This window comes from Flavobacterium amniphilum (genome assembly GCF_023634845.1).
Lineage (GTDB): Bacteria > Bacteroidota > Bacteroidia > Flavobacteriales > Flavobacteriaceae > Flavobacterium > Flavobacterium amniphilum.
The window spans coordinates 1-57,671 of the sequence record NZ_JAMLJL010000007.1; the positions used below are offsets into that span (position 1 = coordinate 1).

Genomic DNA, 57,671 nt, shown 5'->3' on the forward strand with positions numbered 1-57,671 from the left:
TTCAGTCCATCCTGCCTGGCGGTAAAATTGTTCAGCGCGGGTGTTGAAGGCTGTACCCAACCATACTTTCTCATCGGTCTGGCTGAAGTACCAGTCCATCATGATTTGGTGTAATTTTCGGCCAATTCCTTTTTTCTCGAATGCCGGATCCAGGAATAAAGCCCAGATGTTGTTTTCTTTCAAATCAGCTATTGCAAAACCGACAATCTGATTGTCAATTTCACATACCCAGCCTTTTCCGCGTTCGAACATAAATTCTTCGCAGTCTTTGTTGGTCACTAACCCCGGATCGGAAAGTGTATTTTCTTTTACCGAATTCCGTACAACCTGAATTTGGTCAATATCTTCTAATTTGGCTTCCCTGAAAATCATTTTATTGATGGTCTAATAAGATTAAAGCAAATACGGCATAGTTGATCATGTCCTGGTAATTGGCGTCAATTCCTTCTGAAACCAATGTTTTGCCTTTGTTGTCTTCTATTTGTTTAACGCGTAAAATTTTCTGCAGAATTAAATCAGTAAGGGAACTCACGCGCATATCACGCCAAGCCTCTCCGTAATCATGATTTTTGGCTTCCATCAAATCTTTCGTCAGTTGGATTTTTTCGTTGTAAAGTTTTACGGCTTCATCCACGTTTAAATCCGGTTGGTCAGCCACGCCTTTTTCCAGTTGGATCAATGCCATGATGGAATAATTGATGATACCGATGAATTCTGAAGCTTCGCCTTCGTCTACTTTACGGACTTCATTTTCCTGTAATGAACGGATGCGTTGTGCTTTGATGAATATCTGATCGGTTAGTGAGGGTAATCGTAAAATACGCCATGCACTTCCGTAATCCTGTAATTTTTTTGCGTATAAATCGCGGCAAATGGAAATGATTGCGTCGTATTGTTGTGAGGTGTTACTCATTATTAATTTATATTTGTATCAAATTTGTCCAAAAATAGCCTTTTTTGTTTAGAATTTATTTAAAAAAAATATAAAAATGACCGTCAACTGCAAAGGAAACCTGATCGATTTAACAACACCCAAAGTCATGGGGATTCTGAATGTTACACCCGATTCCTTTTATGACGGGGGCAAGTTTTCTTCCGATGTTGTTGTTTTGAAACAGGTGGAGAAAATGCTGATGGATGGAGCCAATTTTATTGATGTGGGCGGACAAACGACGAAGCCGACAGCTGATATGATTACTGCAGAAGAGGAATTGAAAAGAGTGATTCCGGTAGTAGATTCAATTTTAAAAAACTTCCCTGATGCATTACTTTCAATCGATACTTTTTATGCTAAAGTAGCCGAAGAAACCATTTTGAACGGAGCAGCTCTGATCAATGATGTGTCTGCCGGGAATTTAGATGGAGATATGTTGCCAATGGTTGCTAAACTCCAGGTGCCTTACATCATGATGCACATGCGCGGAACTCCGCAAACCATGCAAAAACTAACGCAGTATGATGATTTGGTGAAAGAGGTCTTGTTTTATTTTTCGGAAAAAATAACCCAGGCACGAAGCCTGGGCATCTATGATATCATTGTCGATCCTGGATTTGGTTTTGCCAAAACACTGGACCAGAATTATGAATTGCTTTCAAGACTGGATTTGTTCCAAATGTTGGAATTACCTGTTTTAGTTGGCGTTTCCCGTAAATCGATGATTTATAAAGTATTGGAAACTGCATCTGAACATGCTTTAAACGGCACAACGGTTTTGAATACACTGGCTTTGACAAAAGGAGCCAATATTTTACGGGTGCATGACGTTAAGGAAGCAGTGGAATGTGTCCGGTTAATTAGTCAATTGGGTTAAACCAAAAATCCTTCAATTTGCGGAATGGTATCCGGAGCAACCGGTCTTCCGTTTTTGATGGCTACTCCCGTAACTTTTGCCGATAAAATTGCTTTGTTATCCGAAAGTCGGATGATATCCTGATGGAAAACTACTTTTAGATTGCCTTCTTTTTCAGCGGAAACTTCAATTTTGAATTTGTCGCGGCTCACCAGTGAATTTTTGAAATTCATTTCGATGCTTTTTACGACTAACATGATATTGTTTTGGGCAAAATCCACAAAATCAATGCCGTGGTGGTGTAAAAATTCATGGCGGGCATGTTCTAAATAATTCTGGTACACCGAATTGTTCACAATTCCCTGTACATCCAGTTCATAGTCTCTTACGTCTAATTCAATTGAATACTTTTCCATTTTTTTGTTTAGTTGATTTCTTCTTCGTGGTTAACAAATTGTGCTTCGTATAGTTTTTTATAGTAGCCTTCTTCTTTTTGTAATAGCTGTTGGTGATTGCCTTCCTCAACAATGATTCCTTTATCCAATACCACAATTTTATCAGCATTGATAACCGTGGCCAAGCGGTGGGCGATAACAATTGAAGTCCTGTTTTGGGTTAAGGTCAGGGTTGCCTTCTGGATCATGGCTTCCAGATATGCATCAATGGATGAAGTTGCCTCATCAAGAATTAAAATACTTGGTTTGCTGACATATGCGCGTAAAAAGGCAATTAGTTGGCGCTGTCCTGACGATAGCATATTCCCTCTTTCCTTGACATCGTAATCGTAATTTCCGGGAAGGCTCATGATAAAATCATGGGCGCCAATTTCCTTGGCGGCAGCAATCACTTCTTCCCTTGAAACAGAAGGATTGTTTAAGGTGATGTTGTTGTGGATAGTGTCTGCAAATAAGAATACATCCTGAAGAACAACAGCGATTTGTTTGCGTAAACTTCCAAGGGTATATTCTTTGATGTTCTGTCCGTCAACGCAGATGGTACCCGATTTGATTTCGTAAAAACGGTTCAATAAGTTAACAATAGTTGACTTTCCTGCTCCGGTGGCACCAACAATGGCTACTGTTTCTCCTTTTTGAATGGACAGGCTGATGTTTTTAAGTACATCTTCATCTTCTTTATACCCGAATACCACATTTTTGAATTCAATTTCCCCTTCAAAATGTGGAGCTTCCAGTGTTCCGGTTTCTTCTGTGGGTTTATTGTCGTCCAAAACTTCAAAAACACGGTTGGCTGCTATCATTCCCATCTGCATCTCATTGAATTTATCGGCAATCTGGCGGAGCGGTGTAAAAAATATCGAAATGTACATCGTGTAAGCAAACAAATCACCAAAACTGGTAATGCCGTCATTGTTTAAAATATTCAATCCACCGTACCAAATGATTAAACTTAGTGTCAGTGCTGAAACAATATCGGCAATAGGAAAGAAGATCGAGTTGTACCAAACGTTTTTAACCCAGGCTTTTTTATGGAGGTAATTTATTTTTTTGAAATTCTGGTATTCAGTTTCTTCCCGTATGAATAATTGTACGATTTTCATTCCTGAAACCCTTTCCTGTACAAATGTATTCATATTGGCAATCTGGGTTCGCACTTCTTCAAAAGCATCTTTCATTTTAATTTGGAAAACACGTGTTGCGTAAATTAAAATCGGCATGGCAGCCACAACGATGAGTGTCAATTTCCAGTTCATGTATAGCATAAAGCCTAATACCACTATCATTTTAAGAAGATCACTTACAATCATGAATAATCCCTGGCTGAAAATACGGGCGATGGCTTCAATATCAGATACGGCCCGGGTTACCAGTTTGCCTACAGGCTCGTGGTCATAATAACTCATTTTAAAACCCGATAAGTGTTTGAATAATTTAATTCGGATGTCTTTAATGATGTCTTGTCCCAGCCAGTTGGCCCAATACACAAAATAAAATTGGGCGAGCACCTCGAGGAATAAAACCAAACCAATTAATACAATAAAAAGTAGTAAGCCTTTTTCATCTTTGTGTTGGATGTAATGATCCACATTATATTTCAGAAGATATGGTCGTAATGCGGCAAAAACTGAAAGTAAAATAGCCCAGACAATTACGCTGTTGTAGCGCCATTTGTAAGGTTTTGTGTATTCTAAAATTCGTTTAAAAAGTTTCGAATCAAATGCTTTCATTCTTTTTATGGATGTACGGATACGCTATATTCGTTAAAAACAATCCTTGTGCAGGTACTGAAAATCCTGCTTTTTTCCGGTCTTTACTTTCGATGATTTTAATGAAATCTTCTTTTGTGATTTTATGAAGACCGATGTTTACCAAGGTGCCAACAATCGCTCTGACCATATTACGCAGGAAGCGGTCGGCAGTTATGGTAAAGATAAGTTTATTATTTTCTTTTCTCCAATAAGCTTCGGTAATTTTACAATTGTAAGTGAAAACATCGGTATTGGATTTTGAAAAGCATTGGAAATCAGTGAAACCCAATAATAATTGTGCTGATTCATTCATCAGTTCCAAATCCAAAGGCAACTGATTGAACCATGAAGTTTCATTTCCGAAAATATCTTTTTTGGTGGAAATAAAATAATGGTAAGTTCTTGAAGTGGCATCAAAACGTGCGTGAGCTTCTTCGTGAACCGGTATGATGTCATAAACAGCAATATCTTTTGGTAAAAATGAATTGGCTTTATAGATCAATTTTTCTTTATCGATAACCTTTTCCGAATCAAAATGCCCGTACATTTGGGATGCATGCACGCCACTGTCAGTTCTTCCTGCACCAACAATATCGATTTCTTCCTGTAATAAAGTTGAAAAAACCTTGTTCAATGTTTCTTGTACAGATATGGCATTGGGTTGGTATTGCCATCCGTGGTAATGGGTTCCGTTGTAAGCGAATTCGATAAAATACTTCAATTTGAAAATCTTTTTGCAAAGATAAAAGAAAACAGCCGGGTATAAAATAATAAAAGAGAGAACCGTGGCTCTCTCTTTACTATATTTGATTCAGTTTGAAGAAAAATTAGTCTCTTCTTCCGTGACCTCTTCCGTGACCTTGGTCATTGCCTCTGTCGTGTTTTTTGTAGTGACCGTGTCCGTGACCTCTTCCGTTATCGTGACGGTAATCTCTGTCGTTATCGTAGTGTCTTGGGTTAACCGCTACATAATTTGTTCTTCTGTTGTGTCTTGGAGCGTAGTACTCTTCACGGTAATTGCGGTAGTTGTCTCTCCAGTAATGTCTGCGGTGGTAGTTAAAATGTGTCCAAGGAGTTCCACCTCTGTAATCGATAACTACTCTATGGCCTCTGTTTATATCGTATCCGTGGCAATATTCAGGCAAGTAGCGTGAGCGGCACCAACCGTTAGAACCGTAGTATACATAAACGGCATCGTAAGTATCATAGTAACATTCGATTTCCGGTAAATATACATATTGAACTCCCTCGTCATAATGGTCGCACCATGTTGGACGTGAACCAATGTTCAGGCTGACTGATACTTGTGCATTTGATTCCAGGGCAAATAAGATTAAAAATGCTCCGAATATAAATTGTAACTTTTTCATAATATTAGTTTTAAGTTATGGATAATAGTTAAACGATGATGTTTGGTAATTAGTGTCCAATTACTGTGCCAAAAATATTTTTGAAAGGGATTTAAATTACAATTTTAACAGATACTGGTATACTTTTTCGGTTGGTAAACCTACCACATTTGTATACGATCCTTCTATTTTAGAAATGCCCACAAGTCCGATCCAGTCTTGTATTCCATAGCTTCCGGCTTTGTCCAGCGGTTTGTAATTTTGGATGTAATATTCAATGGCTTCCAAGCTCAAATCGTTAAAAGTAACCTGTGTGATATCATGAATGATTTCAGCGGAATTTTGTGTTTTAAAACATACGGAAGTTACAACCTGATGTGTTTTTCCGGCCAATTTCTGAAGCATTTTTATGGCATCAGCCTCATCAACCGGTTTGCCCAATGCTTCGTTTTCCAGCCAAACCAAAGTATCGCTGGTAATCAATAATTCATTATCGGCTAAATCAGTAAAAACATCAGCTTTGAGTTTTGCCAGATAATTGGTTATGTAATAGGATTGAAGATGTGGCGGGAATATTTCTTCAATTTCTTTTAAACGGATTTCAAAATCAAGATCCAAGTCTTTGAAAAACTGCTGACGGCGAGGGGATCCTGATGCGAGAATTATTTTTGTGTCTTTGAATTTATTACGAAGCATAGTATTTCATGTTTATTCCGATTACTCCAATGGCAATAATTCCGAAAAGGATTATCAGTTTCAATACCATACTCAAATGGCTGAATTCTTTTTTGTTTCTGGCGGACCAAATTTTAATCATAAGATAAAAAAGCGGACCAATGAGAAAAGCTAATATGTATACGGTAGCGAATTGTAGGTGGAAAAGATTATTATAGGTATAATACAAAATTAACGCTGCCGGTATAATTGCCAGTCCGAATACTACTTTTGCTGTTCTGGAAATTCCCAATAAGATAGGTAAAGTTTGAATTCCGTTGTTGTAATCGCCTTTGACATCTTCCATGTCTTTGATTAATTCACGTATGAAATTGATGATAAAGGCAATGATGGAAAAATCAATCAAAATTGAAAAAACAACTTTCATAACCGATTGGTTTTCGGGAGTCGTTGCCGGGTAAATATCAAATAGTCCAATAATAATCATGCTGAAAGCTAATAAAAAGGAAACCACTAAATTCTTGACCAAAAGAATTTGTTTGAATGAAGTTGCATACATATAAAGTAAGGCAGCACACAAAATGAAAACTGTAACAAACCCCGGTTTTTGTATGGCATTGGATAAATAAAATCCAGTCCCGACTCCTATAAGTGTAAATCCGATGTATAAATTGTAAGCTGTGCCCTCTGAAATTGATTTTCCGACGATATTGCCGTTTGGTTTGTTTTCGGCATCAGGTTTTTGATCGACAATGTCATTGATAATATAGCCTCCGGCAGCAATACTTATCGTGGAAAGTATTAATAAGTAATATTGCCAGTCCTCAAGGAAAAGCCAGATATTCTGTATTTTTAAAAAACCATACAAAACAACTAATTGCATCAAAGCTATTAAAAGTAAGTTCTGGTAGCGGATGAGTTTTAAGTATTTCATTAGTCGAATTTACCGTTAAAATAAGTGTTCCATTTTTCCTGAACTTTCATTACCTGTTCAATAACATCACGAACGGCACCTTTTCCTCCGTTTCTATGTGATATGTAATTTGAAATTTCTTTGATTTCCGGAACGGCATCCTGAGGGCAGGTAGGAAGACCGACTAATTGCATTACATGATAATCGGGAATGTCGTCTCCCATGTAAAGAACATGCTCCGGTTTGATGTTGTAAATATTAATATATTCTTTGAATGTTTCAACCTTGTCAGGTGAACCTAAATGAATATCAGTTATGCCTAAATTGCGTAAACGTATACGGACTCCTTCATTGCTTCCGCCTGAAATTATACAAACATGATAACCGCTTTCGATCGCTGCTTTCATGGCAAATCCGTCGCGGATGTTCATTTCGCGTAGCATTTCCCCGGTTTGTGAAACGTGAACCGTTCCGTCTGTTAAAACTCCGTCGACATCAAAAATAAAAGTAGTGATGCCGTTCATGATTTCTTTATAGCTTTTTGCCATTATCAATTATTGATTTTGTAAGTAATTTATAAATTTCTTTTTGTGTGTTGTCCTGAAGAAAATTCAAATGTGCATTGATCGTTGTGGTGTCATTGCGTTTGGCCGGACCGGTTTGGGCTTCTTCCGGAGAGAGAAACTTTATTTTATCGGCTGTTTCTTCAATTAACGGATATAGTATTTCGAAAGGAATATTGTTTTCGGTGCAAATTTCGGAACCAATCCTGTATAAATGATTTACAAAATTGCAGGAAAATACAGCGGCTACATGTAAAGCTTTACGTTGTTCCGAAGAAATATTAAAAGGCTTGTCTGAAATTGATTTGGCAACCGATTCCAATACTAAGTAATCTTCTTCATTTTGCGCTTCAAGGCAAACCGGAATTTCCTTAAAGTTAACTTTTTTGTCTTTTGAAAAAGTCTGTAGCGGATAAAAAACGCCTTTTCGGTTTCTGGAACTCAGATTGTCAATTGAAACCGTTCCGGATGTGTGGACCACCAATTTGTTTTCAAAAGGGATTTGGGCAGAAACACTTTCTATGGCCTGATCGGTCACCGAAATAATATATAAGTCAGATTCCTGTATTTGGGCGAAATTATTTGTGATTTTTTCAGACGGAATCAAGTGCGACAGTGTTTCGGTCTGGCGGGCAAAAACCTGTTTTATTTCAACAAAACTGCTTTGGCTGAAAGCCGAAATCAAATGCCGGGCTACATTACCCGAGCCAATAATTGTTACCTGAATCATTTGGCTAAAATAAGAATTTTTCAAGTTTTACATCCATTCATATTATATTAACATTATGTTGTTAATAATCAATTGTGGGAAATGATGTTTTTTTAAACAAAAAAATTATATTTGCGAACCAATCCTAAATTGTTTAAACTATGAAAAACGTATTTATGTTAGCTTTACTGTTAATCAGTAGCTTAAGTTTCGCTCAAATTAAAGTATTGCCAACAACACCTTTGGAAAGATTAGGGCGTGTGGGAACTAACGATGTTTATGTTCAGAAAGAAGGTTCTCAATATACATTCTTCTACAAAGACATGGAGAACACAGATGATACTTCAATCAAAAACTTTACATTTAAAAATGTAGACGGTGATTATGATAATCTGTTTAAAATCATCATTGATGGTTTCAATGCATCACCTATGTATGACATCAAATTGGAATTGCCAAATGATTATGTATGGTTACACTATACAAAAGCTACAAACAAAGCGGTTGTTCAGTTTATGACAACAAACAAAGTGACATCTTCTACAGGTATCTCACAAATGATGAGTATGGAAGATATCAAAAAATTATTCGAGAGAAGTTAATTTTCTATATTTGATTCAACCTTAAAGCGAAACATATTGTTTCGCTTTTTTTATTCTTAAAATCTCCTTAAAAAACCATTCCTTTTAAGTTTTAAAAGAAAGTAATTAAGTATTTTTGTTGCACTTAAATCAGCAATCCAAAACAATGGACAAAAAAATATTTTCTTTTTTATTTTCTACACGATTAATGGCTGTCTTATTTATTGTTTTTGCAGCAGCCATGGCAGCCGGAACCTTTATTGAAGACGCATACAACACAGATACAGCAAGGATTATTGTGTATAATTCGTGGTGGTTTGAAGCGATTATGTTTTTCTTTATGTTGAACTTTTTGGGTAACATTAAACGTTACCAGTTATACAAAAAAGAGAAATGGGCGACTTTGGTTTTGCATTTGTCGTTCATTTTGATTTTAGCCGGAGCTTTTATAACCCGTTATATCAGTTATGAAGGAATGATGCCAATCCGTGAAGGAGCAACAGAAAATCAGGTTTATTCAGACAGAACTTTTTTAACCATGTATGTCGACGGTATGCATAATGGGGAAATGAAGCGTAAAACAATTGAAAAGCCTCTATTGCTTTCGGCAGCTGTTGATAATGATTTTGACTATAAAGATAATTTCAGTGATGTTCCATTTGAAGTGGAATTGATTGATTTTGTGATGGGTGCCAAAGAAATAATAAAACCTGATGAGAAAGGGATTTTATTCCTGAAAATGGTTGAAGCCGGAGGTGGGGAGCGCCATGAGCATTATCTGAAAGAAGGAGAAGTACAAAGTATTCACAATATTCTTTTTGCTTTGAATAAGTATACTAAAGGCGCTGTAAACATCACAATTAATGATAAGGAATCTTCCATTGAAACACCATTTGACGGTAACTTTATGCGGATGGCTGATCAGATGAAAGGAAACGTGATGAAAGACACGAAATCTGATTTAATGTACCGTTCGTTGTATAATGTTGGAGGTAGCCAGTTCGTTTTCCCTGAAGCTGCTATTAAAGGAGTGAAAGAATACAAATCAAACGGTAATTATAAAGATAAAGAAACCGATGATGCTTTGGTCTTTAAAGTTTCAAACCAAGGAAAAGAAAAAACAATTACGCTTTTAGGTTCAAAAGGTAAAGTCAGCGAACCTCAGGCTTTTAAATTGGGTGATTTAGAGTATACTGTTATTTTTGGAAGTAAAGTGTATGATTTGCCTTTCAAAGTGAGATTAAATAAATTTATTGCATCAAAATACCCGGGTACGGAAAAAAGCTACTCAGCATTTGAAAGTCAAGTAACTATTTTGGATGAGAAACCTTTTGATGCCCGAATTTTTATGAATAATATTTTGGATCATAAGGGATACCGTTTCTTTCAGGCTGGTTTCGATCCGGATGAAAAAGGAACTAAATTATCGGTAAACTATGATTTCTGGGGAACCTGGATTACCTATATCGGCTATTTCCTATTGTACATTGCTATGTTGGCAATTTTATTTACAAAGCATTCACGTTTTGGTGATTTAAAGGCAAAACTAAAGAAGGTCCGTCTTAAAAAAGAATCTCTTTTGGTTGTTGTTCTTTTCTTATCTTTTGCAGGTTTTGCACAGCATGGTAATCATAAGCATCAAAAAGTTACCGAAAAACAAATTGATGAATTGCTTCATAAGTTTTTGGTTCCAAAAGAACATGCGGAAAAATTTGGACGCTTGGTTATTCAGGATGCAGGAGGGCGTATGAAGCCTATTAATACGTTTTCTTCCGAATTGTTACGTAAAGTAAGTAAGAGTGATACTTATAAAGACATGAACGCTGATCAGGTGTTTTTATCCATTACTCAATTTCCGCAAATATGGTATGAAGTTCCGGTTATTTATCTGAAAAAAGGGAATGATAGTATCCGTAAAATTATCGGTATTGATAAAGAAGCGAAATATGCTAAAATGATCGACTTTTTTGATGCCAAAGGGAATTATAAATTGACTAACCAATTAGATAAAGCGTATAAGGCAGCGGTACCTAATGCTTTTGAGACAGATTTTATTGAAGCCGACAGAAAAGTGAATTTATTGTATTCTGCGTTAAGCGGACAGATTTTGAAAATTTTCCCAAAACCACATGACAGTAACAACAAATGGGTGAGTTATTTGGAATTGAATGAAGAAACCGGGACTGCTTTGGATACTGTTAAAAATGTATTACCTTTTTATTTGAATTCATTGGATAAGGCGGCGACTTCAAAAGATTATAAGTTGGCAAACAGTTTAGTTTTGGGACTTGATAAGTACCAAAAGAAATATGGCTATGAAGTTCGCCCAACTGACAGGCAGATTGACTTAGAAATTTTATACAATAAGTTTGATGTGTTTAAAAAGTTGTACTCCTGGTATATTTATGTAGGATTACTTATGTTCATGTTTGTAATTATAAATATTTTCAATAAGAAGAAATGGGTTAAAATTTCAGTAAATATATTTCATGGAATTGTAGCTTTCTTATTTTTATTACATACCGCCGGATTAATTTCCCGTTGGTATATTTCGGGTCATGCGCCTTGGAGTAATGCGTATGAATCGATGATTTATGTGGGTTGGTCCATTATGTTTTTCGGATTGGTATTCGGAAGGAAATCTGCTTTGACCGTTGCTTCTACTTCATTTGTTGCCGCTATGATTTTAATGGTTGCACACTGGAGTTGGATGGATCCTGAAATTGCAAATTTGCAACCGGTTTTGAATTCGTATTGGCTAATGATTCACGTGGCGGTTATTGTCGGGAGTTACGGGCCTTTTGCCTTAGGAGCGATTCTCGGTTTGGTTGCGCTTGGATTGATGTTGTTTACTAATGAAAAGAATAAGAAAGTGATGGATTTGAGCATCAAGGAAATTACATACATCAACGAAATGTCACTAACAGTCGGTTTAGTTATGTTGACTATCGGAAACTTCCTTGGCGGTCAATGGGCTAACGAAAGTTGGGGACGTTATTGGGGATGGGATCCAAAAGAAACCTGGGCATTAATCAGTATTATGGTGTATGCTTTCGTGATTCATATGCGATTTGTGCCGGCATTAAGAGGGAAATTTATTTATAACTTCATGAGTGTGTTGGCTTTTGCATCAGTACTGATGACTTATTTTGGAGTAAATTTCCACTTGAGCGGATTGCATTCATACGCGTCAGGTGAAAGACAAAATGTGGTCATTTATTTATATGTTTTGATTGGATTTCTCGCTTATTCAGGATTAGTGTATTTTAGATACCGGAAATTTAAAAAATAAAAAAAAATGAAAAATATTGTTGTAATTTTAAGTATGATTTTGGCTATTGGATGTCAAGGTCAGGAAAAGAAGAATAAAAACACAACAGATAAAAAAACAACTAAAAAAGAAATTATGGCTGCAAATACGATTTACCAATTTAAAGTCAAAGATATTTCAGGGAACGATTTTGATCTGGCTTCACTGAAAGGAAAAAAAGTAATGATTGTGAATACGGCTTCTGAATGTGGTTTAACGCCACAGTATGAGCAATTACAAGAGTTGTATACCGAATTTAAGGATGATAATTTTACAATTATCGGTTTTCCGGCTAACAATTTCGGAGCACAGGAACCTGGTAGTAATGAGCAAATTGCTACATTTTGTCAACGAAATTATGGAGTTACTTTCCCGATGATGGAAAAAATATCAGTAAAAGGTGATGATACGCATGCGTTATATCAATTTCTGACCCATAAAGACCAAAACGGATTAGAAGACAATGAGGTGAAATGGAACTTTCAGAAATACCTGATCAATGAAGACGGTACTTTGGCCAAAGTAATCGGGCCGGAAACGCTGCCTATTGATGAAACCGTAATCAAATGGATTAAACCATAAAAAGAAAAATATTCTAAAAATAAATGCGCTACGTAAATAGCGCATTTATTTTTTGCCAAAGTGTTTCATCAAAATCGGAAAGCGCCATGTTGCTTCCGTCTGCCGCATCTCCCATTCGGATAATAACCATTTTTTTACTTGGGACTACGTATATTTTTTGGTCATTTTTCCCTAAAGCCATGAGCATATCACTTGGAGCTGAAGGAATAATGCTGCCGTTGAATTGGAATTGGGAACCCGGCAAATGATAGGAAGCTTTTCCGTTTAACCACCATAAGTAACCATAGGCTAAATTGATGTTTTGGGAAGTTGAGGTAGCTTCATTGAAATAGGTTTCGTTAAGAATTTGGCTGCCGTTCCATTTTCCTTTGTTTAAAGCTAATAACCCGAAACGTGCCATGCTTCTTGTGTTGCTTGAATATATCCGTAATCCGTCAGGATTGTTATACCAAAAACCACTTGTGCTCATTCCGATTTTATCGCGTAACTTACTGTTGAAATAAGCATTCCATGTTTGTCCGCTTGCTTGTGTTACTACATCCTGAAGTTTGACATATACATTGTCATATGCCCAACGGGTTCCTGCATCTGATTTGTAAATTAAATTTGAAGGTTCAACTAAATCTTCATTGAATTCATCATCCAAACCTGAAGTCATTGATAATAAATGCTTGCAGGTAATCAGATTTTCTTTTGCCAAGGTTTCACTTGTCCATCCGGTTCCAATGTAGGTTGATACTTTTTGGTTGATATTTAAAAGGTTTTCCTGTTGGGCAATCCCTGTTAGTGTTGAAGTTAAGGTTTTTCCGGCACTGGCCCAATACCAAACAGTTGAGGAATTGTGTCCGTTGAAGTATTCTTCCATTACGATTCTTCCGTTGACCAGAATCATGAATGATTTAGAATGTTTCTCGTTGAGATAATCTTTCAAAGGCTGTACGGCACTTTGGTTCCAACCTAATGAAGAGATCGATTTTGTCTCCCAGGTTGAGCCGCTTAATGGAGGGAAATACATACTTTCCGGTGCGGCTTCATTTGTAGTTTCATCTGAACTGCATCCTGATAATACTAAAAAGCAAAAGGTTATAGTGTAAAATAGTTTCATTTTGGGTTTTTTAGTTATTTCAAATTTAGACTATAATTTTTCAAAAAGGTTTAACCGAATGTTTTAATTTTACGATATGAAAAGAACTGCAGTTATAATGGTAGCTCTGGTTGTTTTTTCCTGTAAGGAAAAAGTGAAGCTGGGTCAGATTGATAAAATTAAAGGATATTGGCAAATCACTAAGGTTGAAACGGCCAAAGGAGATAAAAAAGAATATCCGGTAAATGAAAACTATGAATATTTTGATATCAAAAATAATTCGGGTTTTCATAAGAAAGTGAGATGGCAACCGATGGGAACATTTTTAGTAGATGACTTGCAGGAGAAAATGACTGCTTCTGAAAAAGATGGACAGGTTGTGTTGGATTTTTCATCCGATTTTGGAAAGCATTCCGAAATTGTTGCCGAATTGTCTGATAGTTTATTGGTTCTGGAATCAGAAGAAGGGGCTAATTTTCATTATAAAAAAGTTAATGTAAATTCATTAGAACAATATGGCAAAAAGGCTGAGTAACGAGAGTTCGATAGGTGATATTCTTAAAGAAATCATCGACGCAAACAAACTGGATAAAGGTTTGAACCAGATTTCCGTGGCCGATGCCTGGAAAAACCTGATGGGTAACGGTGTGAATAATTATACCCGGAATGTATTGCTTAAAGGTTCTGTTTTGTATGTTGAATTGACTTCTGCGGTTTTAAGGGAAGAATTGAGTTACGGGAAGGATAAAATCATTAAGATGATCAACGAAGAACTCGGTAGGGAAGTTGTGAAAGATGTTGTATTAAAATAGGAAATGCCCCATGATTGGGGCATTTTCACTAACCAAAAAAATTAGAATTGCGCTGTTTCGGTTGAATCTTTCATCGCCACTGTTGAAGCTAATCCTGCAGTAACCGCATTCTGTACTTCGTCAAAATAGGTTGTTCCTACAAAATTCTGGTGCTTCACGGCTCTGAATCCTTCAGCCTGTAACGCAAACTCTTTTTGCTGTAATTCCGAATATCCCGCCATTCCTTTTCTTTTATATGCTAATGCCAATTCAAACATTGATGTGTTCAAGGCATGGAATCCGGCCAATGTGATAAATTGGAATTTGTATCCTAAAGCTGCTAAATCTTCACGGAATGTTTCCATTTCAGCTACTGATAATTTGGCTGCCCAGTTGAATGATGGCGAACAGTTGTATGCTAATAGTTTATCTGGATATTGTGCGTGAATGGCTTCGGCAAATTTTCTTGCCTCAGTGATGTCAGGAGTTGAAGTTTCCAGCCATATTAAATCGGCATACGGAGCGTAGGATAAACCACGGCTGATTCCTTGCTCTAATCCTGCATTTACATAGAAGAAACCTTCTGGTGTTCTTTCTCCGGTGATAAACTCTCGGTCTCTGTAGTCAACATCACTTGTCAATAAGTTAGCTGCATCTGCATCGGTACGGGCAACAATTAGTGTTGGTACTCCCATCACATCAGCTGCTAAACGGGCTGCTACTAATTTATTGATGGCTTCCTGCGTAGGAACTAATACTTTTCCTCCCAAGTGTCCGCATTTTTTAGCTGAAGATAATTGGTCTTCAAAGTGAACACCAGCAGCTCCAGCTTCGATCATGCCTTTCATTAATTCAAATGCATTTAAGTTACCGCCGAATCCGGCTTCAGCATCTGCAACAATAGGTACTAAATATTCTTTTTTATTTTCTACTTTATTTACTGATTGAATTTGATCGGCACGCAACAAGGCATTATTGATTCTTTTAACAACCTGCGGAACACTGTTTGCAGGATATAAAGATTGGTCAGGATACATTTCACCTGCTAGATTTGCATCGGCTGCTACCTGCCAGCCGCTTAAATATATGGCTTCCAGTCCTGCTTCGACTTCCTGGATTGCCTGATTTCCTGTCATGGCTCCTAAACCGGCCACCCAGTCCTGAGAATGTAATTTTTTCCATAGTACTTCGGATCCGTGACGCGCGATGGAATGCTCAATTTGATAAGAACCTTGTAATTCTACTACTTTTCCGGCAGTATATGGTCTTTCGATACCTTTCCATCTTGGGTTTGTTGTCCATTCGGTAACTAATTGTTGAATTCTTTCTTCAGTTTTCATAATTTTGTTGTGCTTTAAATAGTTATTATTAATTATTTGGATGTAATTGCCGGATGTTGCCGCATCCGGCAGTTTTTTTAAAGATACTTGTATGCGATTGTTGTTAAGAAATCGTCTAATTCAGGTTTAAGTGACATTTCTGTAAATAAATCAGTTGCTAATTCAAATCGGCCTTTAGCGTATCTTTCTTCGCCTACATCTTCCCTGATTTTTATCAATTCGATTTCAGTTAATTCTTTTAGAAGGTAAGGAGTGAATGTTTTCCCGTTTTCCAAAGTGATATTGTTTTTCAGCCAAAGCCAAACCTGTGCTCTTGAAATTTCTGCAGTTGCAGCATCTTCCATTAAATGGTACAAAGCAGCAGCTCCAGTACCCATCAACCAGGATTCGATGTATAAAATCCCGATATTGATGTTTTTTTGTATGCCTTTCAAAGTGATGCTTCCTTGGGGGATTTCTAGTAATTGGTCTTCTGTAATGCTTAATTCATTCCGTCTGATATGCATCTGGTTTTTCGTTAACATATTGTCATTGAAAACTTTCATGGCCACCGGAACCAATGCGGGATGTGCTACCCAAGTACCGTCGTGCCCGTTTTTAACTTCGCGTTCTTTGTCGGTAATGACTTTATTGAATGCAATCTCATTGGCTTCATCGTTATTTTTGATTGGAATTTGAGCTGCCATTCCTCCAATTGCCAATACGTTGCGTTTGTGACAAATTTGGATGACTCTCAATGAATAAGCGCTCATGAACGGACTTGTCATAGTGATTTGATCTCTGTCCGGAACAATGAAATTTTTATGGTTTTTCAGTTTTTTGATGTAAGAGAATATGTAATCCCAACGACCACAATTCAGACCTGCAATATGTTCTTTCAGTTCGTAAATGATTTCGTCCAACTGGAAACTGGCCGTTATAGTTTCGATTAAAACAGTTGCTTTGATTGTTCCTTGTTTGATGTCTAAATAATCCTGACTGAAGATGAAAACTTCATTCCACCAACGGGCTTCTTCATAATGTTCCAATTTCGGTAAATAGAAGTATGGGCCTAACCCATTTTTGATTTGTGTATTTGCATTGTGAAAGAAAAACAAACCAAAATCAACTAAAGAAGCTGATGCTAATTCACCTTCAAAAGAAATATTTTTTTCTTCTAAATGTAAACCACGCGGACGGACCAACAACACCGAATGTTTTTCGTTTAAAGTGTATTTTTTGCCATTTTGCTCTAAATCAATGCTTTTTTTGACGGCATCTCTTAAATTTTGCTGTCCTTCCATTAGGTTGCTCCAGGTTGGTGAGCAACTGTCTTCAAAATCGGCCATAAATGTTTTTGCGCCGGAATTTAAAGCATTGATGACCATTTTGCGGTCAACCGGACCGGTAATTTCAACCCTTCTGTCTAATAAAGGTTCCGGAATTCGGGCAGCTGTCCAGGCTGTGTTTCGGATGGTTTTGGTTTCCAAAGGAAAAACCGGGTTTTCTCCCGAATCGAAAATCTTTTGTTGGATATCTCTTTTGTCCAAAAGTGAAATGCGGGTTTGGTTGAATTTTTTATGTAAAGCTTCAAGAAAAAGTAAGGCTTCATCCGTCAGGATGTCTTTATAGGTAGCTTGGTTTTTAACCTCATAGGTTTTATTGATTGCTAATTCCATTTTTGTGTTGATTTAGTTTTTATGCGAACAAACTTATAAAATTAAAATTTACAAAACAAGCGAACGTTCGCAAAATATTTTAAAATTGCAAAATTCATTAAAAGTCATATCTTTGTTTTGAAGTAATAAATCCAGTATTTGTAATGATTGAAGAAGAATATATACGTCTGATTTTCGGATTGAAAATGAAACAGATGCGGACAGAAAAGAATCTGTCTTTATTCGGTTTGGCCAAAATAACCGGTTTATCTAAATCGTATCTGAATGAAATTGAGAAAGGGAAGAAGTATCCGAAGCGCGATAAAATATTATTGCTGGCCGAAGCATTGGAATCGAATTACGATCATTTGGTTTCCTTAAAGCTGGATAAAAACCTGGCGCCAATCGGTGAAATCCTGCAATCAAACATATTAAAGGAGATTCCTTTGGAATTATTCGGAATAAAAGAAAGTGACTTAATTGATATCATTGCCGAAGCTCCGGTAAAGGTTAATGCCTTCATCAGCACGCTTTTTGAAATCGCCAAACATTACAATTTAACTCGGGAAAGTTTCTTTTTGGCGGCTTTACGTTCTTATCAGGAAGCAAACAATAATTATTTTGATGAAATAGAAAGCCAGGTAGAGAAGTTTGCTAAAGCATATTCAATTGATTTGAACCAGAAATTATCCATACAGGAATTAGAAGAGATTTTGATCGAAGAGTATGGCTATACGATTAATAACGAGGAATTGTCACAACATAAGGAATTGATTAATCTCCGTTCGGTTTTTGTACCTACTTCCAAAACGCTTCTGGTTTCTTCCGAAACAGATGAATCACAACGGATGTTTATCTATGCCAAAGAAATTGCCTACAACTATCTGAATATTACCGATAGATTATACACGTTTTCATGGATTAAATTCGAACGTTTCGATCAGGTGCTGAATAATTTTCTGGCGTCTTATTTTGCAGGCGCTTTACTGATTCCGAGGAAACCATTGGTTAAAAAACTAAAAACATTTTTTGAAAAGAAAACCTTTGATGCAAATGAATTTCAAAGTTTAATCGCAGAATATACAGATTCACCCGAAACTTTTTACCAGCGCTTAACAAATATCCTTCCGAAGGATTTTAACCTTAAAAACTTATTCTTTTTACGTTTCAGTTATAAACCCGAGCGTAATGATATTAAGCTGACGAAAGAATTGCACATCACTAATTTACTGGAGCCGCATGCTAATGAAAGTTACGAGCATTACTGTAGAAGATGGATTTCGTTAAAAACCATAAAGGAAATCCCGCATATCGATGAAGAACATTTATTTGATACCCAGATTTCTTCGTATACACACAGCGGTGTGGAATATTTTACGATGTCTTCGGCTACAAAAGATCCTTTTAGAAATGGCTATTACAGAAGTATTGGTTTTGGAATCATGATTACACCCAATTCTTCTTCGAAAATAGCTTTTTTAAACGATGAAAATATAAAAAGAAGGGAAGTAGGAGTAACGTGTGAATCATGCAGAATTGCTGATTGTGCCGAAAGAGTGGCACCACCCAAAACAGTTGAGAAAAAAGTCAGATTCTCCCAAACCGATGAAGTGGTTCAGGGAATATTTGAAAAATATAAATAATAAAAAAGCCGCTCAAATGAACGGCTTTTTTTATAATTGTATGTTGGATTAGAACATTTCTCTTCCTGCAAAGTGGAAAGCACCTTCGATAGCTGCATTCTCATCAGAGTCAGAACCGTGAACCGCATTTTCTCCAATTGAAGTAGCGTATTTTTTACGGATTGTACCTTCAGCTGCATCAGCAGGATTAGTAGCACCGATTAAAGTACGGAAATCTTCAACAGCGTTATCTTTTTCCAAGATAGCAGCTACGATTGGACCTCTTGTCATGAATTCTACTAATTCACCGAAGAATGGTCTTTCAGAGTGAACTGCGTAAAATTGCTGAGCATCAGCCACAGTTAATTGCGTTAATTTTAAAGAAACGATTCTGAAACCACCTTCAGTAATCATGTTTAAAATTCCACCGATGTTTCCTTTTTCAACCGCATCCGGTTTGATCATAGTAAAAGTTCTATTACTTGCCATTTTTTCCTTTTTTAATTTGCGTGCAAAAGTATAACTTTTTAATCAATCTGAAAGAAAAGTTTTAATGATATTTTAGTTAATTGTTCTGGCTAATCGAAATCCGTAAAACTCGTTTGTTTTGTTTGGATCGGTACTGATTCTGTTTGCTGTTCTCAGGTAATTTTCCTGACTGTCCCATGAACCGCCACGCACTGCTTTTTTCTCACCACGGATCGGTCCTCTCGGATTATTCCCGTCTTCGGTTTTATAGTAATCTTTATTATACCAGTCCCAGCACCATTCCCATACGTTTCCGCTCATGTCATGAATACCTAATTCATTTGGTAATTTTGTTCCTACTGCATGTGGTTTTTTCTCACTGTTCTTAATCCACCAGGCAATGTCATTTGAATTATTGGAACCGGCAAATACGCTTCCTTTAGATTTATTTCCGCCTTTGGCTGCAAATTCCCATTCTGCTTCCGTCGGTAAACGGTAACCATCAACTGTGAAATCACATTTTACATTTGGACCAACCATAGTATAGGCAGGTTTAAGTCCTTCAATTTTACTTAACCAATTGCAGTATTCAATAGCTTCAAACCAGGTAATGTCTGTAACCGGATTGTTGTCGTTCCATCCCCATGTTGGGGCAACAGGCATTTTTTTCTTATTTTTTTTACAATAATCCTTCCATTCCCAAACGGTAACCTCCAGTTTGTTGATTTCAAAGGCATTTAGTTTAACTTCGTGTTGTTTTTGTTCGTCGTTTTCAGCAATCCGGTTATCATCTTTTGAGCCCATCATAAATGTTCCCCCGCTAACTTTCACCATCTCAAGTACAGGATTCCCCAATCTGTAAAATGAAAGTAGTGTAAATGATACAGCACCGATGATTAGTAGTTTTTTTAACATAAGTTTGTTTGTTTGTTATAAAAATGATGTTTTAAATCGGGCGCAAAAGTATGTTTAAAAATGAGTTATGTTAAATTTTGATAATTAAAATCGATAAAAGGTGAAAAATATCCGTTAATATGATATGATTATTGAAAAATCATCAATTGTAAGTTAAGATTTACAGATTGGAATTCTAAAATCTGTACTTGAATTTGATAAAATCAAAAGTATTGTTTTTTTTCAATCACAAAGTTTTCCAAAACTAAAACATCAAGTGATGTTTCTTCAAAAAGGGCTATTGCATGTTCCGGTGTTTCCACCATTGGCATGCCACGTCTGTTTAAGCTGGTGTTTAGAAGTACTGCTATTCCTGATTCTTTTTCAAAATATCCGAGAAGATTATAGAACCGTTCATTCCATTGTTTGTTAACAGTTTGTACTCTGGCTGAGCCATCCTCATGCGTTGTGTTTTGGAGTATGTCGCTATATTTTTTACGGGTTTTATCTACTAAAATCATATAGGGACTGTTTCTTCCTTTTTCAAAATATTCGGATACTTTTTCTTCTCTTACAGCCGGGGCAAAAGGTCTGAAGTCTTCTCTGAATTTAATGTTACGGTTGATATGCTGTTTCATGCCTTTTATGCCGGGATGTGCTAAAATACTGCGTCTTCCCAATGCTCTTGGGCCAAATTCCGATTCAGCATGAAACCAAGCCATTGTCTTTCCTGAATTAATAGCTGAAGCACAATGTTTTAATAATTCATCTTCCAGTTGAAAATGACTTATTTTGAAATTATCATAATGCGCTGCCTGAATTGCTTTTTCAATGTCTTTTTCAATATATTTTTTTCCAAAACAAGTTGACTCGTTGTGTTGAAATTTAGGCATTTTTAAATGATGGAGCCAGCCATAAAAAGCACATCCCAATGCTAATCCGTTATCAGCGGCTGCAGGTTCCCAATAGATGTTTTGCGCTAATTGGGCATCTTGCAGTTTGGCATTGGCGACTGCGTTTAAAGCCACACCACCCGAATAACAAAGATTCGGATGGGAAAAAAGAGAATAGCGGCTTGTTATGCATTTTAAAATAGCGCTTTCAACTTGTTCCTGAGCCCATTTTGCAACATCTGCATAATAGGAAAAATGTTCCTTGAAATAGTCATATCCTTTTGAAGGATTTTTTAAAAATGCTTTCCAGTCTTGACTAACATATAAATTTTGATTTTCAAAGTAAAAAGCCTCCATGTTAAATACTCCGGTTTTTCCATATGGAGCCAATCCCATGAGCTTACCTACATCGTCCATGTTTCCAAAAACATAATGACTGACAGCAGCATAAAAACCGCCAATCGAATGACAGGTTGTAGGAAGTGATAACATGTCTTTTTGGGATTCGGCCATCGGACTGAAGTCTTTATAAATGGTTTTTAATCCTTGTCCGTCATAATAATAGAAACTGTCTTTCTCACAAAGCATTTCATTAGTAGCCAAAAAATGCTCCGGGATATTGCATTTTTCCTCGGGATTTAATGCTAAATACTGCTCGAGCGGACTTCCGCATCCGTCAATGACCATAACGGCACATTCGTCAAAAGGGGAAGTGCCAATTGCACTGTAAGCATGCGCAAGGTGATGGGAAATAGTAATGATTTCAGGATTAGGCCGTTCTGCAAAAATCCGTTTGCCTTTAAAACGGTCCCGGGAAGGAATAGTGAAGTTTTCACATTGTACCACTAAACTAATATCGTCAATGGTAATATTTTCGGCATCCAGACAATATTGAATGGCTACTGTGTCGTTGCCTCCATCATGTTTTATACGTGTAATGCGTTCTTTTTCAATGGCTACGCAAATTTTTCCGTCTTTTAGTAATACTGCTGAACCGTTGTGGGATAATCCTGTCCCCAGTATGTAAATTGGCTTATTCATTCTTCGATTTTGTTCAATCGAAAGTTATAAATAATCTTTTGATTTGATAATTGAATTATAAAATCAATATGGAAAATTTTTGTTCTAACGGATTTAGTCCAGTCAGTAACTTTGAAATCAGTAATGCTCCACTTTCAATATAAAATTCAGAAAAATTTTGTTTGCGCTCCTGTAATCCCTGATTGGGGAATAATTCGTTTTGAATCAATGAAATACGCTCTAACTGATCGGATAATATTCTTTTTTCAGCCTTAAGTAATCTTTTTTCTAAGTTTTCCAATCCTTTGATTTGTTTGACTTGCTGCGCCTGAACTGCTCCGGTAAAGGAAGGGTCAGTTTTTTTGGCGATATCGTTTAATACTGTAAATTGTTGTCTCAAAAATGCTTTCTGCTCAGAAAAATCAATAGTAAGGTTTGATAATTCTTTTGTTTTGGTATTGATTAAATCCTGCTGTTTCGTGAATAAATCACCCCAGCTTAATTCCAGTTTATCAATTTTCTGTACTTGCTTTTCAGATGCAATCAATACGGAATTCCGTACCAACAAAATAGGGAAGGTGATATTGTTACTTTCAAAATTGGATCTTAATTGTAACCAATACGCAATTTCCCCGCCGCCGCCAATATAACATAAATTGGGAAGGATTACTTCCTGATATAACGGACGTAAAATAACATTCGGACTGAATTTCTCCGGATGATTCTCCAGTTCAGTCAGTATTTCACTCTCGGAAAACTTAATTTGTGTATTGTTAACACTATATTCTCCTTTCTCAAATACAATGCGTTCACGGAGTTTGTCTTCTATGTAAAACAAATTGATTTCTCTCGGATTGACCTGAATGTCATAATTTTTCAGTTTTTCATTAGTTTCGGAAACTTTTTGAAAAGAAAGTTGCTCTGTCAATTCTCTTTTTACAAAAGGAGCAAACAGTTTTTTTAAGTTAACATCATCTCCGTCAATAATAACCAAACCTTCTTCTTTGAATAATTCATTGGCGATAAAACGGGTAGCGTCAGTTAAAGTTTCATGCTCCAAATACGCTTTTCTGAACAATTCTTTCAAATAAGCGGCATTGTCACCAATCCCCAATTCTTTCTCAAACTGGGTATATACTTCATCAAGTCCATCGGTAGTTAATCTTCCAACCGGGCCACTACTGGCTTTGTTCCATTTTATCTTGGTATTCCTGAAAGTGAAATGGTTGATTTCATCAAAATCATGATCTTCAGTTGCCATCCAATAAACCGGGACAAAATTATAATCTGGGTGTTTGGCTTTTAACTGTCTGGACAAATTAATCGTGGAAACAATTTTATAGATAAAATATAACGGACCCGTAAATAAATTCAACTGGTGACCGGTGGTAATCGTGAATGTATTTGTTTCTTTTAAGAGCTCGATATTGTGTAATGAATCTTCAGATAAAACAATTTTTTTGTTCTGTTGCAAAAGGCTTTCAACTAAAACAACTCTGTTTTCAACAGGGAAATTGCTCTTCTTCTCTTCAATTTGTGAAAGAAAATTCCCAATATCGGGGAATCGGTGGTATAACGACTGTAACTCAGGTTTCCGGTCTAAATAATCAACAATAAGTTTTGAGAAATATCCTGAATTCTGGTAGTTAATACAGTCGGTTGGCATGTTTTTTTATTTTTTGTAAAAGTACTAAATTGAGGTATTCAACGATTTTATTTTAACGTCTTATTATCATTTGGGGAAAAATATTTTGTAAGAAATTTGGAAATTTAAAAAAGTTTTCTAAAAATTTGTGCCGTAATAATTAACTCTTAAAAACGAAGAAAAAATGTTTGTATTCAACTTAACATCTCAAAGCAATTCATCAGTACCTGGTGTCGCTTTTCTTCGTGGCTTATTTCAACCGTAGCGATTTAAATCAAAATATATGAAAAAGCCCGAAGACAATTAGTTTCGGGCTTTTTTGTATATTCTAGATACTTCACAATTACTTCCCGGAAAACCGACTGTTATTTATCCAAACGGATAAAATGATATGCCTGTTGCATTTGTCATCAGGCACGTATTGAAATTTTTAGCAACAAAATCATGGGAAATAAATTATCAGGGAGAGACCTAATTCAATTGGGCTTCCCTAAAAATAACGCAATAAACATAGCCTTAGGGCAAATTAACAGATACAGAAAAAAAGAGAAGAAAGCGAGTATTCTAACCGAAGCCAAAGAAGTACTCTTAACACCTGAAAAGTTTAAAGGGCACGGAACCTGGGGAAAAGTAGCCGAAGGTTTAATCAATCCGGTGCAGGTAAGAATGCATCAATTGAACACAACCCGGGCACCGTTTTCCATTTTCGGGGAAAATGAAATCGACGAACAGGCTAAATTCCAATTGTACGATGCATTGAAATTGCCCATCTCGGTTTCAGGCGCACTAATGCCTGACGCACATTCGGGTTACGGATTGCCAATCGGTGGTGTGTTAGCCACAGATAACGCAGTGATTCCGTATGGTGTTGGGGTCGATATCGGATGCCGTATGAGTTTGTCGGTATTTGATTTACCAGCTTCTTTTCTGAAAGGGAAAGACGATCAGTTAAAAGCAATCCTCAGCGAGCATACAAAATTCGGAATGACCGAAACACACAAAATCAAAGCAGATCACGAGGTGTTCGGCAGAAGTGAATTTCAGGATATTCCGCTTTTGAAAAGCTTGTTGGGAAAGGCTTACAAGCAACTGGGAACTTCAGGAGGCGGTAATCATTTCGTCGAATTCGGTGTCGTAAAGCTGGATACAGTTTTACCGGAATGGAAATTGGTTCCTGGTGAATACCTGGCGGTTTTGTCACACAGTGGTTCCCGCGGATTGGGCGCTAACATTGCCAAGCATTATACTTACCTGGCAACAAAACAATGTCCGTTACCGAAGCAGGTACAGCATCTGGCCTGGCTTGACCTCAATACGCACGACGGTCAGGAATATTGGCTGGCTATGAACTTAGCCGGGGAATATGCAAAGGCATGTCACGATGATATTCACAGGCGTATCGCTAAAGCATTGAATAAACGCATCGTGATGACGATCGAAAACCACCACAATTTTGCGTGGAAGGAAATGGTTAACGGTAAAGAATGTATCGTGCACCGCAAAGGAGCAACTCCGGCAAGTGAGGGCCAACTCGGAATCATTCCGGGTTCCATGACCGCACCGGGTTTTATCGTTCGCGGTAAAGGAAACGCTGAAAGTCTGAATTCTGCCTCACATGGCGCCGGCCGTTTGTTCTCAAGGGCAAAGTGCAAAGCAACATTCACACAAAGTGAGATTAAGAAGGAACTTCAAAAGCATGAAGTTCAGTTAATCGGCGGTAATATTGACGAAGCACCAATGGCGTATAAGAACATCAACACGGTGATGGAATTGCAAAAAGAATTAGTTGAAGTAATGGGAACTTTCACACCCAAAATTGTGAGAATGGATAAATAAAAATGGACACTATCATACAAATAACAGCAGGGCGCGGACCTGCAGAATGCACTTGGGTTGTCGCCCAAGTGCTTAAAAAAGTGTTGGAAGAAGCACAGGATAACGGTTTGAACACATCGGTACTGTGCCGCGAAGCGGGATCTGAAAACGGTACGGTCGAATCGGCACTGGTTGCCATCGAAGGAAAGGAAGCAGCTGCTTTTGTTGTATCATGGAAAGGAACCATCCAATGGATCGGTCAAAGCCAGTTCCGCAAAATGCACAAACGCAAAAACTGGTTCATCGGAATTTTTGAAGTCAATAAACCGGATCAGTCGGTTATTCACGAAAAGGATATTCAATACCAAGCGATGCGCAGTAGTGGGGCAGGAGGCCAACATGTGAACAAAGTGAGTTCGGCCATCAGGGCTACGCACATGCCAACCGGAACTTCGGCGGTTGCCATGGATTCGCGTTCTCAACACCAGAATAAAAAACTGGCAAAAGAACGCTTGCTCGAAAAACTGGAAGTGGTCAATTTGGAACAAATCAAAAATGAGTTTCAAAAGCAATGGATGAACCAGATGCAAATCGAACGGGGAAATCCGGTGCGGACGTTCAAAGGAACCGACTTCAAAAAACAAAAGGAAGAAAAGAAAACCAAAACCGACCGACAGCGGTTTAAAAAAGAATTAAGAGATGAAATCTATAGATAAATACTTGTTTCAGGCATTGGATAATTATCCGTATTCGTTGGAGGAAACCATCGAATCCTTGGATTATGCCTTGTCTTATGATGATAAAAATACCATGGCGTTGTGTCTGTACGGACGCGTGTATGCCGAACAGTTATTGCAATATGATATGGCCAAGGAATATTTTCAAAAGGCACTTTCCATTAATGTGAATGCCTTGGAAGTCCATACTTATTATATTGATACCTTACTTTTAAATGAGGATTTTGAGGAAGCCGATAAGTTAATCGATTTCGCCCTGAAAGTAAAAGGAAGCAATAAAGCGGAAATCTGGTTCAAAAAAGTGCAATTGCTGGAACGTAAAAACGAATTGAAGCAAGCCAAAAAAGCATTGAAAGAAGTCAAAAAGACAATCATGGGCACCGAATTCAATTATGCCATCAATGAAACCGAAAAACGGTTAAAGGAAAAGTTGAAATTGGTTTCTCCAAAAAAGAAAAAGAAGAAGAAAAAGGAATCCAAAAAGAAAAAGAGCAGTAAATAACTGCTCTTTTTTTTAGGTTCTAAGTAGTCTGATAAACTAAAAGAATCTTACGGGTTTTTTGATTGAAGCCTAATAAAATTAATTCAATTGAGGATTTTGATACCCATTTCTCAATTTAATTTTGAAAGAATGAATCTAAATTAAAATGTAAGAAGTTGAATCTTAATAGTTTATTTTTTGACTATAGTTTGTAGGAAAAAAACATTAAATAATAATTGGGTGAATTGCAATAAAAATATACTTTTAGGTCTTTATTTGTGAAATCCCACCTCTTTTTGTGTTAAAATTAAAGAAGTATAACAATTTGAAGTTATAATTTTTAAAAAACTAAATATATACAAATCAATAATGAATAAGAATAATTTTATTGCAATAATATTCATATTACTGCTTCCAATGAGTTTGTTTTCCCAAATGAAAATTAGTGGTCAAATCGAAAACCAAAACGGAAAATTAATTGAATTTTTGGAAGTTCAATTAAAGGATAAAGATTCACTAGCCATAAAAAGTGAATTGACTAATTCAGAGGGGAAATTTACAATCATAACCGGTAAAGGAGAATATTTATTATTGGTCAAACAATTAGGTACAGTTATTCACGAACAGAAAATAGATGTAAACCAAGACTATAATTTAGGAGTAATTAAAATTATTCAGACTCAGCAACTAAATGAGGTTGTGGTAGCTTCAAACAAGAAACTTTTGGAGAGAAAAGTTGACCGACTGGTTTTTAATGTTGAAAACAGTATTTCTGCAACAGGAGGTGATGCTATTGATGCTCTTACTATTACACCGGGTGTGAAAGTACAAGGAGATAACATAGGAATTGTTGGTAAGGCAGGTGTAGATGTAATGATAAACAATAAAAAAACGCAATTATCAGGCAATGACTTAATAACCTATCTTAAAACAATACGAGGTGAAAATATTTCTAAAATTGAAGTAATCACAAATCCATCTGTTAAATATGATTCTGAAGGTAATAGCGGATTAATTAATATTGTTCTGAAAAAAAATACAAGTATGGGAGTTAATGGTTCATTGCAATCTTCCATAAACAAAGGATATTACTACAACTTCAATAATGGTCTTAATATTAATTATCAGGACGATAAGTTTAAAATTTCATGGAAAGGTAATCTGGCAAACATTAAGAGCAAGTCTTTAGAATACAATAAAGTTGAAAGTCAGTCACAGAGTATTGAAAACAATACTAATCGGAATTTTTATGGTAATACTATGAGTTCTTATATGAGTATTGATTATACACTTAACCCAAAATCAAACTTCGGTTTAGTTTATAATATCAGTAGAAGAGCGATTGATGGTCGTGGTAAAACAAATACATTAATTCAAAATGGTACATCTCAAAATATAAATTCAAGAACAAGTAGTGATGCAGCAGGATTAGTAAATTCTTTAAACGGCTACTACAATTATAATATAAATAAAGAGGGAAAAAAGTTTAGCATTGAAGGAAATTATATTACAAATGAGGTCGACAATTCCATAAATAATTATAGTAATTCAGCTTCTTATTCTGATTTACAGAATACTAAAAACAATTCTTTTAAAATTGGAACGGCTCAAATTGACTTTGAATTGCCTAACCAATGGTGCAAACTGGAAACCGGAGCAAAAATTACAAGTACTGATTCCCGTATTTACACTAACAGTTTAGAAGATAACAGTATAACTGTTAATAATTTATTTTCACTGAATGAAAAAATAAGCGCACTATATGTAACTGCCAATAAGGAAATTAATAAAAAATGGACTGTTGATTTGGGACTGCGGTATGAGCATACCCAATTGAATATTCATCCCGAGTCGAGTGATAAGATAGTTTCAAAATACGATAATGTTTTCCCAACGGTAAGTGTCTTATTTAATCAAAGTGAAGAAACAAGCTGGTCAATGAATTACAATGCAAGGATAAGCCGCCCGAAATTCGAAGACCTTAATCCATATCAATTTTATAACAACTCGTATTCATATACTACAGGAAATCCATATTTAAAACCATCGATTTCACATAACGTGGAGTTAAATTTCACGCATAAGAATGTGAATATATCTTTGTATGGGAGCAGATTGTTAAATGGAAGCGGTGGAATAACATCAATTGAAAATGATTTCCAAGTGTATAAAATGGAAAATTATTATGATGAAAACAGTCTTGGATTTAATGTTAATTATTCACGCAAATTCTTCAAAATTTGGGAGTCTACTATTTATGGGGATGGACATTTCGAACATGCAACATCAAATGTTCTTCAAAACTCAACTTTTAGTGGATGGAACGGACTTTTTTCTACAAACAACAGCGTAATTTTAAATAAAAGTAAATCTTTAATCTTTTTTGCAAACTACTGGCAAACTACAAAAAATAAGACTGATTTCAGGACTATTCAACCTAACTCTAATTTAAGTTTAGGTTTCAGATATTCATTATTGGATAAAAAACTCCAATTGTCTTTTACCGTAAGAGATGCTTTCAGACAAGAATACAAAAAAGGGGTTTCTATTGTAGAAAACGGAACAAATACTTATCATAATTATTATGACGCCAGAAAATTTATCTTTTCAATGAACTACAAATTTGGTAGTAGTAAGGTAAAAGGGAATCAAAAAAATATTAATAATGATGAGCAAAACAGAACGATTAAAGAATAGATCTGGTTTAAACTCCAGTTCTTGTTTAAATTAATTAATAACTTAAAATTTTAAATTATGCTAAAAAAGCGTTTAAAAGACCTTAACTCAAAAAGAGTGGAGGGAGATTCAATTGAAATCATTAACCAAAATGATTTATCAAAAATTAAAGGAGGAGTTCTGGCTGAGTGTCCTAAATTAAAAATTTGTTCTAATAATTGTCAGGATTGTCCAAACTTAGAACACTGTGGAGTAAATCAACAAGGATAATTGTTCTTAGTAATGATTTTTTCAACATGGAAATTATTGTCTAATTAATTAAAAGAAAAGTATGTTAAAAAACAAATTGAAGGACCTTAAAAAAGGTTTTAATAACGATGGTAAATCAATCGAAGTTATTAATGAAAAAGATTTACAAAACATCAAAGGAGGAAAACTTGTTGACTGTCCTAAATTGAAAACATGTGATAATAATTCTGATCCTTGTCCGGTATTGGAGTCTTGCGGAACAAATTGTACACCTGATTAATCTTTAAATTATGCTAAAAAATAAATTAAGAGACCTTAATAAAGGCGGGAAATCTGAAAGTAAATCAATCGAGATAATCAATGATAAAGATTTGCAAAATATCAAAGGAGGTAAACTTGGAGTTTGTCCTAAATTGACAAAATGTGAGACTAATTATGATGATTGTCCAATATTAGAGACTTGTGGCTCTAACCATACTACTGGTTAATCTTTTTTAATAAAGTAAATTGACTGCCATACTAAAACCTGGCAGTCAATTTTAAAAATACCATTATTATTAACTAACAACATAGAAGATTGAATGTAACTATTCCAATTTCTATAATTAATACCTTTTATGAAACTATCAAAATACCATTTAACTACTGATGTACTCGACGACGTCGATATGCCTAACAAAAGAATTATTTTTTCAACTAGAAGTGGTATTTCATTTTTATTGGACGAACCAATTTATCAAAATTTATTGATAAATGAATTTAGTAACATTGAAGAAGAAACAATCGAATCTTTCAAAAGTTGTGAATTGTTAGTTGATGCTGATGAAGATGAGTACCTTAAAATTTTAACTGAGAACAGAGAAACTACTGAAGATGTAAATGTATTATCGATGACAATTCAACCATCTGCAAATTGTCAGTTAGGATGTCATTACTGTGGTCAAAAGCATACAAAAGATTATGCTAAAGATGACATAATCGAATTGTATTTAAAAAGAATAATTCACTTTTTGGATAATGACACAAAATATACCGGATTAAATATTATTTGGTATGGAGGTGAACCTTTAACAGGCTTGAGCAGTATTAGAAGTGCATCTTCAAAATTTACCGAATTATGTGAAAGCCGTGGTTTGAATTATTCTGCAACAATGGTAACTAACGGATTGAGTTTAAAACCTAAGTTGTTTGAGGAATTGGTTTCTAAACATAATGTAAAACATTTTCAGATTACTTTAGATGCCACTGCCGAATCTCATGATACAAGAAGGGTTACAAAAGATGGCAGAAAGCCAACTTTTGATCTGATTGTTAAAAATATCAAAGACATTACCGCTACAGACTTCTACAATTCTAATGATGCACACATATCTATCAGGATTAATATAGATAAAACAAATCACCATCTGGTTGACGACTTTATAGATTTTATTAAAGATCAAGGACTTGGACAAAAGGTATCATTGACTTTTGCACCTATCGTAGACTGGGGAGGAAATGATGCGGGTAAAGACGGTTTAAGTAATCAAATGTTCGCAGATAAAGAAATTGAATGGATGTTAAGATGCTTTGAAAACAATATCAAAATTAATAAATTGCTGCCCAAAAGGACATTTTACGCCTGTATGGTTGAAAGAAAGGATTCAGAAGTTTATGATGCCTTTGGAAATATATATACCTGTTGGGAATTTCCTTATACCGATACATATGCTGAAGGAAATAGCTTAATTGGAAATTTAAAAGATGATTATTCAACTTTTAACCCTAATCCTACATTAAGAGATTGGACAAATGTTCTGGATTCAGGAACTACTTGGTGTAAAACGTGTTTGCATCTCCCTGTTTGTGGAGGGGCTTGTCCTAAATCTTGGCATGAAGGGACTCCTGCATGTCCTTCTTTTAAATACAACTTTAAAGATAAATTACTTTTAGATTACTATATTAGACAGAAGAACCTTGAAAAAGTATAAAATAAATTTTATACCACAACATGATAATATGGATTGTGGACCTGCTTGTCTGTCAATGGTAGCAAGTGCATATAATAAAAAATACCCATTACAATACTTAAGAGAAAACTCCTTTATCACACGTGAAGGAGTTTCTTTATTGGGCCTCACTGAAGCTTCAAAAAATATAGGATTCGAGGCTTTAACAGCAAAACTTGTAACCGATAAGTTGGACGAAATGCCTTTGCCGTGTATTTTGCATTGGAATCAAAACCATTTTGTGGTCTTGTATAAAATTTCAAGAACCCCCTTTTCAAAGAAACAATATTTTCATATCGCTGACCCGGCACACGGTTTTATTAAATTAAATATTGAAAATTTTCAAAAATCATGGATTGTAAATGACAATAAAGGTGTGGCTTTGTTTTTAGAACCAACTGAGTTCTTTTATTCCATTATGCCACCACAACAAGATGCCCTCGATCTAAAGTACATACTGAAATATTTAAACCCTCATAAAAAGCAAATCTTTTATATGTTTATATTACTTCTGGCAGGTAGTATTTTAACATTGATTTTTCCATTCCTGACTCAAAATCTAATTGATAACGGAGTAAATAAAAAAGATTTAAGCTTTATTACTATAATGCTTTTAGCTCAATTGGCCGTTTTTTTTGGATCAATAGTAATTGAGATTGTACGAAATTGGTTAATGCTATTCGTTGGAACTAAAATAAGTATTACGATTATTTCTGATTTTCTGAAAAAAATGCTTCAACTCCCCATTAAGTTCTTTGATACAAAATTGACCGGGGATTTTAATCAGCGTATTCAGGATAATGAAAGAATTGAGCAGTTTCTGACATCACAAAGTCTTATAACTCTATTTTCCGTTATTACTTTTTCAGTTTTTTTCGGAGTGCTCTGCTATTATAACCTTTCAATTTTAGCAGTTTATTTTCTCTTAACCTCCATATCTGTTTCATGGTCATTTTATTGGCTTAAAAAACGAGAATTTTTAGACTATTTAAGATTTCAGCAAAAAAGTGAAAATCAAGAATCAATCTATGAAATAATCAATGGGGTTACAGAAATGAAACTCAATCAATTTGAAGATTTTAAACGGACTGAATGGGAGAATATTCAAAAGAAATTATTCAAAATTAATATTAAAATTCTAAGACTGGATCAAATTCAAATTTCAGGCTTTAATTTTTTAAATCAAATCAAAAATATAATTGTTACATTCTTGGCAGCGACACTTGTTGTGAAAGGTAAAATGACATTGGGAGAGTTATTGAGTGTTTCTTATATTGTCGGACAGATGAATTCACCGGTTAGCCAATTGGTAAGTTTTTTTCGCTCACTGCAAGACGCAAAATTAAGTTTAGAACGCTTAAATGAAGTTCAAAATCATGAGACTGAAGAAAATGAAGAACAAAAAAAATTAGTTATTGAAAAAGATAAAAATGGAGGTGTATTTTTAAATAATGTTTCATTTCAATATGAAGGCCCAAGATCGGCATACATATTAAAAGATATAAATTTTGCAATACCGGAAGGAAAAATAACAGCTATAGTTGGAGCAAGCGGAAGTGGGAAAACTACACTTATGAAACTGTTATTAAAATTTTATGAGCCAACTGAAGGTTCATTGTTTTTTAATTCCGAAAACTTACAAAATATTTCTCCTCAAAGTCTGCGTGAAAACTGTGGAGTTGTAATGCAGGATGGCTTTATATTTTCTGACACTATTCAAAGAAACATCGCGACAGGTGATGAAACTATAGATAAGGAAAAATTACTTAATGCCGTGAAAATAGCAAATATTGAAGAATTTATAAATAATCTGCCATTGGGTTATAATACTAAAATCGGTGCATCAGGTAACGGAATATCAGGCGGACAAAAACAAAGGATCCTTATAGCCAGAGCAGTTTATAAAAATCCGCATTATATATTTTTTGATGAAGCAACATCAGCACTTGATGCTGAAAATGAAAAAATTATTCATGATAACTTATCACAGTTTTTTAAAGGTAAAACTGTCGTGGTTATCGCCCATAGATTAAGTACTGTTAAAAATGCCGACAACATAATTGTCCTTAAAAATGGTGAAATCCAGGAAACAGGTACACATCATGAACTGGTGCAAAACAAAGGAGGTTATTTTAATCTGGTTAAAAATCAGCTGGAACTCGGTAATTGATCTATTTCCAGCATTAAAAAAACGTCTATATACTATCAAGTATTCTTTCAATCGGAGCTGAGGTTCTCGAAGCCACAATCCAAGAATCTGATAATCTGACACTCCAACAATCTAATCCTCCAACCCCAAATAATTCCCCTCAAAACTGATAATCACTTTCGTATACTGACCCAAAACATCCTGACCGATATTGCCATGATTCACCCTGCCGTACACACCATAATTCTCAGGATCTACCTGTAGTGTGTCTAGCTTGATAACCTTTCCACCCAGTTGGATACTCTGGTTTTTAAGTTCCAAAACCGTGGCCGCCACTTCCTGACCACCGGCTCCCGATGTTTTTATGATGGCTTTCGTACTGTTGGCCTCTATAAAAGGTTGGAACTTCTCATAAAAAGATTTGGTAAACGAACTTTCCTTCGCACCACTGTCTAAGTTGTAAGGCAATGTCCTGCCGCTGTATTTCAACATCAACACGGGACGCAACTGGTCTATAAACAAGTTCTTCTCTTTGTTTTCAGCAATTGCACCTTTCGAGAAAGAGAGACTTCCGGGCGCTATCGTAACGGTTCCCAATTCTTTAATAATCGGAAAACCAATAATCCCGTTAATCACATACGCACCGTTGGCAAAAGTAAAGGCATCATCAGGATAAACTAAAAAGATAGCATTGTGAACGATCAGTGAACCCATGGCCAAAACCGGCGCAACACCCATCAGGACTTTGTTTTCAACCCCGGTAAAACTCATCACCTTGATGTTGTTATCCGGTAAAATAACAAGTCCCATTTTCTTAGCCATACTCTCGGTAATACAGCTGATACCGGCACCGGTGTCAAAAACAAAAGAACTGGTTGTTCCGTTGGCTTTTACTTCGGTAGTAATCAAACCGGCTAAATCTTTTTTGGAGTCCACGCTAATTGTAGTAAAAGAGTCAATCGCCTGTGGTTTTTGTTTTTGTAATACCTCCCAAATCCGCTGGGTGTTAATCTCGTCATTCAATTCTTCAGCCGTGAATTTGGTTGCAAATTTACTGGTCAGGATCTCTGAGGTCTCATAGGCATTTTTATATTCAAAGAGCTTAATGTAATTGTCATTCTTCAATTTATAATACCGGAAGCTTTTAGTAATGTCACTCTTTTTTAACTTATCCAAATACTCATTCGATAAACCGGGCCGGTTGCACACATTGGCATAAACAGCTTTGTAAAAGAAATAATCCCTGGTTTTTTCAATATTGTTCACACTGTCCATCTTAACAAACTGGTGCTGCACACTGAATACTCTCAGTTGTTGTTCTGTCTCACCTTGTGAAAAAGCAATGGTACTAATGAATAATAAAATAGAAAGGAGGTGTCTTTTCATGGTCTGTTTATTTTGATGCCAGTTTTGAGATTCTTTTAAATATGGACTTATAGCGGGTGGAGTCTTCAGGGCAAATTCTCATAGCCACATGGTAATTCCTGCCTGTACATTCGTTTTTTTCAGAAGTATAGCCTTCAATAAAATAAATGACACCGTCTAAATAGTAATGCTTGCCTTTGTCCTTAACAGGTAAACTCCAAAAATTCATGTCATCTAATGATTTTTTAATTGCTGTCCAGCTTTGCGCACTTACTACCGTCTTTCGTTCTTTACTTAGACTGTCTATTCTGATTTCCCTGTGCTTCAATGTATCTTCTTTATATCTAAAAAAGCTTTTGGATGTAATAACATAACGGTCTCCACTTTTATTTACGCGGTAGCTGTGATAATCCCCAAAAGAACTTAATACCAAAAACCTATACGTTTCTTTTTCTTCTTTGAAAGAGTCTAATTCAGGTTCTTTTAGCTTGCTTAAATAAAAATTAAGCGACTTCTCCGATTTAAGTACTGTTATAAGACTGTCATTTTTTCTCAAAACTTCAGTATCCAAATTGCAATCCTGCTTGTTGTTGCATCCCATACAGGCAATAAGTAATGATAAAGAAATTAAAAAAATAAGGAAGAGACGCTTTTTCATAAAAAGAGATTAATAGTTTTCCATTCTCCATTTATGGTCAATCGAATCAAAGTCATGGTCAGTATAATTGTATTTACTTTTCAGTTCATCCATTTCAATGTCACGTTGGGCAGGATCCAAAATCAACCAGAGGGTTTCATCAATCTCATCGAGATTGTCTGTTATAATTGCTTTTAATTTATTCTGAAGATAAAAACTATATTCCAAACCGGCCACAAAACCTTCTAACATCCCTCCGACAGGATACGTCACTTTATAAACATCCCGTCTGAAATGGAGTAAATTATTAAAGAGCCAGTGTATATGTAATCTTCTTTCTGTAATGTACTCTTCCATTCCGGGATGTAATGCCGTAACGGTTTCAATGATTTTTTGGGATAGCTCCGCATTACAATGTTCTTCTCGGTCTTTAAGGAATTCACCACCCGTCAGGTACTCAAGATTGTTCATTTCGTTTAAGTATCTTGCCCTGCTCAGTTCTTCCTTTCTTCCTCCAATGAAGTATTGCACCTGAACTTGCAGATTGATATATTTCTTGGAAAGCCCGAATGCATCCAGTAATGACTCAATCTGTTCCAGACGAAGCCTCGCCGGTTTGCTGTCTTTAACGTGGGGGTCTTCCCATGAATGCTGATATTCTAATATTTTATGCAATAGGTCTTTTGCGGTCATGGTTTATTATATAAATATTGTGATGGTTTGGATTTTTAGTACAAGTTGATAAAATGAAATAGGGAGTGTGTATTATTATATGCTGTTTAATTTTCTTTCCTTAACTCATAATATCTTTCAAAACCGATTTCTTCTAAATATTCAGGTAAAGATGTTTTTGTTTTTTCGAATGAAATAATCTCTAATGTCTCATCAGCCAGCCTCCCAATTGTTGTTCTGTATACTGTTTCTTTTTTGGGTTCTTCGACAAATTCAATAGTTACAATATTTGGGATTTCACGTTCTTTTTTATTTACTATTCTGTTCTCCGTAATATATGTATTTCTTTTTTCGCTTGCACTCAATTGATAATCTATACGTATTGAGGCTAGTTTATCATGGTTCGGAATTTCTTTAAATGGAATCTCAATATTATCATACTGATTAAATTCCATGGTGGTTTCCATGTTTTTTAAATTGGAGTCAAAATCATAAATATAACCAACTTTTATAGTTCTGTTTTTAAGTTCAGATTTCTTATCAGTGCTAAATTTAAGTTGGTATTTTTCTGAAGAATCTTTTCTGAAAATTTTACGGGTATCATTTTCAAATACATCATATTGACTCGAAAAAGTATATATATTATCTTTTTTCTTCCATTTTCCTTTAACTTCTTTCCAAGTAAAGCAACTTATATGGGGACGGTGGTAAAAACTGAAAGTTGAATCAGGGGAAAGGGTTAAATCACAAAATGTGGTTTCATATGAAAGTTTATTTCTATCTTTATTGTAATATGCATTTGAATCATTTTCATAAACAACCGGCTTATTCTGGGCGATAAGAAATTGTGTGAATAGGATTGAAAGCAATATTTTAAAATTCATTTTTAGGACTTAAATGGGTTTTGAAACTACCCCACGAATATAAACAATAAACCTCAAACCTTCAATAATCCAATAACTCATAACTCATAACTCATAACTCATAACTCATAACTCATAACTTCTTCTTCCTTTCGCACGACTTTTTCTTCCTTTCGCACGATTTATTCTTATTCTTACATGACTTCTTTCTTTTCTCGCACGATTTATTCTTACTCTGACACGACTTATTTCTTTTCTCACACGACTTTTTCTTCCTTTCGCACGATTTATTCTTCCTCTGACACGACTTCTTTCTTTTCTCGCACGACTTTTTCTTCCTTTTGCACGATTTATTCTTCCTCTGACACGACTTCTTTCTTTTCTCGCACGTATTTTTTCTTACCAGACACGTTTTTTTTAATGAATCTCAAAAAGTAAGGCATACATTTTGTAAGTACATTCTTAAAATTTATGATATGTTATACTTCAATTTTAACCGCATCTTTAAAATGAAAGGAATTCATCGTCCTTTTACACATATGACTTCACTTGGTTATTCCGGCAGTTTTGCCACAAAGATGACACACAACGATGTTCGTCAAATGAACCTGGATATACTGGAGAAAATCTGCCGGGATTTCAATTGTACACCCAATGATCTCATTGATTTTAAACCATCCGCAAATAGTGCGCTTCCAAAAGACCACGCTCTCCATTCATTAACGAAAACCGAAGTTGATAACGGGCTTCAGGAGAAAATTAACACGCTCACGGCCGATAAAATTCAGCAAATACACGATATCATTAAAAATATGGAGTAATTTTGCCGCATAATCGTTTGCAATGTACAGTACCCTGCTTATCACACCGCCTTTTACACAGCTCAATACGCCGTATCCGGCAACGGCTTACCTGAAAGGTTTTCTCAATACTAAGTCCATTTCGTCTTTTCAGATGGATTTGGGTATCGAAGTGATTCTGGAATTGTTTTCCAAAGCGGGTCTGACGAATGTTTTTGATTTTGTTGCCGGTGATGTGACCGAAATGTCGCAAAACTCTGAGCGTATCTTCGCATTAAAAACCGAATACCTGAAAACAATTGATGCGGTAATCGAATTCCTGCAAGGGAAGAATCCTACCTTGGCACGCCAAATGTGTTCCGGGAATTTCCTCCCCGAAGCTTCACGCTTCAGCCAGCTGGATGACATGGACTGGGCTTTCGGTTCCATGGGGATGCAGGATAAAGCAAAGCACCTGGCGACGTTATACCTGGAGGATCTTTCTGATTTTATCGTCGAATGCATCGATGAGAACTTTGGTTTTAGCCGCTACGCAGAACGTCTCGGTAGAAGTGCCAACTCGTTCGATGAATTATATGATTACCTGCAGACTGAGCCCACATACATTGATCATATAACCCTGCGTCTTCTGGATTTGCAGTTGCAGAAGGAGGATAAACCTCAATTGGTTTGTTTCTCGGTCCCGTTTCCGGGAAATCTGTACAGTGCGTTCCGTTGTGCGCAGTTCATAAAAGAAAATTACCCTGAGATTAAGGTATCTATGGGAGGTGGTTTCCCTAATACCGAATTAAGGGACCTGAAGGATGCCCGCGTTTTCGAATTCTTTGACTTCATCACTCTCGATGACGGGGAGTTACCAATAGAACTTTTATTAAATGCAATAGAGGTGGCTGAGCCTGTCGAAGTCAGAAGAACATTCCTCCTTGAAAATGGGGAAGTGGTCTATAAAAACACGACGACCCGCCACGATTATAAACAGAGTGAAGTGGGTACGCCTGATTACACCGGTTTGTTACTGGATAAGTACATTTCGGTAATCGAGATTGCTAATCCCATGCACAGTCTCTGGAGTGACGGCCGCTGGAATAAACTGACCATGGCGCACGGTTGCTACTGGGGGAAGTGTACCTTCTGTGATATTTCCCTGGATTATATTAAGGTCTATGAACCCATTCATGCTAAAACGCTGGTGGATAGGATGGAGGAACTTATCGAACAAACCGGGGAGAATGGTTTCCATTTTGTCGACGAAGCAGCTCCGCCTGCATTGATGCGCGAAGTGGCACTGGAAATCCTGAGGCGTAATTTAACGGTGACGTGGTGGACAAACATTCGCTTCGAAAAGAGTTTTACCGCCGATTTGTGTGTTTTATTGAAAGCCTCAGGTTGTATCGCCGTGTCGGGCGGACTCGAAGTGGCTTCCGACCGTCTTTTGGAATTAATCAAGAAGGGGGTAACCGTTGAACAGGTAGCAAAGGTAACACGCAACTTCACTGAATCGGGGATTATGGTGCATGCGTACCTGATGTACGGGTATCCCACGCAAACCATTCAGGAAACTATCGACAGCCTCGAAATGGTACGCCAAATGTTCGAACTGGGAATCCTGCAATCGGGTTTCTGGCACCAGTTTGCCATGACAGCACACAGCCCCGTAGGGATGAACCCGGAGGAATTCGGGGTAACACCGCAGCTTAACGAAATCTCTTTCGCAAATAACGATATTCAGTTCAAGGATAAAACAGGAATCAACCACGATAAGTTTAGCTTCGGCCTGAAAAAGTCATTGTTCAATTACATGCACGGTATCTGTTTTGATTATCCGTTACAGGATTGGTTCGACTTTAAAATCCCCAACACTAAAATCAATCCTGATTTTATCTACGATTGTTTACAGGAGGAAAATCATCTGCAAATCAAACCAAACGCTAAAATTGTCTGGATTGGCGGTAATCCTTCTGCCGAATTGTTTACAAAATCCAAAAAAGGGAACTCCTGGGAAATGATGAAACTTACTTTCCACGATAAGCGCGAATCGTTCGACATCACCGTGGAAAAGGATAAAGGGGAATGGCTGAAAGGTATCCTGGACAAAATCGCCGTGACAAAAGAGAAACGGAATAACTTCCAGGAAATCAAAACCGATTTTGAAAATAACGGCCTGGATGACTTTGAATTGTTCTGGTTTTCAAAGCCAATGCAAACCCTTAAAGAAAGCAATCTGCTGGTTTTATAACCCGTCGGATTGTTTTTGAAATGTTGTTTTTATCATTATTCTTGTATTTTTTGTTAAATAATTATAATTTCACTAAGTTTATATTGAATATAAGCGGATCACATGAAAAAAATCGACAAACTTTCAATCTACTCGAAGTTACTCTTGTTGATTTTTGTTTCCAGCGTCGCATTTATACTACTTTTTCTATACCTTTTTTATTATACACTCAAGCAGGAGGATGAAGTATATGCCATGTCGCAAAAGCAGCTCAATGATGAGGTGAAATCCCTCATGGAGCTCAACTCTGAATCGCATATTTCTACCATTATCGATATTACATATTGGGACGAACTGGTGAAGTATATTAAAACCAAAGACCAGAAATGGTTTGATGATACCATCGCCAGTGCCATCGATATGTATTTTGTCGAATACCTCGGGGTATATGAGCTGAACGGAAATAAATTAGGGGAGAAATACACGCATGAAATCAAACAGCCGGTTTCATTTATTACCAAACAGCTGCTGAATGAGGTGTATAAAAAGAAACTCATTACGTTTTATGCAAAAGTACCGGAAGGATACGCCGAAGTTTTTATGGCAACCATCCATCCTTCAAATGATCCCAATAAGGTGAAAACAAAACCGGAAGGCTACTTTGTTATGGTGCGGCTTCTGGATGCCGGATACATTAAAAGACTGGAACAAATCAGTACGGCAAAAGTTTTTTTCTCTGACTCCGAAAATGAAAAGTTATTCTTCGATGATTACATTCAGGGATTCCATACTTTAAAATCCTGGAACGGGGATAAAGTGACAGACATCGTTTTTAAAAGGAAGTTCTATGTGAATTTCAACGATACCGAGAAGATTCTGTTGATTATCATGTTTGCCTTTATCTTGTTTTTAGTGATATATACACTGTTCTTACGGCGCTGGGTTTCAAAACCACTGTCATTAACCACAGAAATCCTTGAGAAGGGTAACAAAAAGGCAATCAAAAAATTAAAATCATCCCCGGGGGAATTCAGAAGAATAGGAATCTTGTTTGATGAGGCTTTTTCACAACGGAAACAACTGGAAAAAGCTAAGGCAAAGGCTGAAGAAAGTGACCAACTTAAAACGGCTTTCCTGACGAATCTGTCGCACGAAATCAGAACTCCTATGAATGCTATCATTGGTTTCTCGGAACTACTGAAGGAAAAGGATATCGACGAAGAGGAGAAATTAAATTACATCAAGATCATTAATAAGAGTGGTACAAATCTGGTTTCCATTATTGATGATCTGATCGAAATGTCTAAAATTGACTCGAATCAGGTGAAACCGAAAATCTCAAGCGTAAACCTGGAATCTTGTATGAATGAATTGTATAAATCAATTGCGATTACCATTTCAAAGGACAAAAACATAGAATTCCGCTTGGTGGAAGCTAATTATCCGCTAACAACCAGAATCCTTATTGATGAAATCAAACTGAAACAGGTACTGATTAATCTAATTACAAATGCTGTGAAGTTTACCAACTCAGGGTTTGTAGAATTTGGATACAATAAAAGCACTGACGGAACCGAAATTCATTTCTTTGTAAGGGATTCCGGCCTTGGAATCGATAAGGAAGACCAGCCTTTTATCTTCGACCGGTTCAGAAGGGTTGATAGTGATTATTCCATTAAAGTGGGCGGACTCGGATTAGGATTGGCTATCTCGAAGGCTTACGTACACTTAATGGGCGGTACGATTCATCTGGATTCTAAAATGGGAGTGGGGTCAACTTTTAATTTTACCATTCCGTTGGTTGTCGATACAGATACGTCCAGAAAATTCAGAACCAAGGAAGAAGCAAAAGAAGATGTGTATGATAAAGAAATCACAATTTTAGTTGCCGAAGACGATAATATCAATTACTTGCTGATCGAAAAACTCCTGAAAATGAAGCATTATAATGTGATCAGGGCAAAAGACGGTATCGAAGCAATTGATATCTGTGAAGGGGATGAAGAAATTAATTTAATCCTGATGGATATCAAAATGCCGGGAATGAGTGGTTATGATGCTTTTGCTAAAGTGAAAGATGCAAGGCCAAAGGTGCCGGTCATAGCACAAACTGCTTTCTCCTCAACGGATGAAATTGAGCGCATCCAAAAGTTTGGTTTCGACAGCTATATTACCAAGCCGCTGGACAAAGCCAAATTATATGAAATGATTGATACCTTCTTAAAATAAAAATAGTTTCCATGGTGTGGAAACTATTTTAAACCCTAGAAATTGTATATAGATACAAATATTACACTGCTAATTGAAATGGAATTTTATTACTAGGATTGGCGACAACGTTAATCATCTGTTCTATATCTTTTTTACTGAATTCATATTTATCATTATCAAGCAGATAAATCTGATATTCTAACATACGCTTGTATTTGGGTAATTGGAATTCATCTGCTGATACCGAATAAACAGCCAGGTGTTCCTGCCATAAATCCATTTTTTCAATCATGAATTCCAAATAATGGTAATGTTGGTCTTTGCGGGCATTAAAACCTTCAAATTTGATTTTATCAAGGTCAAGTCCTTTTTTATCTTCCAATGACATTTTTTTCAAAGCATCATTGATCCTTTTATACATGAATAAAATCTGGGTGGTTTCTTCACATACTTCCAAAGAAATTTCTTCAGGTGCTACATCAAACACTTCATAGTATCTTTCTGTAAAACCGTTTTCAAGGATTTCAATTTTTAATTCGTAATCTTCTGGAGTGTCTTCAATTTTGGAAAGAATTCGGTACTGATTGGCAAGAATTTGTCTTTCAACGATGGATAGTGTTTCTGGAATCATAGTTGTAAATTTTCTTATTACAAACATAAGCGGTTATCCCCAGTATTTACTATGGTTTTACCGTACGAAATGTTAAACTTAAGGTTAAGAAACGGGTTGTTTTCCCTTTTCCCGACTAATGATTTCAGGGGTAATATTGAGGTAATTATTTATTTAAATTAAATTTACCCGGTTGTTGAAAACCGGAAACCGATTCCATGAAGATTTTCAATCGAAATGCCTTCTTCATTTGCAATTATTTTCCGTAATCTGGAAATAAACACATCAAGACTTCTACCCATAAAATAATCATCATCTCCCCAAAGCGATTTCAGGATTTCTTCGCGTTTTAAAACCACATTCTTGTTATCGAGGAACAGTTTTAACAGTTCAGCTTCCCTTTGGGTCAAGGTTGTTTTTTCTTCCCCGGAAACAACAAAGTAGTTTTTACTGTCAAACTGGTATTTGCCAAGCTTGTAAATGCTCTTATCGACAGGTTCGCTTTTTGCAGATCGCTTGATGAAGACTTCAATTTTTAAAAGTAATTCCTCAATACTGAAAGGTTTGACCAGATAATCATCGGCTCCAAGACGTAATCCTTTTATACGGTCTTCTTTTAAGGTTTTCGCCGAAAGAAAAATGATGGGAATCTGGGTATTGGTTTTCCGGATCATTTCGGCTAGTTCAAATCCATCCATTTTAGGCATCATGATATCCAGTATGCAAATATCAAATTCATTGTTTTTAAAAGCTTCATAAGTCATTTCGCCATCTTGACAATGGGTAACGTCATAATTGTTCTGTTCCAGATTGTCTTTGGTCAGGAAAGCTAATGTTTCGTCATCTTCGGCGTATAAAATTTTAATCTTGGCCATATTTAGGTTAACGGAGTTAAGATGGTTATTGTTATTCCTTGTTTATTATTGTTCTGCATCAGGATTTTCCAGTTGTGTTGGGTGCATATTTTTTTGACATAGTACAGTCCCAATCCAAACCCGCTGACTTCATTGCTTTTCTTGGTTGGAATGCGGTAAAATTTGTCAAAAACGAATGATATGTTTTTGTTGGAAATACCGATACCATTATCAATGAACTCTATTTTCAGTTGTTTAGTATCATCAGATAACTTAATCGTTATTTCGGGATAGCAATCGCAATATTTCACCGAATTATCAATGAGGTTATAAATCAGATTAGTGAAATGAAATTGATCGGCGTTGATTTTATAATCGTCTTTTTTTGAATCGATTGTGATTTTTGTATCGGGATATTTCAATTGAATACTTTCAATCACCGAAGCAATCACCGGAATGATTGTAAATTCACTTTTCTCCAAAACAAGTGGTGCATTGTCTGATTTGGCTATATTCAGGATTTTCTCGATGTGATGATTTAGTTTATGGGTCTGATCAATGATGATTTTAGTGTATTTTTCGAGTTTTTGATCCTTTTTGATGTCTTCCTGTTGGTTTAAATAATTGGACGCAATTAAAATGGATGACAAAGGTGTTTTGAATTCGTGGGTCATATTATTAATGAAGTCACGCTGTAATTCCGAATATTTTTTCTGTTGGATAATCGTGTAAATAGAATAAACATATACTAATAAGATAATAATTAATGCAAAGGAAAGTATGAACCAGAACCTTAAGGAACTAAACAGGTAAGAGGTTTCATTCGGGAAACGGATGGCAAAATAGTAAATTAAATTTTTATGCTTCGGGAAAGAAATAGAAGTCTTTTTAGGTGTTTTATTGCTGAATGAGATGTAATTCCCGTAAACCATTTCATCACTGTGGCAATTGTACATGGCATATTCGAAATCGGTTGTGATGCCAATTTTTTCAAATTCGACTTTCAGATAATGTTCCAGGATTTCCGGATCAAAATCATTATCTACATTAATGATGTAATAATCATTGGATACCTTTTTTACGGGATTGTTGGCCGGTACTTCATGATTTGTTCCTTCATAAAGATGTTTTACAACATTTATTAATGCAATATGGGCTTTCTGGGAAAACTTCTGTTCTTCTATAGAGAAAGCTTCTTTCGTCCACAGCAATTGCGCAATAAGGATTCCTATCGTAGCGACTAATCCTAAAACAATGATACTATTAAGTTTTTTTATTTTCAAAGCGATGAATTCTTACTGTAATATTACTGAAAAAAAACCTTTGTTTATATCGTTAACAAGTTGTTAACAAACATTTAAAAACGGTTAACAGCTGTGTGAAAATTAATGAAATACATTTGGGTTATACAAAAACAACAAATCAATTCTAACTAAAATGAAAATTATGAAAGCAATTAAGATTTCTCTTTTGGCACTGACTTTAGGTTTAATGTCTTTTTCGGTTGTAACACCAGTTAAAGATATGATTGTAAAAGTTGCTGAAGGTTCATCAATCAAATGGAAAAGTGAACAAATCGATTTAGGACAAATTCCTCAGGGAAAACCGGTAACTATCGAATTTGAATTTGAAAATACTGGTAAAACAGCTGTTATTATCACAAATGTAAAAGCTTCTTGTGGTTGTACGGCAACAGATTATACAAAAGAACCAATTGCGCCGGGTAAAAAGGCTCAGGTTAAAGCAACATACAATGCAGCGGCTAAAGGTGCATTCACAAAAACAGTTACCGTGACAACCAATGCGGAAGAGGCACCAAAAGTGTTGTCTTTTAAAGGGACTGTGATATAATAGATTTTTAAGGTTAATTAAGCGAAAACTCCAAAGCATTACTGTTTTGGAGTTTTTTTATGGACTAAATTCTTTTGTTTTTTAGTTTTTTATGGTAACGCTTTTAAGGACAAGGCCTTCATAACCAAATAACTTATGAAAATCAAAGCTGACTCTTTCGTAACCATTCCATCTCCAGTTGGTTCCCCATGAATTTTTGATAATAAAACCCTGGTCATCATAGCCAATTATGGTTACCACATGATATCCATATTGGTTAGCGTCTGAATCAGTTTGGACATACTTTAACTCTCCGCTTAATATTCTTTCGGTTAGATTGTCTGAATAAAGATTTTTGGCATCTGTAAAGGTCATTGGTTTTCCTGTTACTCCAAAAAGTGTGTAGCCAAGATCAGGAGTAATGGTGTTGAATGTTGATGATCTATAATTTTTCCATGCCGGTAAGTATAATTTATAACTGACAGGTATAGCTTTTATGCCGTTTTTAAGCAGTGATTTGATGTAGTCAACGTTTTTAGATGTAATTCCGTCGAGATATTCATATTCTTTAAGGAAAATCCGGGCTTTAGTTTTGTATTTTGTACCTAAAGTTATGGCGCCAATGTCACTTTCTATGATGTATTTTACCATTTCTGAGTCATCTTTAAGCCATCTTCTGGTTGCTTGCGGATTATAAGGTAATTCAGATTCGGTAATTACTCCGTCTTTTATTAATGCGTTGGGATAATAGTAAAGTAATTGCCCTGTAGATGTTTCTTTTTGATTGGCATAATCATTTGTTTTTTGAACAGCATAAAGGTACTTTTCACTTAGATCTTTTGGAACGCCTTCTAAAGTTTCAAGAGCGGCAGCAACTCCAAAAGCACTGCAGGTGTTCCTGTTTCCCTGATTTTTTACAGGAGATTGTGAAGTCCAGTGAATTGTTTCCGGAAATAATTTTTCAGGAGGCGTAAGGGTTCCTTGTTGGCAAATGCCTATAAAAGGAAAAAGTAGTAAAAAATGTAATGTTTTCATTTGTAGTTATTTAGTGTTCGTTCTAAATAAAGTTAATGAAAAAATACAGTTTTTTACTACAATTTATTCTTTTTTATAGCGATGGAAACTTTTTAATTAGTTGCCGGTTCTCCGTATAAATCGAATTCAGTGGCATTAAAGATTTTGATGGTTGCGAATTCTCCTGTTTTTAGGTAATGTTTAGAAGCGTCGATTAATACTTCGTTGTCAACATCCGGGCTGTCAAATTCTGTTCTTCCTACAAAATACTGACCTTCTTTTCTGTCGATAATACAACGGAAAGTCTGTCCGATTTTTTCCTGGTTCAAATCCCATGAAATTTGAGCCTGGATTTCCATTATTTCGGTAGCTCTTGCTTGTTTTACGTCGTCCGGCACATCGTCTTCCAATGAAAAAGCATGTGTGTTTTCTTCATGTGAATAAGCAAAACAGCCTAAACGCTCAAAACGCATTTCTTCAACCCAGTTTTTAAGGATTTGGAAATCTTCTTCCGTTTCACCCGGATAACCAACGATTAAAGTTGTACGGATAGCCATTCCCGGAACGGCAGCACGGAAGTCTTTTAACAGTTGGGTAGTTTTTGCATAAGTGGTTCCACGACGCATTGATTTCAGGATGTTATCTGAAATATGCTGCAATGGAATATCAATATAATTACAGATTTTTGGCTCGTTTTTCATTAGTTCCAAAACGTCCATCGGGAATCCGGTTGGGAAGGCATAGTGCAATCTAATCCACTCAATTCCTTCAACTTTTATCAGATTTTCAAGTAATTCGGCCAAATTACGTTTTTTATATAAATCCAAACCGTAATAGGTCAAATCCTGTGCAATAAGAATTAATTCTTTTACGCCGTCAGCAGCTAAACCTTCTGCTTCTTTGACTAATTTTTCAATTGGCTGGGAAACGTGTTTTCCGCGCATGATAGGAATGGCACAGAAACTGCATGGACGGTCACAACCTTCGGCAATTTTTAAGTAAGCATAGTTTTTAGGTGTTGTAGTTAAACGTTCACCCAAAAGCTCATGTTTGTAATCGGCACCTAAAGCTTTTAAAAGTAAAGGTAAATCGGTTGTTCCGAAATATTGGTCCACATTAGGGATTTCTGCTTCTAAATCAGGACGGTATCTTTCAGATAAACATCCGGTAACGAAAACTTTATCGACAATACCCTGTTCTTTTTTGTCAACATATTCTAAAATCGTGTTAACCGATTCTTCTTTGGCATTATTAATAAAACCACAAGTGTTAATTACTACGATGTTACCTTCCTGTTCGTGAGCTACATCTTTACCGCTGGCTTTTAATTGCCCCATTAAGACTTCACTGTCGTAAACATTTTTTGAACAACCCAGTGTAATTACATTAATCTTGTTTTTCTTTAACGATTTGGTTCTCATTGCTTTAATTTAGGAGCGCAAAATTACAACATTTATTTCAGGTAGCGAAACATTTAAAGGCTGAAGGCTTAATTTAGACTGATTTTGTACTAAAAAAGCCCACAAATCTGTGGGCTTTTATTTTTTAAATCCATATCTGTTTGGAAATGGATATTATCAAAGTTAAAATATCTTGAAGATTACTCTTTAATTATTTTTTTTAAAAAACTGTTATTTCTTTCACTCTTTAAGAAATAGATACCATTTGGAAGGTCATCTATTTTGAACTCAACTTCTTCATCTTTTGTTGTAAACGAGAAATTTTTAATCCTTCTACTGTAAGTATCAACTAAATAAAATGAAGTTCCTAGGTTTAAGTCGTTTTTTAAATAAAAAGTCCCATTGTTTGGGTTAGGATAAGGAGATGTTATTTCAAAATCATTTTGATTCATTTTGATTGAATCAGAATCTTCATTTTCATCTTGCATTGTTCTGGCTGACGATACTCTCCTTATTACCGCAATTGGGTTACTTATGCTTTTAACGATACCATTTTCAGTAATTAATCTTCTAAATCCAAGGTATTGATAAGGTCGTAAATTTGAAGTATATATATATTGAAAATCCTTGCCGGTGGCATTAGGTATATCTGTCCAAACATAGTCGTTATTAAAGTTTATATTTTCACCGGTTTTGGCCATTTGCCATTTGTATTTTAAATTACTGTTTGTTACGGCATTTCCAGTAAAAATTGATGGATTAACAAGTGAAGTTAAAGTCTGATCACAACAAATTGTATTGACTATGATTGAATTGTTGATAGAAATAGAAATTGTGTTGCTTATGTTGTAAAACCCATTGTCAGTGTCAATCGCTATTCTGCGGATTAATGTATCTTCGTTGATTGGTCCGATATTGATTAAATCATTACTATTTTGATTTACAAAATCATGCCATGTATTCTCATTTGTTGTTTTGTATTGCCATTTGAAATAATTGATGTATTTAATTTCTCGTTCACAATCAGTTCTATAAGGGCATACTTTTGTACTGATAATGCTTGGAAGATAGTTATTTGTTAAGGATACAATTGAGCCCGGTGCAACTATTTTGTTTTCATGGATTAAGTTGTTTGAAATTAAATCTGATTTAATAACGGATTCTGCTAAAATAAAAGGAAAATTTGTTCCTTGAAACTGGAAGGTAACTATTATTTTTGCTCCATTTATTAATTTGGACGAAGGTATTTGAATATTTTGATATGTTTCACTACCAATATAATTTGTAAAAATTTTTGGTGTTACCAAAAGGGTAGTGTAAAGCGTTGATCCCTCAGGGTTATGTATTGCAATATTCATGGATCCATAATATCCTGACACAAGATTACTGCCATGTATAAGACTGTAATTTATTTTAAAATCTATACTTGAGTAGCCTTCTGCAGTGTTAGGGACAACAATTTTGTTGTTTAAGATTGGAAGATTGTCTGAATATTTTAAATCGGTTATTTGAGCTTCTACTCTATCCGGTATGTTGTTGGGGTAGCTTTCACTTGTGCCTCCTGCTAATTTATACAAATCGGTCCTTTTTAGGTTTTTATGAAGACCTATGGAGAACATGTTTGTTTGAAAAGTATAGCCAGTATTGCTTATGGTGTATTTGCGTAAAGTAATTTTTTGATGTACTGTTTTTGTGTAATAATTGTTTACTTTCTCTAAATTAACTATTTCAGAAACTAAATAATAACTTCTTACTCCATTATCATAATCTTCAGCTGTTTGATTGTTATGATTGTTTGGATTGAACATCCAAGTTCCAATTCTTAAATTGTTTATAAAACCGGTATTGTAGGTACCATAATAACTCGCTTTTACATCAAATTCAATTACTAAGTCATCTTTTCCATTGAAATTAATAGTGTTGTTGGGTTGAATTAGACCGTTTGTTGTTAGATTCAAAATTTCAATTGAAAATAAACTTTCATCAATAGGAGTATCAGGAGAAAGATCTTCAAGAGGATCTAATGGGGTGTCATCACCGATGCGTGTAATGCTATTGTGTTGTGTGTTGACTTTGCTGGGTAAATGTTGTTGTGATAAAAGAATTGAGGAGTTTAGAATTAGTGTTAAAATAAAATGTTTCAATCTCATTAGTATTTTCTTATTTAAATTAATTTGAGTAAAGGTAGAGTCAATTAATTTAAATAAGAAAAATTAGATGTTTTTATTTTAAAAAATTATTGTTTATACTTTGTTTTGATTATAACTCAAATGAAAGTGTCACCGTAACATTATTATTTTTTATAGTGCTTTTTGCTCTGTCAGTTAATCCGGTGCTGAACATCTGGTAACCATAATCTCTTTCGGATGTAGAATAAGCCAGATCAAGCTTGGTTCCTCCGAAATTATATCCGATACCGCCTGAATATCCGGTTAGATCGCCCATCATATCTTCGTCTTTGTATGGACTTGTTTCTGAACGGAAACCGGCACGAAGACTCCATTGGTTGACTTTGTATTCACCACCAATTCTTAGTTCGTTGGATGTTGTGAATAAATTTTCAATTCTGTTGTTGTCAGAAGCATAATCATTTTCTGGTTTTAAACGCATCGAGCTGTAATCTTTAGCGCTGTAGTCAACGCTGATGAATCCCTGTTTTCCAAAAATAATGGCGGCACTTCCGGTAATTTTACCCGGTGTTTGAATGGTATACGGAGCAAAAACCATGGTTAAGTTAGGGTCAACTATATCGGCAGGTAACTCGCTTGTATTGTCACCGCTAACGGCTGCAACACTTTGCATTAGTTCGTCGGTTAAACGATGCCATGTTGGAGATTCGTAAGTGGCGCCAACTCTGAATTGGTTGCTTAATTTTAAAATAGCACCCAGTTGGAATGAAAATCCGTTGCCATAAGTATGCAGGCTATTGTCGAAATAAACCCTCTTCACATAAGTGTCAGTTGATGTGTTGTTATCGTTGCTTTCAAAAAAACTCGAATTTCTCACATAATCTGAAAAGTGAGAATTTAAGTTAATACCAATCATTAGTTTGTCCTGATAATTTGCCGATGCATTGAAAGCTAATTTTCCATTGTAACCGGTGGTTTCCACTGAATTTTCATGGTAAAAATCCCCGGGAACAATTGCGGAGCTGTATTGGGTGATGTTTGGATTGTCATAATTGGTTGGGTCACTTGCCAATGGAATTGGATCAATAATAAAGGCCCAATATGCTAGATAAGCCTGTTGCTCGCGGAATGATAATTCCTCAAAATTAAAATTTTTAAGTGTTCTGAGTTCTATTCCGTTTGCATAATTCAAAAAGTAATCATCTATCGAATTAGTCGGGTTGGTTCCGGAAATAAATAATGAATTGTCAAAGTTATTCTGATTTTCATAGTTTAAGGCTAAAGCAAATTTCTTCCAGTCGCTTTCATGATGGTTTTCAAAAACGAAAACACCACCGGCCTGGCCTAAATCAAGCGAATTGTTGCTGTCGCTGGTTCTGGTTCCAAAATAATCTGAATTATTTTTGGTATTGTAATTGCTTAAAGTGAAAGCTACCTGATTGTTGTTGAAGATAACCGAGCTGGCAGGATTCAGGTTTATGGCTGATAAATCACCGCCAACAGCTCCAAAAGCACCGCTTAATGCTCTGAAACGTGCTGTTCCTAAAGGTTCTGTCTGGGAATATCGGAGTGCGTCGTTGATTTCCTGGGCTTGCATGGCTGTACTTGCCAGAATCAATCCTAAAATTGAGATATAGTTTTTCATGATTGTATTTCGTTAAAAAACCTATACAAATACGTAATTAATGTGTATGAGTATAGGTTTTGTTATTTAATTATTATCTTCTTCCGCCGCTTCTTCCGCCTCCGCCATAATTGCCGCCTCCTGATGAACGTGGAGATTCATAGCTTCTTGGGGAATCATAAGTTCTTGGAGATGAACTCCTGGGAGAGTCATAAGTTCTTGGTGAAGAGCTTCTTGGTGAATCTGAATTTTTAGGTGGATTTACCTCAGATCTCGGAACACCTGTATAAGTGCTTTGTGATCTTGGACTTCTTGGTGAATCTGAGTTTTTAGGAGGGTTTACGGTTGTTCTCGGAACGCCTGTATATGTGCTGTTGGATTCATTGTTGAAATTTCTTCTTCTCGGTGTGCTTGTGTAAGTTCTTGGATTAGAAGAGTTTCCAAAATCATTGTTGTAAGTGGAAGATCTTCTTCTTGAGTCGTAACTTCTTGTTCCGTAGTGTCTGTCACTTGAGCGGTCTGAATAAGCTACACTTCTTCTTCCTCCGTTATATCCATAATATCTGTCGTAGTAACCGTGTCCGTACCAGCCACCATAATATCCTCCGTAGTAGCCTCCGCCATAGTAGTAAGGGCTATACCAGCCTCCCCAGTACGATGGTCCGTAATAAGCATATCCGCCCCAGTAAGGGTCGCACCAGTATGAATTCCATCCCCAGTGGCTTCTCCAGGGTCTGTATCCCCAATAGTTGTTCCATCCCCAGTAGCCTCCCCAGCCCCAGTTGCTTTCGTATACATTGATGGTGACATTTTCAGTGTTGTCGCCCCATCCTGCATAACTTTTCTGGTTTTTAACTTCTGTAGTGTCGTTACTGGTTGAATAATTTTCTACATCGGTAAATGTATCCGAATCGTTAGTGCTGTAATTGTCGGCATTTGCGGCAAAATACTCTTTGTATTTTTTATTCGAATCATCAGATTGGGTATTGCTTGTGGTTTGGGTAACAGGTTCTCTTTGGTCGCTGCCATAGATGCCGTCGTTTTCGTAGTATGATACATTTTTGTATGAACCACAGGAAATCGCGGTTAAACCCAATAATCCAACAAAGGATTTAACAATCGCGCCTTTTGTAGAAAAGAATTTTGTTTTCATATCTTATAAAATTTATTGTTGGACAACTCAAAAATAGTTAGTTTTGTCGAATTATAATAATATTTAACATTTCACAATTTTTGTGCCAAACTATTCAATATGAGCAAGAACTTAACGAAGCGTGCAGAAGATTACTCAAAATGGTATAACGAACTGGTTGTCAAGGCTGATTTAGCCGAGAATTCCGGTGTAAGAGGATGTATGGTTATCAAGCCCTACGGGTATGCTATCTGGGAAAAAATGCAGGCCGAATTGGATAGAATGTTTAAAGAAACGGGACACAGTAATGCGTATTTTCCATTATTTGTGCCAAAAAGCATGTTTGAAGCGGAAGAGAAAAATGCTGAGGGATTTGCAAAAGAATGTGCCATTGTGACACACTACCGTTTGAAAAACGATGAATCAAAACCTGGAAAACTGATGGTGGATCCGAATGCGAAGCTGGAAGAGGAGTTGATTGTTCGTCCAACCAGTGAAGCTATTATTTGGAGTACTTACAAGAACTGGGTGCAGTCGTATAGAGATTTACCATTGTTAATTAATCAATGGGCGAATGTGGTGCGTTGGGAAATGCGTACACGTTTGTTTTTACGTACTGCCGAGTTTTTATGGCAGGAAGGCCACACGGCGCACGCAACCAGACAGGAGGCGCTGGATGAAACAGTGCAAATGATGAATGTGTATGCTGATTTTGTTGAAAACTTCATGGCGATTCCGGTGGTGAAAGGAGTGAAAACGGAAACTGAGCGTTTTGCCGGAGCAGATGAAACGTATTGTATTGAAGCATTGATGCAGGACGGAAAAGCGTTGCAGGCGGGAACGTCACATTTCTTAGGGCAGAACTTTGCAAAAGCTTTTGATGTTAAGTTTGCGAATCAGGAAGGTAAGCAAGAGCATGTTTGGGGAACTTCGTGGGGAGTTTCAACCCGTTTGATGGGAGCATTGGTAATGACGCATTCTGATGATAACGGTTTGGTATTGCCGCCAAATTTAGCGCCTATCCAAGTGGTAATTGTGCCTATTTTTAAATCGGATGAAGAATTGGATAAGATTTCTGAAGTTGCAAAAGATTTACAGGCTAAATTCAGGAAGCTGGGTATTTCGGTCAAGTTTGATAACAGAACGACCCAAAAACCAGGTTTTAAATTTGCTGAATGGGAGTTAAAAGGAGTGCCGGTGCGCATTGCAATTGGTCCGAAAGATTTGGAAAACGGAACATTTGAAGTGGCCCGTCGTGATACTTTGTCTAAAGAAGTGATTTCAGCAGCTGATGTTGCTGCTTATATAAATGATTTATTGGAAGAGATTCAGAAGAGTTTATATACAAAAGCATTTGATTACAGAAATTCCCATATTACTGAAGTAAATTCATTTGATGAGTTTAAAGAAGTGTTAGAAGGTAAGGGTGGATTTGTGTCTGCGCATTGGGACGGAACGGCTGAAACCGAGGAAAAGATTAAAGATTTGACTAAAGCAACGATTCGTTGTGTGCCTTTGGACAGAAAAGAGGAGTCAGGTGTTTGTATTTTGACCGGAAAACCTTCAAACGGAAGAGTCTTATTTGCAAAGGCTTACTAAAAAATAAGAAAAAAATTTCAAAAAAAGTTGCGGGAGCTATTGCAGAAATAAAAAATGTGTATATCTTTGCACTCGCATTACAGAAATGAGCGCTCTTAATGAGAATCAGAGTAAGTAAATGGCCCGTTCGTCTATCGGTTAGGACGCCAGGTTTTCATCCTGGTAAGAAGGGTTCGATTCCCTTACGGGCTACAATTTTGAAATATTGAAATTAATAATGTGATGGCCCGTTCGTCTATCGGTTAGGACGCCAGGTTTTCATCCTGGTAAGAAGGGTTCGATTCCCTTACGGGCTACAAAATTAGTTGTAAATTAGTTTTATAAAATAAAGGCTTGTGTCTCGAGTCTTTGTTTTATTAGTTAAAACCAAAGTGATTGTATATGCAGTTGTGGGAGGTTTTTCTTTTTTAACTAGTAGTTTATAATAATTATTACAATTAAAATTAAAGAAAATGGCAAATCATAAGTCAGCTCTAAAAAGAATCAGAAGTAACGAAAAGAAAAGAGTGTTAAACAGATATCAGCACAAAACTACGCGTAACGCTATCAAAGCAATCCGTGTAGCTACTGACAAAGCTGAAGCTGCTGCAAAATTATCAAGCGTTATCTCAATGATTGACAAATTAGCAAAGAAAAATATTATACACGATAATAAAGCTTCTAACTTGAAGTCTAAATTAACTAGACACGTAGCTGCTTTATAATTCAATTAGTGTTCAAAATTTACTCAAAAGCCTTGCATTTGCAGGGCTTTTTTGTTTTATACCCACGCTGGTTCTGTTTGTAGTTTACCTTCAAGGGTTTCAATCTTGTCTTTTACGGAGCCACCTTCAAAGAATAATATCATATTAAGTACCCATTGGAGAGTACGTACGGGATTTAGAAGTTTAAAGCCAAGCGTTTCTATTTTTGCATCCCTTTCCTTTATTAATATTTCCCTTTTATCCGGATTTGAATTTAAATCATTGGCAAATAACCATGCGCCGTCACGGGCTGTCTGAATGCTGAATTCGATTAGTTTATCATCCCATTGCTTAGCTAAAGGCATCAGTAGTTTGAATATTGGGGAAACACTGCCCATGTTTTGTTTGACATCATCAGTGAGTTCAGAAAGGAGGCTGTTGATGTGGTTAAAGTCGGATTTAATGGTATCGAGCGGATTGTTTTCGACTGTGTCGACTGTAGCGATGCTTAAATCCAGATTGATATGTGCGTTGATTCCGGTTAATAAGTGCTGTAATACCAGGTGTTTTTTGGTAATGGCTTTGAATGATATCTTCCAGCTTTTTGAGATAGGTGTGTTGTTTTTATCGTCAAAATAGGCTTTAAAGTACCGGTTAGCAAAACGTACATCAAGTTTTTCCATGCGGGCATTGTCTTCAAAACGGTTGTTGAGTATGCCTTCCTTTACGCGGATGGTTACCTTTCGGTATAAAACTGCAAAATAACCTAACGGATTGTTATTGGCTTTGCATTCTTCCACAATGGTGTTTAAGATTTCTATGACTTCGTCTATGTTAGTTGCTTGCATGTCAGTTAATTCTTCTAAATTTTTATAAATGTAAAAAAATATATTTAAGAAGCGGCGGGTTTTTTATCGGAAAGGACAGCAGATACTGTTTATTTATTATGTCTTAATTGTTAAGTATTTAGCCTTGAAATTAAAATTGTTTTTTATGTAAAAAATAATCGTACTTTTGCACCACAAAAAAAATCACATGGAATCAATTAGAAATATTGCGATTATTGCGCACGTTGACCACGGTAAGACTACGTTGGTTGATAAAATCATGTATCACTGTCAGTTGTTCCGTGAGAACGAGAACACAGGTGATTTAATTTTGGATAACAATGACCTTGAACGCGAGCGCGGAATTACAATTACTTCTAAGAACGTTTCGGTTACGTATAAAGGAACAAAAATCAACATTATCGATACTCCGGGCCACGCCGATTTCGGTGGGGAAGTAGAGCGTGTATTGAACATGGCTGACGGTGTTTGTTTGTTAGTGGATGCTTTTGAAGGACCAATGCCACAAACGCGTTTCGTATTACAGAAAGCGATTGACTTAGGTTTGAAACCATGTGTGGTAATCAACAAAGTTGATAAAGAAAACTGTACACCGGAAGAAGTGCATGAAAAAGTATTCGATTTGATGTTTGAATTAGGCGCTACTGAGGAGCAGTTGGATTTCCCTACTGTTTACGGTTCGGCTAAGAACAACTGGATGAGTGATGATTGGAAAAACCAAACTGAAAACATCGAGCCTTTATTGGATATGGTATTGAACAATGTGCCGGCTCCTAAAGTATCGGAAGGTACACCACAAATGCTGATCACTTCATTAGACTTCTCTTCGTTTACAGGACGTATTGCTATCGGTCGTTTGCAAAGAGGTGTTTTGAAAGAAGGGATGAATGTTTCTTTGGTAAAACGTGACGGTGCGGTTGTAAAATCTAAAATTAAGGAACTACATACTTTTGAAGGTTTAGGCCGTAAGAAAGTTGATGAAGTAGTTGCAGGAGATATTTGTGCTATTGTAGGATTG

General features: G+C 36.1%; 53 protein-coding genes and 2 tRNA genes (1 of these 55 running past the window's edge). 25 read left to right on the forward strand and 30 right to left on the reverse strand.

Going from position 1 to position 57,671, the window contains the following annotated elements:
- Both NAT51_RS09325 and NAT51_RS09330 read right to left on the reverse strand, forming a co-directional pair.
- On the reverse strand, positions 1 to 372 hold a 372-nt coding region (locus NAT51_RS09325; protein WP_250598300.1), incomplete at its 3' end, for a GNAT family N-acetyltransferase.
- A gap of 1 nt (position 373) precedes the next feature.
- Positions 374 to 913 carry a DUF1599 domain-containing protein gene (locus tag NAT51_RS09330; RefSeq protein WP_250598302.1) on the reverse strand — a complete coding sequence of 180 codons (540 nt, stop codon included), beginning with the start codon at positions 911 to 913 and terminating at the stop codon, positions 374 to 376.
- 76 nt (positions 914 to 989) lie between these two features.
- Here NAT51_RS09330 and folP point away from each other — a divergent pair, with 76 nt between their 5' ends.
- Entirely contained in the window at positions 990 to 1,811 is an 822-nt protein-coding gene (gene folP / locus NAT51_RS09335) for a dihydropteroate synthase (protein WP_250598304.1), read from the forward strand.
- On the opposite strand, the gene NAT51_RS09340 is transcribed toward folP, so the two are convergent.
- The 8 genes from NAT51_RS09340 to NAT51_RS09375 form a co-directional block, all read right to left on the reverse strand.
- A complete protein-coding gene (locus NAT51_RS09340) occupies positions 1,808 to 2,206 on the reverse strand; it encodes an acyl-CoA thioesterase (protein WP_250598311.1) in 399 nt (132 codons plus the stop codon). The two genes, folP and NAT51_RS09340, sit on opposite strands and share 4 nt — an antisense overlap.
- Before the next feature lie 8 nt (positions 2,207 to 2,214).
- Positions 2,215 to 3,975 (reverse strand): ABC transporter ATP-binding protein, encoded by a 1,761-nt coding sequence (locus tag NAT51_RS09345; protein WP_250598313.1) that lies wholly within the window; start codon positions 3,973 to 3,975, stop codon positions 2,215 to 2,217.
- A complete protein-coding gene (truA, locus tag NAT51_RS09350) occupies positions 3,962 to 4,717 on the reverse strand; it encodes a tRNA pseudouridine(38-40) synthase TruA (protein WP_250598320.1) in 756 nt (251 codons plus the stop codon). Before truA ends, NAT51_RS09345 begins: the two co-directional genes overlap by 14 nt.
- 106 nt (positions 4,718 to 4,823) lie before the next feature.
- Positions 4,824 to 5,366: a hypothetical protein gene (locus NAT51_RS09355; protein WP_250598322.1), complete on the reverse strand. Its 543-nt coding sequence runs from the start codon at positions 5,364 to 5,366 to the stop codon at positions 4,824 to 4,826.
- Between the two features lie 96 nt (positions 5,367 to 5,462).
- A complete protein-coding gene (locus tag NAT51_RS09360; RefSeq protein ID WP_250598324.1) occupies positions 5,463 to 6,041 on the reverse strand; it encodes a Maf-like protein in 579 nt (192 codons plus the stop codon).
- Positions 6,031 to 6,954 (reverse strand): geranylgeranylglycerol-phosphate geranylgeranyltransferase, encoded by a 924-nt coding sequence (locus NAT51_RS09365; RefSeq protein WP_250598326.1) that lies wholly within the window; start codon positions 6,952 to 6,954, stop codon positions 6,031 to 6,033. Before NAT51_RS09365 ends, NAT51_RS09360 begins: the two co-directional genes overlap by 11 nt.
- Positions 6,954 to 7,481 carry a KdsC family phosphatase gene (locus NAT51_RS09370; protein ID WP_250598328.1) on the reverse strand — a complete coding sequence of 176 codons (528 nt, stop codon included), beginning with the start codon at positions 7,479 to 7,481 and terminating at the stop codon, positions 6,954 to 6,956. Before NAT51_RS09370 ends, NAT51_RS09365 begins: the two co-directional genes overlap by 1 nt.
- Positions 7,465 to 8,226 carry a Rossmann-like and DUF2520 domain-containing protein gene (locus NAT51_RS09375; RefSeq protein WP_250598329.1) on the reverse strand — a complete coding sequence of 254 codons (762 nt, stop codon included), beginning with the start codon at positions 8,224 to 8,226 and terminating at the stop codon, positions 7,465 to 7,467. The genes NAT51_RS09370 and NAT51_RS09375 overlap by 17 nt, the downstream gene beginning before the upstream one ends.
- Positions 8,227 to 8,366: 140 nt before the next feature.
- Here NAT51_RS09375 and NAT51_RS09380 point away from each other — a divergent pair, with 140 nt between their 5' ends.
- The 3 genes from NAT51_RS09380 to NAT51_RS09390 all read left to right on the forward strand — a co-directional run bounded on the left by NAT51_RS09380 (position 8,367) and on the right by NAT51_RS09390 (position 12,678).
- Entirely contained in the window at positions 8,367 to 8,807 is a 441-nt protein-coding gene (locus tag NAT51_RS09380; protein ID WP_250598330.1) for a hypothetical protein, read from the forward strand.
- Positions 8,808 to 8,952: 145 nt separating this feature from the next.
- The gene (ccsA, locus tag NAT51_RS09385; protein ID WP_250598337.1) at positions 8,953 to 12,078 is read left to right on the forward strand and encodes a cytochrome c biogenesis protein CcsA; all 3,126 of its coding nucleotides are present in this window, start codon (positions 8,953 to 8,955) and stop codon (positions 12,076 to 12,078) included.
- Positions 12,079 to 12,084: 6 nt separating this feature from the next.
- Positions 12,085 to 12,678, forward strand: a complete 594-nt coding sequence (locus NAT51_RS09390) for a glutathione peroxidase (protein ID WP_250598339.1) — start codon at positions 12,085 to 12,087, stop codon at positions 12,676 to 12,678.
- A 28-nt stretch (positions 12,679 to 12,706) separates the two neighbouring features.
- On the opposite strand, the gene NAT51_RS09395 is transcribed toward NAT51_RS09390, so the two are convergent.
- Positions 12,707 to 13,783, reverse strand: coding sequence for a serine hydrolase domain-containing protein (locus tag NAT51_RS09395; protein WP_250598341.1), 1,077 nt, complete (start codon positions 13,781 to 13,783; stop codon positions 12,707 to 12,709).
- 76 nt (positions 13,784 to 13,859) lie between these two features.
- Here NAT51_RS09395 and NAT51_RS09400 point away from each other — a divergent pair, with 76 nt between their 5' ends.
- Positions 13,860 to 14,297 (forward strand): lipocalin-like domain-containing protein, encoded by a 438-nt coding sequence (locus NAT51_RS09400; RefSeq protein WP_250598343.1) that lies wholly within the window; start codon positions 13,860 to 13,862, stop codon positions 14,295 to 14,297.
- On the forward strand, positions 14,278 to 14,574 hold the full coding sequence (locus NAT51_RS09405; RefSeq protein WP_250598345.1) for a DUF721 domain-containing protein: 297 nt from the start codon (positions 14,278 to 14,280) through the stop codon (positions 14,572 to 14,574). The genes NAT51_RS09400 and NAT51_RS09405 overlap by 20 nt, the downstream gene beginning before the upstream one ends.
- A 41-nt stretch (positions 14,575 to 14,615) precedes the next feature.
- On the opposite strand, the gene aceA is transcribed toward NAT51_RS09405, so the two are convergent.
- Both aceA and aceB read right to left on the reverse strand, forming a co-directional pair.
- On the reverse strand, positions 14,616 to 15,893 hold the full coding sequence (aceA, locus tag NAT51_RS09410) for an isocitrate lyase (protein ID WP_250598347.1): 1,278 nt from the start codon (positions 15,891 to 15,893) through the stop codon (positions 14,616 to 14,618).
- 77 nt (positions 15,894 to 15,970) lie between these two features.
- Positions 15,971 to 17,551 (reverse strand): malate synthase A, encoded by a 1,581-nt coding sequence (gene aceB, locus NAT51_RS09415; RefSeq protein WP_250598349.1) that lies wholly within the window; start codon positions 17,549 to 17,551, stop codon positions 15,971 to 15,973.
- A 143-nt stretch (positions 17,552 to 17,694) separates the two neighbouring features.
- Here aceB and NAT51_RS09420 point away from each other — a divergent pair, with 143 nt between their 5' ends.
- Positions 17,695 to 19,173 (forward strand): helix-turn-helix domain-containing protein, encoded by a 1,479-nt coding sequence (locus NAT51_RS09420; RefSeq protein ID WP_250598351.1) that lies wholly within the window; start codon positions 17,695 to 17,697, stop codon positions 19,171 to 19,173.
- A 48-nt stretch (positions 19,174 to 19,221) separates the two neighbouring features.
- On the opposite strand, the gene NAT51_RS09425 is transcribed toward NAT51_RS09420, so the two are convergent.
- The 4 genes from NAT51_RS09425 to bshC all read right to left on the reverse strand — a co-directional run bounded on the left by NAT51_RS09425 (position 19,222) and on the right by bshC (position 24,093).
- Positions 19,222 to 19,641 carry a nucleoside-diphosphate kinase gene (locus tag NAT51_RS09425; protein WP_250598353.1) on the reverse strand — a complete coding sequence of 140 codons (420 nt, stop codon included), beginning with the start codon at positions 19,639 to 19,641 and terminating at the stop codon, positions 19,222 to 19,224.
- Between the two features lie 72 nt (positions 19,642 to 19,713).
- Positions 19,714 to 20,535, reverse strand: a complete 822-nt coding sequence (locus tag NAT51_RS09430) for a formylglycine-generating enzyme family protein (protein WP_250598355.1) — start codon at positions 20,533 to 20,535, stop codon at positions 19,714 to 19,716.
- Between the two features lie 203 nt (positions 20,536 to 20,738).
- The gene (locus NAT51_RS09435; RefSeq protein WP_250598361.1) at positions 20,739 to 22,448 is read right to left on the reverse strand and encodes a carbamoyltransferase family protein; all 1,710 of its coding nucleotides are present in this window, start codon (positions 22,446 to 22,448) and stop codon (positions 20,739 to 20,741) included.
- A 55-nt stretch (positions 22,449 to 22,503) separates the two neighbouring features.
- Positions 22,504 to 24,093 (reverse strand): bacillithiol biosynthesis cysteine-adding enzyme BshC, encoded by a 1,590-nt coding sequence (gene bshC, locus NAT51_RS09440; protein WP_250598363.1) that lies wholly within the window; start codon positions 24,091 to 24,093, stop codon positions 22,504 to 22,506.
- A gap of 423 nt (positions 24,094 to 24,516) precedes the next feature.
- Between bshC and NAT51_RS09445 the strand changes: the two genes are divergently transcribed.
- The 9 genes from NAT51_RS09445 to NAT51_RS09485 all read left to right on the forward strand — a co-directional run bounded on the left by NAT51_RS09445 (position 24,517) and on the right by NAT51_RS09485 (position 34,188).
- Positions 24,517 to 25,908: an RtcB family protein gene (locus NAT51_RS09445; protein ID WP_250598364.1), complete on the forward strand. Its 1,392-nt coding sequence runs from the start codon at positions 24,517 to 24,519 to the stop codon at positions 25,906 to 25,908.
- A gap of 2 nt (positions 25,909 to 25,910) precedes the next feature.
- Complete coding sequence (gene prfH / locus NAT51_RS09450) at positions 25,911 to 26,603, forward strand: peptide chain release factor H (protein WP_250598366.1); 693 nt, start codon at positions 25,911 to 25,913, stop codon at positions 26,601 to 26,603.
- Complete coding sequence (locus NAT51_RS09455) at positions 26,587 to 27,126, forward strand: tetratricopeptide repeat protein (RefSeq protein WP_250598372.1); 540 nt, start codon at positions 26,587 to 26,589, stop codon at positions 27,124 to 27,126. The genes prfH and NAT51_RS09455 overlap by 17 nt, the downstream gene beginning before the upstream one ends.
- Before the next feature lie 348 nt (positions 27,127 to 27,474).
- On the forward strand, positions 27,475 to 29,802 hold the full coding sequence (locus NAT51_RS09460) for a TonB-dependent receptor domain-containing protein (protein ID WP_250598374.1): 2,328 nt from the start codon (positions 27,475 to 27,477) through the stop codon (positions 29,800 to 29,802).
- A 57-nt stretch (positions 29,803 to 29,859) separates the two neighbouring features.
- A complete protein-coding gene (locus tag NAT51_RS09465) occupies positions 29,860 to 30,051 on the forward strand; it encodes a hypothetical protein (protein WP_250598376.1) in 192 nt (63 codons plus the stop codon).
- A 61-nt stretch (positions 30,052 to 30,112) separates the two neighbouring features.
- On the forward strand, positions 30,113 to 30,310 hold the full coding sequence (locus NAT51_RS09470; protein ID WP_250598378.1) for a bacteriocin: 198 nt from the start codon (positions 30,113 to 30,115) through the stop codon (positions 30,308 to 30,310).
- Positions 30,311 to 30,320: 10 nt separating this feature from the next.
- Positions 30,321 to 30,518 (forward strand): bacteriocin, encoded by a 198-nt coding sequence (locus NAT51_RS09475; protein ID WP_250598386.1) that lies wholly within the window; start codon positions 30,321 to 30,323, stop codon positions 30,516 to 30,518.
- Between the two features lie 129 nt (positions 30,519 to 30,647).
- Positions 30,648 to 32,000 carry a radical SAM/SPASM domain-containing protein gene (locus NAT51_RS09480; RefSeq protein ID WP_250598387.1) on the forward strand — a complete coding sequence of 451 codons (1,353 nt, stop codon included), beginning with the start codon at positions 30,648 to 30,650 and terminating at the stop codon, positions 31,998 to 32,000.
- The gene (locus NAT51_RS09485; RefSeq protein WP_262921802.1) at positions 31,987 to 34,188 is read left to right on the forward strand and encodes a peptidase domain-containing ABC transporter; all 2,202 of its coding nucleotides are present in this window, start codon (positions 31,987 to 31,989) and stop codon (positions 34,186 to 34,188) included. The genes NAT51_RS09480 and NAT51_RS09485 overlap by 14 nt, the downstream gene beginning before the upstream one ends.
- A gap of 111 nt (positions 34,189 to 34,299) precedes the next feature.
- Here NAT51_RS09485 and NAT51_RS09490 read toward each other — a convergent pair whose 3' ends face one another.
- The 4 genes from NAT51_RS09490 to NAT51_RS09505 form a co-directional block, all read right to left on the reverse strand.
- On the reverse strand, positions 34,300 to 35,553 hold the full coding sequence (locus tag NAT51_RS09490; RefSeq protein ID WP_250598389.1) for a retropepsin-like aspartic protease: 1,254 nt from the start codon (positions 35,551 to 35,553) through the stop codon (positions 34,300 to 34,302).
- A gap of 7 nt (positions 35,554 to 35,560) precedes the next feature.
- Positions 35,561 to 36,190 carry a hypothetical protein gene (locus tag NAT51_RS09495; protein WP_250598391.1) on the reverse strand — a complete coding sequence of 210 codons (630 nt, stop codon included), beginning with the start codon at positions 36,188 to 36,190 and terminating at the stop codon, positions 35,561 to 35,563.
- 9 nt (positions 36,191 to 36,199) lie between these two features.
- Entirely contained in the window at positions 36,200 to 36,862 is a 663-nt protein-coding gene (locus NAT51_RS09500; RefSeq protein WP_250598393.1) for a hypothetical protein, read from the reverse strand.
- Between the two features lie 86 nt (positions 36,863 to 36,948).
- On the reverse strand, positions 36,949 to 37,725 hold the full coding sequence (locus NAT51_RS09505; protein ID WP_250598395.1) for a hypothetical protein: 777 nt from the start codon (positions 37,723 to 37,725) through the stop codon (positions 36,949 to 36,951).
- Between the two features lie 488 nt (positions 37,726 to 38,213).
- Between NAT51_RS09505 and NAT51_RS09510 the strand changes: the two genes are divergently transcribed.
- The 3 genes from NAT51_RS09510 (at position 38,214) to NAT51_RS09520 (ending at position 42,948) form a co-directional block, all read left to right on the forward strand.
- Positions 38,214 to 38,525, forward strand: a complete 312-nt coding sequence (locus tag NAT51_RS09510) for a helix-turn-helix domain-containing protein (RefSeq protein ID WP_250598398.1) — start codon at positions 38,214 to 38,216, stop codon at positions 38,523 to 38,525.
- 22 nt (positions 38,526 to 38,547) lie between these two features.
- Entirely contained in the window at positions 38,548 to 40,740 is a 2,193-nt protein-coding gene (locus NAT51_RS09515; RefSeq protein WP_250598400.1) for a B12-binding domain-containing radical SAM protein, read from the forward strand.
- A 102-nt stretch (positions 40,741 to 40,842) separates the two neighbouring features.
- Positions 40,843 to 42,948, forward strand: a complete 2,106-nt coding sequence (locus tag NAT51_RS09520) for an ATP-binding protein (RefSeq protein ID WP_250598402.1) — start codon at positions 40,843 to 40,845, stop codon at positions 42,946 to 42,948.
- A 61-nt stretch (positions 42,949 to 43,009) separates the two neighbouring features.
- Here the strand turns inward: NAT51_RS09520 and NAT51_RS09525 are convergent, their stop codons facing one another.
- From NAT51_RS09525 to NAT51_RS09535, 3 genes are all read right to left on the reverse strand, one after another.
- Positions 43,010 to 43,561 carry a YfbU family protein gene (locus NAT51_RS09525; protein WP_250598404.1) on the reverse strand — a complete coding sequence of 184 codons (552 nt, stop codon included), beginning with the start codon at positions 43,559 to 43,561 and terminating at the stop codon, positions 43,010 to 43,012.
- Positions 43,562 to 43,725: 164 nt separating this feature from the next.
- Positions 43,726 to 44,415, reverse strand: a complete 690-nt coding sequence (locus tag NAT51_RS09530) for a response regulator transcription factor (RefSeq protein ID WP_250598406.1) — start codon at positions 44,413 to 44,415, stop codon at positions 43,726 to 43,728.
- A 2-nt stretch (positions 44,416 to 44,417) separates the two neighbouring features.
- The gene (locus NAT51_RS09535; protein ID WP_250598408.1) at positions 44,418 to 45,677 is read right to left on the reverse strand and encodes a sensor histidine kinase; all 1,260 of its coding nucleotides are present in this window, start codon (positions 45,675 to 45,677) and stop codon (positions 44,418 to 44,420) included.
- A 163-nt stretch (positions 45,678 to 45,840) separates the two neighbouring features.
- Between NAT51_RS09535 and NAT51_RS09540 the strand changes: the two genes are divergently transcribed.
- Complete coding sequence (locus NAT51_RS09540; RefSeq protein WP_250598410.1) at positions 45,841 to 46,245, forward strand: DUF1573 domain-containing protein; 405 nt, start codon at positions 45,841 to 45,843, stop codon at positions 46,243 to 46,245.
- Between the two features lie 81 nt (positions 46,246 to 46,326).
- Here the strand turns inward: NAT51_RS09540 and NAT51_RS09545 are convergent, their stop codons facing one another.
- The 5 genes from NAT51_RS09545 to NAT51_RS09565 form a co-directional block, all read right to left on the reverse strand.
- Positions 46,327 to 47,259, reverse strand: coding sequence for a C1 family peptidase (locus tag NAT51_RS09545; RefSeq protein ID WP_250598417.1), 933 nt, complete (start codon positions 47,257 to 47,259; stop codon positions 46,327 to 46,329).
- A gap of 92 nt (positions 47,260 to 47,351) precedes the next feature.
- The gene (gene rimO / locus NAT51_RS09550; RefSeq protein ID WP_250598419.1) at positions 47,352 to 48,659 is read right to left on the reverse strand and encodes a 30S ribosomal protein S12 methylthiotransferase RimO; all 1,308 of its coding nucleotides are present in this window, start codon (positions 48,657 to 48,659) and stop codon (positions 47,352 to 47,354) included.
- A gap of 179 nt (positions 48,660 to 48,838) precedes the next feature.
- Complete coding sequence (locus NAT51_RS09555; protein WP_250598421.1) at positions 48,839 to 50,788, reverse strand: T9SS type A sorting domain-containing protein; 1,950 nt, start codon at positions 50,786 to 50,788, stop codon at positions 48,839 to 48,841.
- Positions 50,789 to 50,897: 109 nt separating this feature from the next.
- Complete coding sequence (locus NAT51_RS09560) at positions 50,898 to 52,412, reverse strand: OmpP1/FadL family transporter (RefSeq protein ID WP_250598423.1); 1,515 nt, start codon at positions 52,410 to 52,412, stop codon at positions 50,898 to 50,900.
- 73 nt (positions 52,413 to 52,485) lie between these two features.
- Positions 52,486 to 53,544, reverse strand: a complete 1,059-nt coding sequence (locus tag NAT51_RS09565; protein WP_250598425.1) for a hypothetical protein — start codon at positions 53,542 to 53,544, stop codon at positions 52,486 to 52,488.
- A 99-nt stretch (positions 53,545 to 53,643) separates the two neighbouring features.
- Here NAT51_RS09565 and proS point away from each other — a divergent pair, with 99 nt between their 5' ends.
- The 4 genes from proS to rpsT all read left to right on the forward strand — a co-directional run bounded on the left by proS (position 53,644) and on the right by rpsT (position 55,826).
- The gene (proS, locus tag NAT51_RS09570; RefSeq protein WP_250598427.1) at positions 53,644 to 55,122 is read left to right on the forward strand and encodes a proline--tRNA ligase; all 1,479 of its coding nucleotides are present in this window, start codon (positions 53,644 to 53,646) and stop codon (positions 55,120 to 55,122) included.
- Positions 55,123 to 55,242: 120 nt separating this feature from the next.
- Positions 55,243 to 55,314 (forward strand) — tRNA-Glu (locus tag NAT51_RS09575).
- Positions 55,315 to 55,346: 32 nt separating this feature from the next.
- Positions 55,347 to 55,418: transfer RNA gene (locus tag NAT51_RS09580), tRNA-Glu, on the forward strand.
- A gap of 156 nt (positions 55,419 to 55,574) precedes the next feature.
- On the forward strand, positions 55,575 to 55,826 hold the full coding sequence (gene rpsT, locus NAT51_RS09585) for a 30S ribosomal protein S20 (RefSeq protein WP_250598429.1): 252 nt from the start codon (positions 55,575 to 55,577) through the stop codon (positions 55,824 to 55,826).
- Positions 55,827 to 55,882: 56 nt separating this feature from the next.
- On the opposite strand, the gene NAT51_RS09590 is transcribed toward rpsT, so the two are convergent.
- Positions 55,883 to 56,653: a DUF5995 family protein gene (locus tag NAT51_RS09590; protein ID WP_250598431.1), complete on the reverse strand. Its 771-nt coding sequence runs from the start codon at positions 56,651 to 56,653 to the stop codon at positions 55,883 to 55,885.
- 187 nt (positions 56,654 to 56,840) lie between these two features.
- Here NAT51_RS09590 and typA point away from each other — a divergent pair, with 187 nt between their 5' ends.
- Positions 56,841 to 57,671, forward strand: the 5' end (the start) of a protein-coding gene (gene typA, locus NAT51_RS09595) for a translational GTPase TypA (RefSeq protein WP_250598433.1). Its footprint extends 969 nt past the window's final position; the window shows 831 of its 1,800 coding nt (coding positions 1–831); the start codon lies at positions 56,841 to 56,843; its stop codon lies beyond the right edge, outside the window.

What these genes read in the sequence shown, in the direction of transcription:
- NAT51_RS09330 (WP_250598302.1), bottom strand. Translation starts at nt 913, where the DNA reads ATGAGTAACACCTCACAACAATACGACGCAATCATTTCCATTTGCCGC.
- folP (WP_250598304.1), top strand. Translation starts at nt 990, where the DNA reads ATGACCGTCAACTGCAAAGGAAACCTGATCGATTTAACAACACCCAAA.
- NAT51_RS09340 (WP_250598311.1), bottom strand. Translation starts at nt 2,206, where the DNA reads ATGGAAAAGTATTCAATTGAATTAGACGTAAGAGACTATGAACTGGAT.
- NAT51_RS09345 (WP_250598313.1), bottom strand. Translation starts at nt 3,975, where the DNA reads ATGAAAGCATTTGATTCGAAACTTTTTAAACGAATTTTAGAATACACA.
- NAT51_RS09355 (WP_250598322.1), bottom strand. Translation starts at nt 5,366, where the DNA reads ATGAAAAAGTTACAATTTATATTCGGAGCATTTTTAATCTTATTTGCC.
- NAT51_RS09360 (WP_250598324.1), bottom strand. Translation starts at nt 6,041, where the DNA reads ATGCTTCGTAATAAATTCAAAGACACAAAAATAATTCTCGCATCAGGA.
- NAT51_RS09365 (WP_250598326.1), bottom strand. Translation starts at nt 6,954, where the DNA reads ATGAAATACTTAAAACTCATCCGCTACCAGAACTTACTTTTAATAGCT.
- NAT51_RS09370 (WP_250598328.1), bottom strand. Translation starts at nt 7,481, where the DNA reads ATGGCAAAAAGCTATAAAGAAATCATGAACGGCATCACTACTTTTATT.
- NAT51_RS09375 (WP_250598329.1), bottom strand. Translation starts at nt 8,226, where the DNA reads ATGATTCAGGTAACAATTATTGGCTCGGGTAATGTAGCCCGGCATTTG.
- NAT51_RS09380 (WP_250598330.1), top strand. Translation starts at nt 8,367, where the DNA reads ATGAAAAACGTATTTATGTTAGCTTTACTGTTAATCAGTAGCTTAAGT.
- ccsA (WP_250598337.1), top strand. Translation starts at nt 8,953, where the DNA reads ATGGACAAAAAAATATTTTCTTTTTTATTTTCTACACGATTAATGGCT.
- NAT51_RS09390 (WP_250598339.1), top strand. Translation starts at nt 12,085, where the DNA reads ATGAAAAATATTGTTGTAATTTTAAGTATGATTTTGGCTATTGGATGT.
- NAT51_RS09395 (WP_250598341.1), bottom strand. Translation starts at nt 13,783, where the DNA reads ATGAAACTATTTTACACTATAACCTTTTGCTTTTTAGTATTATCAGGA.
- NAT51_RS09400 (WP_250598343.1), top strand. Translation starts at nt 13,860, where the DNA reads ATGAAAAGAACTGCAGTTATAATGGTAGCTCTGGTTGTTTTTTCCTGT.
- NAT51_RS09405 (WP_250598345.1), top strand. Translation starts at nt 14,278, where the DNA reads ATGGCAAAAAGGCTGAGTAACGAGAGTTCGATAGGTGATATTCTTAAA.
- aceA (WP_250598347.1), bottom strand. Translation starts at nt 15,893, where the DNA reads ATGAAAACTGAAGAAAGAATTCAACAATTAGTTACCGAATGGACAACA.
- aceB (WP_250598349.1), bottom strand. Translation starts at nt 17,551, where the DNA reads ATGGAATTAGCAATCAATAAAACCTATGAGGTTAAAAACCAAGCTACC.
- NAT51_RS09420 (WP_250598351.1), top strand. Translation starts at nt 17,695, where the DNA reads ATGATTGAAGAAGAATATATACGTCTGATTTTCGGATTGAAAATGAAA.
- NAT51_RS09425 (WP_250598353.1), bottom strand. Translation starts at nt 19,641, where the DNA reads ATGGCAAGTAATAGAACTTTTACTATGATCAAACCGGATGCGGTTGAA.
- NAT51_RS09430 (WP_250598355.1), bottom strand. Translation starts at nt 20,535, where the DNA reads ATGTTAAAAAAACTACTAATCATCGGTGCTGTATCATTTACACTACTT.
- NAT51_RS09435 (WP_250598361.1), bottom strand. Translation starts at nt 22,448, where the DNA reads ATGAATAAGCCAATTTACATACTGGGGACAGGATTATCCCACAACGGT.
- bshC (WP_250598363.1), bottom strand. Translation starts at nt 24,093, where the DNA reads ATGCCAACCGACTGTATTAACTACCAGAATTCAGGATATTTCTCAAAA.
- NAT51_RS09445 (WP_250598364.1), top strand. Translation starts at nt 24,517, where the DNA reads ATGGGAAATAAATTATCAGGGAGAGACCTAATTCAATTGGGCTTCCCT.
- prfH (WP_250598366.1), top strand. Translation starts at nt 25,911, where the DNA reads ATGGACACTATCATACAAATAACAGCAGGGCGCGGACCTGCAGAATGC.
- NAT51_RS09455 (WP_250598372.1), top strand. Translation starts at nt 26,587, where the DNA reads ATGAAATCTATAGATAAATACTTGTTTCAGGCATTGGATAATTATCCG.
- NAT51_RS09460 (WP_250598374.1), top strand. Translation starts at nt 27,475, where the DNA reads ATGAATAAGAATAATTTTATTGCAATAATATTCATATTACTGCTTCCA.
- NAT51_RS09465 (WP_250598376.1), top strand. Translation starts at nt 29,860, where the DNA reads ATGCTAAAAAAGCGTTTAAAAGACCTTAACTCAAAAAGAGTGGAGGGA.
- NAT51_RS09470 (WP_250598378.1), top strand. Translation starts at nt 30,113, where the DNA reads ATGTTAAAAAACAAATTGAAGGACCTTAAAAAAGGTTTTAATAACGAT.
- NAT51_RS09475 (WP_250598386.1), top strand. Translation starts at nt 30,321, where the DNA reads ATGCTAAAAAATAAATTAAGAGACCTTAATAAAGGCGGGAAATCTGAA.
- NAT51_RS09480 (WP_250598387.1), top strand. Translation starts at nt 30,648, where the DNA reads ATGAAACTATCAAAATACCATTTAACTACTGATGTACTCGACGACGTC.
- NAT51_RS09490 (WP_250598389.1), bottom strand. Translation starts at nt 35,553, where the DNA reads ATGAAAAGACACCTCCTTTCTATTTTATTATTCATTAGTACCATTGCT.
- NAT51_RS09495 (WP_250598391.1), bottom strand. Translation starts at nt 36,190, where the DNA reads ATGAAAAAGCGTCTCTTCCTTATTTTTTTAATTTCTTTATCATTACTT.
- NAT51_RS09500 (WP_250598393.1), bottom strand. Translation starts at nt 36,862, where the DNA reads ATGACCGCAAAAGACCTATTGCATAAAATATTAGAATATCAGCATTCA.
- NAT51_RS09505 (WP_250598395.1), bottom strand. Translation starts at nt 37,725, where the DNA reads ATGAATTTTAAAATATTGCTTTCAATCCTATTCACACAATTTCTTATC.
- NAT51_RS09510 (WP_250598398.1), top strand. Translation starts at nt 38,214, where the DNA reads ATGAAAGGAATTCATCGTCCTTTTACACATATGACTTCACTTGGTTAT.
- NAT51_RS09515 (WP_250598400.1), top strand. Translation starts at nt 38,548, where the DNA reads ATGTACAGTACCCTGCTTATCACACCGCCTTTTACACAGCTCAATACG.
- NAT51_RS09520 (WP_250598402.1), top strand. Translation starts at nt 40,843, where the DNA reads ATGAAAAAAATCGACAAACTTTCAATCTACTCGAAGTTACTCTTGTTG.
- NAT51_RS09525 (WP_250598404.1), bottom strand. Translation starts at nt 43,561, where the DNA reads ATGATTCCAGAAACACTATCCATCGTTGAAAGACAAATTCTTGCCAAT.
- NAT51_RS09530 (WP_250598406.1), bottom strand. Translation starts at nt 44,415, where the DNA reads ATGGCCAAGATTAAAATTTTATACGCCGAAGATGACGAAACATTAGCT.
- NAT51_RS09540 (WP_250598410.1), top strand. Translation starts at nt 45,841, where the DNA reads ATGAAAGCAATTAAGATTTCTCTTTTGGCACTGACTTTAGGTTTAATG.
- NAT51_RS09545 (WP_250598417.1), bottom strand. Translation starts at nt 47,259, where the DNA reads ATGAAAACATTACATTTTTTACTACTTTTTCCTTTTATAGGCATTTGC.
- rimO (WP_250598419.1), bottom strand. Translation starts at nt 48,659, where the DNA reads ATGAGAACCAAATCGTTAAAGAAAAACAAGATTAATGTAATTACACTG.
- NAT51_RS09555 (WP_250598421.1), bottom strand. Translation starts at nt 50,788, where the DNA reads ATGAGATTGAAACATTTTATTTTAACACTAATTCTAAACTCCTCAATT.
- NAT51_RS09560 (WP_250598423.1), bottom strand. Translation starts at nt 52,412, where the DNA reads ATGAAAAACTATATCTCAATTTTAGGATTGATTCTGGCAAGTACAGCC.
- NAT51_RS09565 (WP_250598425.1), bottom strand. Translation starts at nt 53,544, where the DNA reads ATGAAAACAAAATTCTTTTCTACAAAAGGCGCGATTGTTAAATCCTTT.
- proS (WP_250598427.1), top strand. Translation starts at nt 53,644, where the DNA reads ATGAGCAAGAACTTAACGAAGCGTGCAGAAGATTACTCAAAATGGTAT.
- rpsT (WP_250598429.1), top strand. Translation starts at nt 55,575, where the DNA reads ATGGCAAATCATAAGTCAGCTCTAAAAAGAATCAGAAGTAACGAAAAG.
- NAT51_RS09590 (WP_250598431.1), bottom strand. Translation starts at nt 56,653, where the DNA reads ATGCAAGCAACTAACATAGACGAAGTCATAGAAATCTTAAACACCATT.